Here is a 57,671-nt window from a genome sequence, read left to right on the forward strand (position 1 = left end):
AAACGCAAACACAAACGCTGATACAACCGCGGCAGGAGCCTCCGAGGCTGAGGCAAATAATGGCGATGCGGCTTTATCTACTACACAAACAGTGAGCAGTGTTATTCAACACTCTCTGGAATCTGCACGCATTATTTTATTCAGCTCCAACGATTTCCTCAGCGATGCCGTCATCAATATGACCGGTATGGCCACCGGTGGGCAGTATCTTAATTCGGTGCAATTACTTGCCAATACGGTGGATTGGGCGCTGGAGGATGAAGGGCTGGTAAGTATTCGCGCACGCGGCAATTTCAACCGCACTCTGCCCGCGATGGAACAAACCAGCCAAGCCTTTTGGGAGTATTTAAATTACGCATTAGCGCTGGGTGCGCTGTTGTTGGTGGGGCTGGTGCAGCGACAGTTTAAGCGTCGTCGCGAACAACAGTACCGGCAGTGGCTGGCGAACTAATCACACTCACTATTGACCAGAAAGAGGTGAATAATGAACCAAGCAGTAACCATTAATGTTGCCCAGAGTAATAGGGTAGAAACCATGTGGGATATGGCGCGCTGGCAACAACGCCTGTGGCTCTTGTTGGTGATTCAAGTGTTATTGGTGGTGGGTGTTTATGCCTATCAACAGAACTCCCGTGCAACACCAACGGCGGTACCTTTGTTGCCAGTGTCCACCAACGTGATTGATCGCATTGAAATCGCTGATGCGACAACCAGTGTGCACTTGAATAAACAAGCGAATCGCTGGCAACTCACGCAGTCGTCCTTACCGGTAGACAATGAAAAAATCACCGCATTGTTGGAAAAGTTAAACGGATTGCGGTTGACCTGGCCGGTTGCCAATACCGCATCCAGCCACGAGCGGTTTGAAGTAGGCGAACAAAAATTCCAGCGCAAATTACGCCTTTATGAAGGTGATAAATTGCAGGCGGAATTTTATTTAGGCAGTTCACCTGGTTTCAAAAAAGTGCATTTGCGCCGTGCGGGTGATAGTCAGGTTTACAGCGTTGCACTCAGCACTATGGATGCAGCCACCAGTGGTGATGATTGGTTGAATAAACAACTGCTCACTACTAACAATCCAGTCAACATCAAAGGGCGCGATTACGAGCTGCAAAGGCAAGGTGAAAACTGGCAATTAGTTGATGAAACCGGTGCGTCATTAAACACCGAAAATGTGACAGCCTTGGTGAAGGCGTTGGCTAGTTTGCAGGTGCAGTCTGTGGTGCAAGAAGCACCGAAGGGCGAGCCCATTACTCTTGCGGTAAAAAGTGCAGAAGGCAATTGGCAGTATGAATTTATCAAGACTGACGCTGGATATGTTGTCAAACGCAGTGATCGCGAACAGTACTTTTCACTGAGTGAGTATGAGTATGAACGTATCGCTCAGGTCGTGCGTGAAAATCTATTGGCGCCGGCGACAACCACGCAGACAAGTCCGACAACATCAAACTCTGCAGCGACCAACCCGGTAGAGGCTGTTGTGCAAGACGCTACCAAAGGTTTGTTGGGTAATTGACCTAACTAAAAACAAACAGCCCGGCATATGCCGGGCTGTTGTTATTTGTATCTATGTTTCTAGCTGTCGCTATTTGCTTTTTGTTCAGCGGTGCTTAACCTGCTAAACCAACATAAACTTCATGCACATCATCATCGTTATCAATCGCAGCCAGGAATGCTTCCACTTCTTCCAATGCTTCGCCAGATAAGCTCACGGGGTTTTTGGGTTTGTAGCCGAGTTTGGCAGACACAACAGTAAAACCTTGATCGGGCAGTGCTTTTTGTACCAGATCCAAATCGGTTGGGTCTGTGTAAAAGGTTGCAGTGCCATCGTCGTCTGCTTCGAAATCCTGTGCGCCGGCTTCGATTGCTGCCATTTCTATATCGGCATCTTTCGTGGCTGGGCTGGCTTCGATAATGCCCAAGTGATCAAAATCCCAAGAGACAGAACCGGATGTACCTAACTGGCCTTTCCGGAATAAACCGCGAATATTGGAGATGGTGCGGTTGACGTTGTCGGTAAGGCATTCAACGATCACGGGCACCTGATGCGGTGCGTAACCTTCATAGGTGACTTTTTCGTAACTGGCGGCGCCGTCGAGTTGGCCCGAGCCTTTTTTAATCGCGCGCTCCAATGTCTCGCGCGTCATTGATGCTTTTTTGGCTTGGACGATAGCGAGGCGTAGGCGCGGGTTCATATCCGGGTCTGCACCCGAGCGTGCTGCGATCATAATTTCTTTGGTGAGTTTGGTAAAAATTTTACCTTTTGCGCTCGCAGCTTCTTCTTTATGTTTTGCTTTCCATTGTGCGCCCATGATTATCGCCTCGTTGTTTGCACAAACCCATTGTGCCTGGTTTATCGTTAGGGGCAGCTACTTGCTGCGCCCGTTGTATGTAAATTATTCTGTATTCATCAGGGCACAATAAATTGCGCCCGAACCAATCAAATTAATTCGCGTGCAATGCAGTATTTAATTGCAACGCACTTTTATTGGTAACCACTTCCACGCGGCCCGTGATGGAATTGCGGCGGAATACCAAATCATTCACACCGGCAAGTTCACGCGCTTTGATAGTTTTCACTTCGTTGCCCGCATCGTCTAAGACCACCACTTTAGTTCCAGCAGTGATGTAGAGGCCGGATTCTACTTTGCAACGGTCGCCCAGTGGAATACCAATACCGGCGTTAGCGCCAATCAATGACTCTTTACCAACAGAAATGACAATGTTTCCGCCGCCCGACAAGGTGCCCATGGTGGAGCTACCGCCGCCCAAATCCGAACCGGCACCGACAAAGACACCGGCAGAAATACGGCCTTCAATCATCGCCGGGCCTTCGGTGCCCGCGTTAAAGTTAACAAAACCTTCGTGCATGATGGTGGTGCCTTCGCCCAGGTATGCACCCAAACGCACGCGTGCAGTGTGCGCAACGCGCACGCCTTTAGGCACAACGTAGTTGGTCATTTTAGGGAATTTATCCACGCAGGATACTTCCAGTTCTTCACCATTCAAGCGCGCTTGCAATTGACGTGCGGGCAGTTCGTTAACATCAATAGCGCCTTGGTTGGTCCAGGCAACATTGGGCAGTACACCGAAAATACCGGCAAGCACTGTGTTGTGTGGTTTAACCAAGCGGTGCGACAACAAATGTAATTTTAAATAACCTTCCGGTACAGACGTCGGGTTAGTGTCTGTCGCGAGCAACGTAGCAACCAGAGGACGTTTGCTGGTAGCCAGTGACTTTGCCAATTCTGCTTGCGCGCTATCACCGGCAATAGTGAGAGCTTGGGCGATTTCACTGGCTTGGTTGGTGGTCAAGGCAATTGCTTGGTTACCTTCGTTATAGCCGACAATAGTGGCAATGGCACGTGCGACAGCTTCTGATGGAGCGAGAACGGGTTGGGCATAGAATACTTCCAGCCATTCACCTTTTGCGTTCTGGGTGCCGATGCCTAAGCCTAATGCGTAAAGTTGAGTCATATTTTTTCCTGACAATAGTTCAAATAATTAATTAAAAATCTTGCTGTATTCGGCGTCTTTAAAGCCGACGTATGCTTGTGTGCCGGTATCCAGTAATGGGCGTTTTATCAGCGTTGGATTTTCCACAATCACTGCTACGGCCGTGTCAGCATTAAAATTGTCTTTGATGCTGTCATTTAATTCTTTCCAGGTGGTGCTGCGTTTGTTCACCAGTGTTTCCAAACCGATTTCAGCAATCCACTTTTTGACTTGAGGCTCACCCAAACCATCGGCACGGAAATCGTGAAAGTGATAATCCACTTTATGGTGTTCAAGCCATGCGCGGGCTTTTTTGACTGTGTCGCAGTTTTTAATGCCGTATAAGGTAATCATGGTTTCAGTACAATTTTAGGTTTTTTACGATTGGGGTAACAGGTTCGACAAATATCACACACAGTGCCATCGCAACCGCGTGCGGAGCAAAATTCACGCCCGTAATAAATAATTTGCAAATGCAGTGCATTCCAACTCTCTTGCGGGAACAGGCGTTTTAAATCTTTTTCGGTTTGCACCACATTCTTGCCGTTGGTTAAGCCCCAGCGCTGGGCAAGGCGATGGATGTGGGTATCTACCGCAAACGCAGGCACCCCAAATGCTTGGCTCATGACTACGCTGGCCGTTTTGTGACCCACACCGGGCAGCCGTTCCAGTGCGTCCCAATCCTGGGGTACTTGACCATTGTGTTCATTGACCAGCATGTTGGATAACACTGAAATCGCTTTGGATTTCTGCGGTGATAATCCACAAGGGCGAATAATGGCTTGAATATTTTCGACCGGCACTTTCGCCATGTCGAATGGATTATCTGCCAATTCAAACAGTGCCGGTGTCACCGTGTTCACGCGCTCATCGGTACATTGGGCGGATAGCAGTACCGCTACCAACAAGGTGTAAGCGTCTTTGTGATGCAAGGGGATCGGCGGATTAGGGTAGAGGCTTTGCAATCGTTGCAAAATAAATTTAACCCGCTCCGCCTTGCTCAAATTTTTTACAGCGTCACTCATAGTGTTTTTACAAAAGCTTTGATGCGCTCGGCAGCTTCAATACATTCTGCCAGCGGAGCAACCAATGCCAGGCGGACATAATCTTCACCGGGATTAATGCCATTGGCTTCACGTGCTAAATAACTGCCAGGCAAAGTGGTCACTTTTTGCTGGGCAAATAATTGCTGTGCAAAGGCTTCGCCTTTAATCGGTGTTTTAGGCCAGAGGTAAAAACTGGCGTCTGGTTTCTGTACGTCCAGGCAACCATCCAACACTTTCAGTACTGCATCGAATTTTTCGCGGTAAGCGGTGCGGTTGGCAATAACATGCTGCTCATCCTGCCAAGCGGCAACACTGGCTAGTTGGGTTGGTACAGGCATGGCGCACCCGTGGTAGGTGCGATACAGCAAAAACTTTTCCAGAATGTCGGCATCACCGCCTACAAAGCCGGAGCGTAAACCGGGTAAGTTGGAGCGCTTGGACAAGCTGTGAAATACCACACAGCGCGCGAAGTCATCGCGCCCCAATTCTGCACAAGCTTGTAATAAACCTACTGGTGGGTGTTGTTCATCAAAATACAATTCTGAGTAGCATTCATCAGAAGCGATAACAAAATCGTATTGATCCGCAAGTGCAATCAGCTCTTTCAATTGTGCTGAATTCATAACGGCGCCGGTAGGATTGCCGGGTGAACAAATAAATAATAATTGGCAGCGCTCCCATACGGCGGCCGGGACGGCGGCAAAATCCGGAATAAAATTATTGTCGGGTGTGCAGTTCAGAAAATAGGGTTCTGCTCCCGAGAGAATCGCCGCCCCTTCATAAATTTGATAAAACGGATTGGGCGATACTACAAGCGGATTGGGTTTGCTGCGATCAATAATTGCCTGCGCAAAGGCAAACAGTGCCTCACGTGTCCCGTTCACTGGCAGTACATGCTTGTCTGCGGTAAAACTGCCCGGGGTCAACTGAAAGCGTTTTGTCGCCCACGCGGCAATAGCAGTACGCAATTCCGGTAACCCTTTGGTCGTGGGGTAGTTGGATAATTTATTCAAGTTATTGACGAGTGTATCCAATACAAACCCGGGCGGTTCGTGTTTGGGTTCGCCAATGGATAACATAATGTCGGTTAACGCGCTTGGGGGAGTAACGGCTGCCTTGAGTGCAGCCAGTTTTTCAAACGGATAGGGATGCAGATGGTTTAAATCCGGATTCATAATCTCATCAACAATAATTAATGTTTATCGACGCGTTTATCGAGTTGTTCGCGAATTTCTTGCTGCAACTGTTCACACAAAGTGACATCGCCCAAGGGCTTTCCATCGTTATCGGCGATAAAGAAAATATCTTCTACGCGCTCGCCCAAGGTGGCGATTTTGGCGTTGAGTAGCTGGATATCATAGTCCATGAAGATTCGCCCAATGCAGGCCAGCAAGCCGGGGCGATCGGGACTGATAACTTCCAGCACACTGCAATTGCGAATGGTATCGGTGCTGAGTGATGTGCGAGTAGGTGAGGCAAAGTATTTGAGTCGGCGCGGTGTGCGGCGGCCAATGATATCGCGATAGTTATCCACCAAACTCAATTCTTCCAGTAGCGCTTGCTGGATTTTTTTCAGCAGTGTTTGATTGTTGCCCAAGGGCTCACCATTTTCATTGAGCACAAAAAAAGTGTCTATGGTATAGCCGGATTTGGAGCTGTAAATCTTGGCATCCTGAATGCTGAGGTTGAGCAAGCTCAAGGCAGTGGCGGCCGCAACGAACACATTCTTCTGATTTTTACTGTACACAAAAATTTGTGTAGCACCGGCTAATTCTTTGCTGGTGGTTTTTTTAATCAGGATTAAAGGTTTGTCATCGGTACGCGCGGCAATTGCTTCGGTGTGCCAGGCAATATCGGTAAAGTTTTCACGCAGGAAATAGTCTTCATCCATATCGCCCCACAGCGCAACCACTTGCTCTTTGCTCAGCCCTTTGCGTGCCAGTTTGCGAATGGCAGCTTGCTGCGTTTCTTCAATCAGGTCGTGTTTGTCGACAGTGTTTTCCAGACCGCGCCGCAATGCGCGGCGAGTATCCAAATACAGGTTGCGCATTAGACTGGCGCGCCAGGTATTCCACAGTTCTTTGTTGGTGCCATTAATATCAGCTACTGTGAGGCAGTAGAGGTAATCAAGGTGCAACTGATCACCAACAGTAAGCGCAAATTTATGGATTACATCCGGATCTGAAATATCCTGTTTTTGCGATACTTGCGACATCAACAAATGTTTTTCCACCAGCCAGCAAATCAGACGGGTTTCGCGCGGTGATATACCGTGGCGAGTACAAAATTCTTCGGCGTCAACCGCGCCCAACGTGGAGTGATCGCCGCCGCGTCCTTTACCAATATCGTGATACAAACCGGCAATGTACAGCAGCTCCAGTTTGGGCAAGCGTGTCATGATAGTTGCCGCGACAGGAAAATCTTCTTTGGCGGAGGGCAGTAAAAAGTTACACATGTTCTGCACGACTTTTAATGTGTGTGCATCCACGGTGTAGATATGGAACAAGTCGTGCTGCATTTGCCCGGTGACCTGACCAAACTCTGGCAGGTACAGGCCGAGAATACCGTAGCGCGACATACGCTTTAACTGCTCAACCAATCCAGCAGGGTGCTGCAAGAGTTTGATAAATAATTGCGTATTTTTAGGGTTGCTACGGAAGTTATCGTCAATAAGATAACGGCTTTCGCGAATCCAGCGGATGGTGGAAGCACGCACTCCCTGGATCTGCGGGTTTTGTGCCATAAGCACAAACATTTCTAACAGCGCGGACGGGTTTTCCTCAAAGACATAAGTGTGTGTTGCTTCGATAAAATTATCGCGCAACTGAAAGCGCTCATTAATAGACACCACACTTTTGGTTTTGCCTTTTTGTAAAATCGCTTCGGACAAAAATTGCAGCACCACATCGTTAAGCTCGCGCAGGGCAAGCACAGTGCGATAATACTTGTGCATGAACTGCTCAACAGCAAGGCCTTCATGGTTGTCGCTGTAACCGAATAATTTGGCGATCTCACGCTGGTAATCAAACAGCAGCCGCTCTTCCGGGCGCTTGGCAACCATATGCAATGCATAGCGCACACGCCACAAGTATTCTTCGCCGGAGTTAATCAGTGAAAACTCTTCGTCGGTGAAAAAACCTTTGCCTTCCAATTGTTTAATGGTGCGCACACCAAAGTAGCGTTTGGTAACCCAATTGATGGTCTGAATATCGCGCAAGCCGCCGGGCGCATTTTTGATGTTGGGTTCCAGGTTGTATTCGGTATCGTTATATTTTTTATGGCGATCCAATTGTTCCTGGTATTTAGCGCTGAAAAATTCTTCAATCGACCAGATTTTATCTGGCGCGGCTTCTTTCATTAATTCGTGACGCAGGGAGCTATCGCCCACCAAGGTACGCGATTCCATGATATTGGTCGCTACGGTAATGTCGGTGCGCGCTATATCAATAGTTTGTTTAACGGTGCGCACACTGCTACCAATTTCCAGTCCTATATCCCACAGCAGGGTGAGAAATTTTTCGATATTTCCTTTGCAGCTTTCAAAGACTTCGGGGTGGTGCAGTATTAACAAATCAATGTCAGAGCAGGGGTGCAACTCACCGCGTCCATAACCACCAACGGCTTCCAGGCTGATGTGTGCAGGCCAGCGGAATTGGTGCCAGGCATAGTGGAGTATGCAATCGATGAACAGCGCGCGCTCGTACACCAAGCTGCGAATATCTTCGCCTTCAATAAAGCGACGATTGGCTTGGGTGCTCGCGGCGTTTATCGCATCTTTAAAGACCCCGATAATGGGCTTTTCCGCCAAGGCACGGCGAAAGCGGCTCTGGTCAAAAAAGAATAAGGGGCGCTCAAAATAAGGCACCTCCTCCATAGATACCGGAGTATCTATTGGGGGAGTGGCGACGCTATCGCTGGTATCCAGTTCAGGTTGTGAGGATTTGTTGAAAACACGCGCGATAAAATCGGAAATGCTCATAAATTAAAATACTTCGCCAGTACGTGCGGTAAAAACTTCAACACCGTCACGGGTGACGACCATGGTGTGTTCCCATTGTGCCGAGAGTCGGCCGTCTTTGGTTTCTACGGTCCAGCCATCGCTTTTCAGTTTGGTGTGGGGTTTGCCTGCATTGATCATCGGTTCAATGGTGAAGCACATGCCTTCTTTTAATTCCATTCCCGTATCCGGGCGGCCATAGTGAAGGATCTGCGGATCTTCATGAAACACCTTGCCAATACCGTGGCCACAGTATTCGCGCACTACGGAATAGTAATTGGATTCAGCATGTTGCTGGATAACGTGGCCTATATCGCCCAGGCGGCAACCGGGTTTTACCAGTTTGATGGCTTTGTACATGCACTCCTGAGTCACCTGCACCAAACGCTCGGCATGAGGGGCGGGTGTGCCAACAAAGTACATAGCACTGGTATCGCCGTGATAACCCTCATAGATCACAGTGACATCAATATTGACGATATCGCCCGCTTTCAGCACTTTTTTCTCGGAGGGAATACCGTGGCAAATCACCTGATTCACCGAGGTGCAAATTGATTTGGGAAAACCGCGGTAACCCAGGCAGGCGGGGATGGCCTTTTGCACATTCACTATGTGATCGTGGCAGATCTTATCCAGTTCGGCGGTGGTTACGCCTGGCTGCACATATTGACCAATCATTTCCAATACTTCGGCTGCCATGCGGCCTGCGACACGCATTTTGGCGATTTCTTCGGGAGTTTTGATAGTTACTGACATGAATTCAGGGTATCTCGGCGGGTGAATAGAAAGTTACAACATTCTAAACGATTCCGACCTGTTTTGACCAAAATCAATCCTCTATCAGGGTTATAGCAGTCTCTGGATTTGCAGCAGTGATATATAAGAAGGGAGAGGTCAGGCGGTAAAGACCGCCTGACTCATGGGGAAGGGGGGCTGAGTCTATCGGTGAAGCCCGTGAGTGCGCACTTGGGTGAGGGCGTGAATAACGCCGCGCAATTCAGCCAGCCCTTTCATTCGCCCGGCATAGGAGTAGCCGGGGTTGATGCCGGGCTTGCCAATTTCATCACCCATCAGGTGGCCGTGGTCCGGGCGCATCGCAATGGCTGGCAGGTTAATGCCTTGCTGTTTGCGGCGACTTTCTTCTTCTAATAATGCATCGATCAGGCCGACCATATCGTTGTCGCCATCCAGGTGATCCGATTCAAAGAAGGAGCCATCGGCTTCGCGTTTAATGTTGCGCAGGTGCACAAAGTAAATGCGCTCGCCGAATTCACGCGCCATGGCAACCAGGTCATTGTCACAGCGTGCGCCGTAAGAGCCGGCGCAGAGTGTTAAGCCGTTTGCCGGGCTGGGTACGGCGTTGAGCAGTGCGCGAGCATCATCGGCGGTAGATACAACACGCGGCAGTCCAAACAGCGAGAAGGGTGGGTCATCCGGGTGGATGCACATGCGTACTCCGGCCTCTTCGGCTACAGGAATAATTTCGCGCAGGAAGGCAAACAGGTTGGCACGCATGCCGTCATCGCCCATTTTGATGAAGAGATCGATAGCGGCGCGAATTCCATCGCGATCATAAGAGCCTTCACCGCCGGGTAGTCCGGCAATGATATTTTTCTCCAGCAGCACTTTTTCTTCGCTGCTCATGGCATCAAGACGAGCCTTGGCTTTGGTGAGCACCTCAGGCTGATAGTCCTGTTCGGCGCCGGGGCGTTGCAGGATATAAACATCATAGGCCGCAAAATCGCTCATCTCAAAACGCAGCGCGCGGGCGTTGTTGGGCAGGGTGTAATTAAGGTTGGTGCGAGTCCAATCGACGACCGGCATAAAGTTGTAGCAGACATCGTAAACACCGGCTGCACCCACATTGCGAATGGACTGTTTGTAGTTGTCGATGTATTGCTGGTAGTTGCCAGTGCGGGTCTTGATATCGTTGTGAAGCGGGATGCTTTCGATAACAGCCCACTCAAGTCCTTGATCTTCAATGATTTTTTTGCGTTCCAGCACTTCCTCAAGGGGCCAGACGGCACCTGTGGGTATGTGGTGTAAGGAGGTGACGATGCCGGTTGCGCCTGCTTGCGCAATGCTTTGCAGGCTGACGGTATCGTTTGGGCCAAACCAGCGCCAGGTCTCTTTCATGGTGGTCTCGCTACAATTTACAGAGTGTGATGCGAACTAGTATACAAGTAGTGTGGTGTTTGTCCTAGAGGGGAATCTTGCTTTTCGATGGCTGGATGCAAGGCTTGGGGCTTACTTTTTGGTTTATTCTGCCTGTTGTTTGTGATATAAAGCGCGCCTCTTTTTGCGGAGGCTGTCGCCAGCGCAGGAAGAAAAATCCGTTTTTAAATGTAATTTACCAACGTCACATATATACCGACACGCAAAACCTGGGTGCCCAATGGCTGCTGTATAGCGTCCATGATGGTTGGTTAGCGGGGTATATAGAGGCCTAACCCAGTAGGAATACTAAAATGCCACAAGTAAGCATGCGCGATATGTTGTCTGCCGGTGTCCACTTCGGTCACCAAACCCGTTACTGGAACCCTAAGATGGGCAAGTACATCTTTGGTGCGCGTAACAAGATCCATATTATTAACCTTGAGCACACTGTGCCTGCGTTCAACGAAGCTCTTGCTTTGATTCAACAAATGGCCTCTCAAAAGAAAAAGATTCTGTTTGTTGGTACCAAGCGCGCTGCGCAAAAGACCATCAAAGAAGAAGCTATCCGCGCTGGCCAGCCTTTTGTTAGTCACCGCTGGTTGGGTGGCATGCTCACCAACTACAAAACCATTCGCGCCTCTATCCGTCGCTTGCAAGAGCTGACCACCCAGAGCGAAGACGGTACTTTTGCCAAGTTGACCAAAAAAGAAGCGCTGATGCGTACTCGTGATATGGAGAAGCTTGAGCGTTCAATTGGCGGTATCAAAAATATCGCTGGTTTGCCTGATGCAATGTTTGTTATCGACGTTGATCACGAGCGTATTGCGATTCAGGAAGCCAACAAGTTGGGTATCCCTGTTATTGGTATCGTTGATACTAACAGCAACCCTGAAGGTGTTGACTACGTAATTCCAGGTAACGATGACGCCATTCGTGCGATCAAGTTGTATGTGTCTGCCATTGCTGATGCATGTCTGGAAGGTTCCAAGTCAGCGTCTTCTGTGCCAAACAAAGATGAATACGTAGCTGCCGAAGGCGCTGCTGAGTAATCTCGCGACGTAATCAAGCGACCAAAGCGCTGCCAGCTTGTGCATAAGCGCAGCGTTGTCGGAAGAGGGGGCTTGGCCCCCTTTTTTCAACTTTGAATTTGAACATTTATTGAGGACACATCCATGACAGCTGTTACTCCTGCTTTGGTAAAAGAACTGCGTGACCGTACTGGTCTGGGCATGATGGAATGTAAAAAAGCCTTGGGCGAAGCCAATGGTGACATCGAACTGGCCATTGAAAACCTGCGCAAGGTTTCTGGTTTGAAGGCCGCTAAAAAAGAAGGCCGTACGGCGGCTGACGGTGTAGTGGCTGTTAAAGTTGCTCCAGATAACAGCTACGGTGTTGTTATTGAAGTTAACTCTGAAACTGACTTTGTGGCGCGCGATGCTGGCTTCCTGGCTTTCGTGAACAGCGTGTTGGATAAGGCATTTGCTACCAAACAAACTGATGTTGCTGTTGTTATGGCAGGCGAGTTGGAATCAGCGCGTGAAGCGTTGGTACAAAAAATCGGCGAAAAAATCAGTGTTCGTCGTATTAGCCTGGTTGAAGGTGGTGTTGTTGGTGGTTACCTGCACTTGAACAACCGCATTGCGGTACTGGTTCAATTGGAAGGTGGTAATGAAGAGACTGCTAAAGACGTTGCTATGCACGTAGCGGCAGTTAATCCACAAGTGGTTAGCTCCGACCAAATGCCAGCTGATCTGGTAGAAAAAGAGAAAGAAATTATCCGTGCTCAACCTGATATGGCTGGTAAGCCTGCTGAAATCGTTGAGAAGATGATTGGTGGTCGTATCAGCAAGTTCCTGAAAGAGGCTAGCTTGGTTGATCAGGCTTTCGTTAAGAATCCAGAGCAAACTGTTGCTCAATTCGCTAAAGCTGCTGGCGCAACCGTTAAGAACTTTGTGCGCTTGGAAGTGGGCGAAGGTATCGAAGTTGCGGTTGTGGACTTTGCTGCTGAAGTTGCTGCTCAGGTAGCTGCTAGTAAAGCTTAATCCGTTTTTACGGATATTAAAAAACCCGCGCAATTTACATTGCGCGGGTTTTTTATTGGTCTGAATTTTTAGGTTATTTATTTCCATCTCTCATAAAATTGGAAATAAAAGCGCGCTCTTCTAAAGTTTATCCTCAGCTAGAATGCAGCGGTTTCGCCCCAGCTCTTTTGCTTTGTACAGAGCGTTGTCGGCGCGCTTGAAGCAGGTGGCAAAATCCTCGTTAGGTTGATGTTCGCTCACGCCAAAGCTCGCGCTCAGTTGAATCTCTCCATTGAGTTTAACTTTGCTATTGGCCAGGGTGTTGCGAATGGTTTCCGCAATAGACATCGCTATTTTTGTGCTGGTGCTGGGCATAATCATCACAAATTCTTCTCCGCCCCATCGGCCAACAAAGTCGTTTGCGCGCATATTGTCTTGAATGATGTTGGCGATGTGCTGTAGCACCAGGTCACCCTTGTCGTGCCCGTGTTGATCATTAATTTGTTTGAAGTGATCAATATCGGTAATGATGAGTGCGTACTTGGCTGAGGTTTCCGGGTGATTCTGATCCGCTAAGCTGGCGACAATCTGGTCAATGCCAAAGCGATTGTAGAGTTGGGTTAGTGGGTCGACGGTCGACAAGCGGCGAAACTTATTCGTCTCTTCGCGGAGTTGTTCGTTGGTGTTGCTCAGTTGATTGATGATATGGGTGTCGTGCTGGGTCTGTGCATTCAGCTTGATCAATTTCTTAATCGCAAAAATAAAAATGCCTAGCATCCACAGGCAGAGTATGCCGAGATACCAGTGCTCAGTGCTGATCCATTCGCCGTGTAATTCGAATTTCTCAATAGAAAATTGATGCGTGCCCGGTTGCTCGGGGCCGCCAAAGTCGATGGTGATGGAAATGGCGTTGGTAAATTCCGGTGCGGCCCGGGCGAATGGAATGTTGAACTGGTTTAGCCACCAGTCGGCAACTGTAAATGCTGTTAGTGCCAGCTTGTGTTCCCGGTTCAGATCCTTGGTGTGAAGATGTACTGCATTGAATTTGGTGCTGTTTCGATCTTCTACATTGGAATAGGTGGGGTTGTAGTTGCGAATGGCAATTCGGACTTTATTGGCTGGGCCAGTGTAATTCATGTGAATGGTCAGATTTTCATAACCCGATAAATCCCTGCCTTGATCGATAGTGCTGGACAAATCCATGGTTATTCCACAGGGAAAGTAGTCCCCGTCAAAATTGTCCGGATAATTGCATTGCCAGCTGGTGTACTCCTCGTTAGTCCATTCAGATGATGGGGTGCCATCAGTCAGTGGCTCGCTGTTAAGGAAGAGGGGGATGCTTGGGTTTGAGATTAATGCCAAGCGTTTATCGGGGATAAAGTGCACGCCCACAACGAGCAAAATGGTCACCACTATGACGGCTAGCAGGATGGAGTTAAAGCTTTTGTCATTCATTGGCGGTTTGCTCCCTTGAAAAACCATCCACCAAGTATTGCCCAATAAATGCAGGTTTCAACGTCAGGTCGACATTAGGCAGGTAAATCTTTCATTTGCCTGCTTGCCTTGCGAAATGCGATCAACTTGGGTCACCTGTTTTGTTGATTTCTGTTACACTGCACCGATTTTTCGGCCCCTCAGTAGGTGTGGGCATTTGCGGCTAACTCATTGTTTTGGAGAGCATTTATGTCCAGCCCCAGAGATAAAAAGTACAAGCGCATTTTATTGAAGCTCAGCGGTGAAGAGCTGATGGGTACGGAAGGATTTGGTATTGACCCTAAAGTGCTCGACAAAATGGCCCTGGAAATCGGTCAATTGGTTGGCATTGGCGTACAAGTTGGTTTGGTCATTGGTGGCGGCAACCTGTTTCGCGGTGCTGCATTAAGTGCGGCTGGCCTTGATCGAGTGACTGGCGATCATATGGGAATGCTGGCCACAGTCATGAATGCGCTGGCGATGCGCGATGCGCTTGAACGCTCCAATATTTCCTCTCGGGTGATGTCAGCTATCCCCATGAGTGGTGTTGTTGAGCACTATGATCGCCGTCGTGCTGTACGTTTCCTGAACTCCGGTGAGGTGGTTATTTTTTCGGCAGGTACTGGTAATCCGTTTTTTACCACCGATTCTGCGGCTTGTTTACGCGGTATTGAAGTCGATGCCGATATAGTGCTCAAGGCAACCAAGGTTGATGGTGTCTATTCTGCAGACCCGAAAAAAGACCCGACGGCCACCAAGTATGATCGTTTGTCCTACGACGAAGTACTGGATAAAAAATTAGGTGTAATGGATCTGACAGCGATTTGTTTATGTCGCGAGCACGATATGCCGGTGCGCGTATTCCGTATGAATAAAACCGGTGCGCTGTTGAATATCGTGGTTGGCAGTAATGAAGGTACTTTGATTGAAGAGGATAAATCATGATCAATGATATTAAAAAAGACGCTGAAGGGCGCATGAAAAAAGCTGTTGAAGCACTGGCGAACAATTTCAATAAAATCCGTACTGGCCGTGCTCACCCCAGTCTGTTGGATGGTATTAGCGTGAATTACTACGGTACACCGACCCCTCTGTCACAAGTGGCTAACATCAATATCGAAGATGCACGCACCCTGTCGATTAGCCCTTGGGAGCGCAATCTGGTGCCCGAGATTGAAAAGGCGATCATGAAATCCGATTTGGGTTTGAATCCCTCTACCACTAATGGTCTGATTCGTATTCCATTGCCGATGCTGACTGAGGAAACGCGTAAGCATTTCATCAAGCAGGCGCGTGCTGAAGCAGAGAATGGCCGCGTTGCTGTGCGTAATGTGCGTCGCGATGTGCTGGGCGATATCAAGGCGCTGCTGAAAGACAAAGCCATTGGTGAAGATGAGGATCGCCGTGCACAGGACGATATTCAAAAAATTACCGATAAATACATCGCTGAAGTGGATAAAGCGCTGGCAGCCAAAGAAGTTGATTTGATGGCTGTGTAATCTGCATCATCTGGCGAGTCGCATCCTTCCGGGAGGCGGCTCTGCTTCCCGCACTACGACTAGATAATTTCATTACAAAAACAAAAAACGGGTTGTCGGTGAGAATCCGATGCTGGCCTGTCGCTGGGAGAGTACGCGTGACTGATAATAGTCTTCGCCACGTGGCGATCATTATGGATGGCAATAACCGCTGGGCAAAACAGCGCGGTATGGCGGGGGTTTCCGGTCATAAGGTTGGTGTTGAGCGCATTCGTGATGTGATGGCCGCCTGTCAGGATCAGGGCGTGGAAGTGCTCACCGTATTTGCCTTCAGTAGTGAAAACTGGCGTCGCCCTCCCATGGAGGTGGATGCCTTGATGTCGCTGTTTCACCTCTATTTAAAAAATGAAGCCAAAGCGCTCAAAAAGAAGGGTGTGGCGTTACGGGTGATTGGTAACCGTGAGCGTTTTAGTCCGGCAATTCAAAAAGCGATTGCTGCCGCTGAGGCATTAACGGCAGGCGGTAAAACGACGTTGGTAATTGCTGCTGATTATGGCGGTCGCTGGGATATTGCCGAAGCAGCTCGCACCTTAGCGCAGCGCGTCAGTGAAGGGCATTTGGACGTAGCGGCGATTGATGAATCTGTATTGCATGCGCATACCTGCTTGGCGGACTTGCCGCCTCTGGACTTGTTGATCCGCACCGGGGGTGAAGTTCGCATCAGTAACTTCCTGTTGTGGCAATGCGCCTACGCGGAACTCTATTTCAGCGACAAACTCTGGCCTGATTTTGACGGCGATGAATTAAAAAAGGCGATTGCCAACTTCTACGAGCGTCAGCGCCGTTTTGGTATGACCAGTGATCAAATTGAAGCGGGTGCATTGAATGCTTAAGCAGCGCGTAATCACCGCCTTGGTATTGGCGATCATCTTTATTGCAGCCCTGTTTGGCCTGCCTGCGGGTTATTTCTCTTTTTTTATCGGCGCAATCGTGCTGATTGGCGCGTGGGAGTGGGCTAATCTCGCGGGGTTTTCTGCGCTTTGGCAGCGTTGCCTCTACACGCTGTTTATTCTGCTTGCGCTGTTTGTGGTATCGGTTTATCTCGGGTTTGATGGTAGTGGTAGCCCTGCGTTGGATTCCCATGCTGTCCAGCAATTGCTGGTTGCTGGTTGTGTGTGGTGGGCACTTGCATTGTTATTGGTGCAGGGTTATCCCAGCAGCGCTCTGTTGTGGGGGCATAAAGCCTCACGGTTGGTGATAGGGTTATTGGTATTGTTGCCTACTTGGGTGGCATTGGTTTATGTGCGTCAGCACACTTCCGGGGCATGGTTAGTTTTACTGCTAATGCTGATTGTGGCAGTGGCAGATAGCGGTGGTTATTTTGCCGGCAAGCGTTTTGGTCGCGCCAAGTTGGCGTCTGCTGTTAGTCCCGGCAAAACCTGGGAAGGTTTTGCCGGTGGCTTTGTTGCCAACTGTGTACTGGCGCTGTTGTTGAGCGTCTGTCTGGATGTGAGTCTCCTGTTGATGCTTGCCTTGGTTGTGCCTACCAGCCTTGTGTCAGTGCTGGGGGATCTGTTGGAAAGTATGCTTAAGCGTCATGCGGGCATCAAAGACAGTGGCGCTATTTTGCCCGGGCATGGCGGCATCCTTGATCGTGTCGATGGTGTTACAGCAGCGGCGCCGGTATTTGCGCTGGCATTATTGGCCAGTGGTGCATTCTCGACAACAGCAGGATTCTAGGTCATGCAGCCAGCGGTTCAGTATATTACGATTTTGGGTGCGACCGGCTCCATTGGTGTCAGCACACTCGATGTGATTGCCCGTCACCCAGACCGCTATAAGGTATTTGCCCTGACGGCGGATCGTCGTTGGCAGTTATTGGCTACCCAATGTTTGCAGCACCAGCCGCGCTATGCCGTGCTAAATGACGCCAGTGCCGCGAGTGAATTAACACGTGAACTGCGTAAACAAGGTTGTAATACCGAGGTGCTACAAGGGTTGGCCGCGCTGGAATTGGTGGCTGCTCATGGGCAGGTCGATGCAGTGATGGCCGCTATAGTCGGTGCTGCAGGTCTGCTACCCACGCTGGCGGCAGTGCAGGCTGGTAAAAAAGTATTGCTCGCTAATAAAGAAGCCTTGGTGATGGCAGGTGGCCTGTTTACCCAGGCAGTGAATAAAAGTGGTGCGCTGCTGCTGCCGATTGACAGTGAGCATAATGCGATTTTCCAGTGCCTGCCAAATCATCGCAGCGACTATTTGGCCGGTGGCTTGGTTTCAAGTGGGGTGCGTAAAATTCTCCTGACGGCATCTGGCGGTCCATTTCGTAACACGCCGCTTGCCGATTTGCCGCATGTCACGCCGGAGCAGGCCTGTGCCCATCCAAATTGGAGCATGGGGCAGAAAATTTCCGTCGATTCAGCCAGTATGATGAACAAGGGGCTTGAGCTGATTGAGGCCTGCTGGCTGTTCAATACCCGTCCGCATCAGGTGCAAGTCGTCATTCATCCGCAAAGTGTGATTCATTCGATGGTGGAGTATATCGATGGTTCGGTGCTTGCCCAGTTGGGTAACCCGGATATGCGTACCCCCATCGCCCATGCCCTGGCTTGGCCTGAGCGGATTGAATCCGGTGTGGCAAGCCTCGATATTATTGCAACAGCGCGCCTTGATTTTAGTGCGCCTGACTTACAGCGCTTTCCTTGCCTGCGATTGGCGCAGAAAGCGGCAGATGTCTCTGGCACTGCCCCCGCACTATTGAATGCGGCGAATGAAATCGCTGTAGCCGCCTTTCTTGCACGGCAGATTCGTTTCGATCAAATCGCTCAAGTTATCGACCATGTGTTGACGCGTCTTGACGCCGTTGAACCAACCAGTTTGGCACAGGTTCAAAGTGCAGACGCCGAGGCTCGTGCCTTGGCCAGTCAATTGATCAAGAGCTGGTGATGATTATCCCGGGGCAGTCCTTATGTCGTTGATTCAGACAATTATTTCATTTGTTGTCGCACTGTTGATTTTGGTGTCTATCCATGAGTTTGGGCATTTTTATGTCGCCCGTCGCTGCGGTGTGAAAGTGCTGCGCTTTTCTATTGGCTTTGGCAAGGTGCTTTGGTCGTGGCGTGATAAGCAGGGTACAGAGTATGCACTCGCTGCATTACCCTTGGGCGGTTATGTCAAAATGCTGGACGAGCGTGAAGCGCCGGTGGCAGAGGAAGAGCGATCCAAGGCGTTTAACAATAAAACAGTCTGGCAGCGTATCGCCATAGTTGCCGCCGGGCCTTTGGCTAATTTTTTACTGGCGATACTCCTGTTCTGGATACTCCTGTTGCAAGGCCAGCGCGACCTTATTCCGCAAATTGGTAGTGTTGAGCCGGGTTCCATTGCTGAACAAGCCGGCTTGGAAGCAGGGCAGGAAATTATTGCCATAGATAACATACCCACGCCTACCTGGCAGGCGCTTAATAAAGCACTACTTAATCGCTTGGGTGAGAGTGGTGCAATACGCTTTAAGGTCGCTTATCCGGATTCTCACTTTACCTATGAGTCAGAAGGGCGATTGAATAATTGGCTTAGGGATTCCGGTGATCCAGATCCGGTTGCCGGATTGGGCATCACCCTGTACTTACCCAAAATACCACCCATTGTCGATGAAGTTGTGGCGGGTGGCGCTGCAGAGACTGCCGGTTTTGTGAGTGGTGATACCCTGATCTCGGCCGATGGTGTTGCGATTGATGACTGGCAGAGCTGGGTGGATTATGTGCGTCAACATCCGGGCAAGAGTATTGCTGTGGTGGTTGAGCGTGATGCCAGAGAATTAACCCTGAACCTTGTTCCTGAGTCGATTAAAGAGTCGGGCGTGCTGGTCGGTCGGGTTGGACTGGGTGCGAAGGCTGGCTCTATTCCTGACTCTATGATCCGTACTTATGAGTATTCTGTGCCTGGCGCCTTTGTTGCCGGGGTCAATAAAACCTGGGAAACCTCAGGCTTTGTACTTTTATCAGTCAAAAAATTGATTCTTGGCGAAATTTCCACGAAAAACTTGAGTGGACCGATAACCATTGCTAAGGTGGCGGGCTCTTCAGCCGAGAGCGGTTTGAGGAGTTTTATTGGTTTTGTCGCTCTGCTGAGTGTGTTCCTCGCAGTATTTAACCTTTTACCTATCCCGGTATTGGATGGCGGTCACTTATTTTATTACTTCATTGAAGTAATTAAGGGAAAACCGGTGTCCGACAGAGTGCAGATGCTGGGGTATCAGGTTGGACTCTTCTTGGTCATCAGTCTAAGCGTGCTAGCGCTGTATAACGACATCATGCGGCTTTAATCTGGCAGTGTTGCCGGGCCGTAACCAACATTCATTTACGATTAGAACAGATTCTATGATGCGAGTTTCGATGCGAGTTTTTGGCTGTTTTCTGGCACTCTTCCTGTCCTGTACAGTTTATGCACAGACTTTCCGTGTAAGCGATATTCGCGTAGAGGGGTTGCAGCGCGTTTCAGCGGGGTCTGTATTCAGTGCGCTGCCAATCCGTGTCGGCGATCTACTCACTCAGGCTGATATTCAAAGCGCTACTCGTGAGCTATTCAAGGTAGGCTACTTTTCCGATGTCGAAATCAAGCGCGATGGCGATGTGCTGGTATTGGTGATCAAAGAGCGCCCGGCAATCAATAAAATTGAATTGAAAGGCAACAAGGCCATCAAAACAGAAAACCTGATGGACAGCCTCAAAGACAACAACCTATCGGAAGGGCAAATTTTCCAACGCGCTACCCTTGAAGGTATTACCCAGGCATTGCAGCGCGAATATGTTAACCAGGGTCGCTACGGGGCCAGCGTCAAAATTGAAATCGAAGACATGCCGCGTAACCAGGTTAAGGTGCTGGTGAATATTGATGAGGGTAGTCCGTCACGCATCAAGCAAATTAACATAGTTGGCAATAGCAGCTATCGCGAAGAAGAGCTGATCGACCTGTTTGAATTAAAAACAACTGGCATGTGGTCGTGGATTTCCGGTAACGACAAATACAACAGGGAAAAATTGAAAGGTGACCTGGAGCGATTGGAATCCTGGTATTTGGATCGCGGCTACCTCAACTTCAAAATTGATTCATCACAAATTTCGTTGAGCACAGATAAATCCAAAATATTCATTACAGTGAATATTACTGAAGGCGAGATTTACCGAATCAGCGATATTGACCTAGCGGGTGATCCGGCGATTGATGAAAATATTATTCGCAGCATGATCCTGATGAGAAAAGATCAGATTTTCTCCCAGATTTTGATGACCACATCAGAAGAATATGTCACCAAGCGTTTGGGTAATGAAGGGTATACTTTTGCCAAAGTGCAAGGTATGCCAGAGCGCAATGACGCCGACAAAACGGTAAAAATTACCTTCTTCATCGAACCTGGCAAGCGTGCCTATGTAAATCGTATTAATTTCCGCGGCAATACAAAAACGGTTGACGAAGTGTTACGCCGTGAAATGCGTCAAATGGAGGGGGGGTCTGCCAACTCCGCACAAATTGAACATTCCAAAGTCCGTTTGGAACGCTTGGGCTTCTTCAAAGAAGTGAAAGTTGAGAATAAAGAAGTTCCAGGAACTTCTGATCAGATTGATGTTGAATATACCGTTGAAGAACAACCCTCCGGCAGCATGGGGTTGCAGGTTGGTTATGCGCAATACTCAGGCCTCTTATTCTCAGCCAGTATTCAACAAAACAACTGGTTCGGAACGGGTAAGCAGGTTGGCTTCAGCTTTAGCCATAACCGTTATCAAACCGCTTACAACTTTAACTACAACGATCCTTATTTTACGCCGGATGGTGTTAGCCGTGGTTTAAGCTTGTACTACACCAAAAGCGATTACGGTTCATACAATGTCACGCCGTACAGTACGAATGTCTATGGTGGCAAAATCAATTTCGGCTATCCCATTTCTGATATTGAGCGTATCGGCTTTGATATAGGTTTGCGTAGTCTGGAGGTAGAACCTACCAGCTATTCATCTCAGGAAATTATTCGTACGCCTATCTGGAATCCGACTTATGGCTATATTACCCAAGATGAAAATTACGAGCTTACCATACGCCAATTGTTGGGCTTGGATTATCCCAGCGGTAGCTTTGAGATTAAAACAGTAGATGAAAGTATGTTGGGAACACCTGGCTTTCTGGATATTTATGGCGATACATTCAATGATGCACAGGTGAGTATGTATTGGCTTAGATCTACTCTTAATAGGGGGATTCTTGCTAACCGTGGTGCCTCACAACAATTGGGTGTAGAAATTTCATTGCCTGGTGGTGATTTGCAATATTACAAAATTAACTACACTGGGCAGATATTCCAGCCTCTAACTCGATCCTTAACGCTGCGTCTCCACACTCGCTTGGGTTATGCATCTGCTTATGGTGATCTGGATGAGTTGCCATTCTTCGAGCATTATTATGCGGGTGGCTTTGGGTCTGTACGCGGATTTGAACGTAACACCCTGGGGCCTCGCAGTACCTATATTCGTCAAGCGGTTTCTGTTGCAACCACATGGGATGATGTGAATGGTGATGGTATTCAACAGTCTAACGAATTGAGCAACCCTGCTTATATTCTTTGTACCGACCCTGATACGCCGAACTACAGAGATAAGTCGAACGTGACATGTGATGAAGGGAATCTGATTTCAAATGTAAATACCAATAATTTGGTAGGCAGAACACGTGGTGCGTTTGGCGGTAATATTTTGATTCAAGGCGGTGCCGAAATATTGTTCCCGCTGCCATTTATCAAAGATCAGCGCTCGTTACAAACCACGTTCTTTATCGATGCCGGTAATGTATTTGATACCCACTGTGGCGCGACCCAGTTGAATTGCTATGATGTGGATCTTGATCGCATTAACGCATCGGTTGGTTTTGGTTTAACCTGGATTTCTGGCTTCGGACCAATGACGTTTAGTATTGCCGAGCCATTTAAGGAAAATGAGTATGATCGTACAGAAGTGTTCCAATTCTCATTGGGACAAACGTTTTAATAATAATTTGTTGGGCTAATTATTCAGAGGAATAAATTGTGACTGTTACACAAAAGATGTTTGCTGCTATTGCGTTATCTCTGGTATCTGCTGTGTCATTTGCACAGGGAAAAGTGGTTGTGCTGGATCCAACAGGTGCAGTGATGGGTACCGCCGCCGCCAAGGCCAAGTTTGATAAATTGCAGAAAAGTGCTGATTTTGCCGCTGCCAAAGCGAAGTTGGATGGTTTGGCTGCCGACATCAAAGCACTTCAAACGGAATATCAAAAAGACGGTATGACCTGGAGTGCTGAAAAGCGCGCAGAAAGTGAAAAGAAATTGCAAAGCTTGGGGCAAGATTATCAGTTCCAGGGCAAGAAACTGCAGGGCGAGCAACAAGCGCTGATGCAGCAAATCATGCAAGAGCTGGGTCCAAAAATGGAAGCAGTAGTGAAGCAATTGGTTGAATCTGAAAACATCAGCATGATCGTTGATGCCAAATCAGTCATGATGGCAAAGCCTGAAAATGATTTGACTCCAAAAGTGACTGAGCTTTTGAACAAAGCCAAATAATCAAAGCGAGTATATAGTGAAGCGCTCTTATCAATTGCTTGAACTGGCACAACATCTGGATGCTGTGTTGGTTGGTGATTCAAAGCATGAAATAAGCGCGCTGGCAACATTGCAAAATGCCAATGCCCATAGCCTTGGTTTTATTGCTAATCCTGCCTATAAAAAGTATTTGACCTCTACCCAAGCGGGTGCACTGCTGATTCATCCTGATTTACAGGATGAATTCAGCGGTAATAAATTAGTGACAACTAATCCCTATATCGCCTACGCGCGGGCTTCAGCGTTGTTTTCGTCTGCACCTGTGCCGGCGATTGGTATTCATCCAACTGCTGTCGTTGGTGAGAATTGTGTTATCGCAAGTGATGTGTCTATCGGTGCAAATGCCGTTATTGGCGATGCTGTGACCTTAGCTGAAGGTGTTGTTATAGGCCCTGGCTGCTATATCGGTGACGATAGCCTGATAGGAAAAAACACACGCCTCGCCGCAAATGTTAGTATCTATCACGGTATTACCATTGGTGAAAATTGTATTCTGCACAGCGGCTGTGTAATCGGCGCTGACGGTTTTGGCTTCGCGCCCCAAGCGGGGGGCTGGCTTAAGATCCACCAATTAGGTGGTGTAGTTATTGGTAATAATGTTGAGATTGGCGCTTGTACCTGTATTGACCGCGGCGCTCTGGATGACACCTGGATTGCTGACGGTGTCATCATCGATAATCAAGTCCAAATTGCCCACAATGTACGAATTGGCAAAAATACCGCAATCGCAGGCCATTCCGCGATAGCAGGAAGCACTACAATAGGTGCGAATTGTACTATTTCCGGTGCGGTGGCGATTGTGGGACATATTTCTTTGACAGATAAGGTTCATATTACGGCCCGAAGTTTGGTATCTGCCTCAATTAGCGAAGCTGGCTCTTATTCTTCCGGTACTCCGCTTGCGCAGACAAAAGACTGGCGTAAAAATGCGGCGCGCTTTCGTCAGTTGGATTCATTAGCGACACGCTTAATAAAACTTGAACGCAAATAGCGTACATATAATTTCTATTTATTCCTTGGGGCTTAACCATGATGGATGTTAACGAAATCCGTGAATATCTCCCGCATCGCTATCCGTTTTTGTTAGTGGATCGCGTAGTAGAGCTGATTGAAGGTGAATCAATTATTGCCTACAAAAATATCACTGTGAATGAAGAAGTGTTCAATGGTCACTTTCCTCAAAACCCGGTTTTCCCAGGTGTAATGATTCTTGAAGCTATGGCGCAGGCATCCGGTATTTTGGGTTTTAAAACCATGAATAAAAAACCGGAAGATGGCTCTATTTATCTCTTCGCTGGTGTTGATGATGTTCGCTTCAAAAGACAGGTTGTACCAGGTGATCGCCTGCAACTTGAATCGCGTGTGATTTCAGAAAAGCGCGGCATATGGAAGTTTGAATGCAAAGCAAGTGTAGATGGTGTGTTAGCGGCATCCGCAACTATTTTGTGTGCCGATCGTAAAGTTTAAGACGACGATTACTGAATTCAGTGAGAAAGTATTTTGATAGATCCATCTGCAATCATTCATCCTGATGCCAAGCTTGCGCCTGATGTGCAGGTTGGCCCTTGGACAATCATTGGCCCCGGTGTAGAGATAGACGAAGGCACTGTCATTGCATCCCATGTTGTGCTGAAAGGCCCCACTAAAATTGGTAAACATAATCGCATTTTTCAATTCTCCTCAATTGGTGAAGATACGCCTGATTTGAAATACAAGGGAGAGCCAACACGTCTGGTTATTGGTGATCACAATGTGATTCGCGAAGGCGTAACCATTCATCGCGGTACCGTTCAGGATCGCAGTGAAACCACTCTTGGCAACCATAATTTACTCATGGCATATGTGCACGTTGGTCATGACAGCGTTATTGGTAATCACTGCATTCTGGTTAACAATGCGGCACTTGCCGGCCATGTGCATATTGGTGATTGGGCGATCCTCAGTGGTTTTACGCTGGTCCATCAATTTTGCAAGATCGGTGCTCATAGTTTTTCTGGTATGGGCAGCGCTATAGGTAAGGATGTTCCTGCCTATGTCATGGTGACGGGTAGCCCGGCAGAAGCCAAAAATATTAATGTCGAGGGGCTGCGTCGCCGCGGTTTCACCAAAGACGATATTGCCTTGTTGACCAAGGCATACAAAATTATTTATCGCCGTGGTTTAACACTTGATGAAGCGCTGGCGGAATTGAATCCCTTGGCTGCTACTTCACCAGCATTACAAGTATTAATCGATTCATTAAACGCTTCAACGCGCGGTATCGTTCGCTAACGCTATTTTTGCGAGAGTCATTGTGCCGAGTTATAAAATCCGGAGGGCTGAGTGTCTGATCACATACACATAGGTATTGTTGTCGGAGAAGCCTCCGGAGATATTCTCGGGGCGGCGTTAATGCAAGAATTGCGCAAACATTTCCCCAATGCGCAGTTCTCCGGTATCGGCGGTCCGCGCATGTTAGCCTTGGGTTTTCATTCCTATTTTCCTCAAGATCGCCTTGCAGTGATGGGGTTGATCGAACCGCTAAAAAGACTGCCAGAATTGTTGCGCATTCGTCGATTTTTGCGCGAACATTTCATCAAGACTCCTCCCGCTGTATTTATTGGTATCGACTCACCCGATTTTACTATTCCACTCGAAGCTTCCTTAAAAGAGAAGGGGATTAAGACGGTACATTACGTCAGCCCCTCAGTCTGGGCGTGGCGACAAAAGCGTATTTTTAAAATTGCCCGCGCAGTGGATTTAATGCTGACCTTGCTGCCGTTTGAGGCAAAGTTTTATCAAGAACACAATGTGCCCGTGGAATTTGTAGGGCACCACTTGGCAGATGAAATTCCATTCGAGGTTGATAAGGTTGCCGCACGACAATCACTGGGGCTACCCGAACAGGGGCGTATTGTCGCCTTGTTACCCGGTAGTCGAGCCAGTGAAGTGGAGCGCATGGGTGAAGTATTCATGCAGGCGGCCGTGCATTGTTTGGCGCAGGATCCCGGGTTGTTATTTGTCATTCCTGCGGCCAGCCCAGATCGTTATCGCCAACTGCATATAGCGATGAATGATTTTGTCGATTACCCGATTCAATTAATTAATGGTCATTCCCATGAAGTAATGGCCGCGGCGGATGTGTTATTGCTAGCCTCGGGTACGGTAGCCTTGGAAGCCTTGTTGTTAAAAAAACCTATGGTAGTTGCCTATAAGGTGGCACCACTTACCTTTAAAATTTTGTCCTGGTTGGTTAAAACCCCTTGGATTTCACTGCCTAATTTACTTGCACAAAAATTGTTGGTGCCAGAGTTGTTGCAGGATAAGGCAACACCGGAAGCATTATCTGCTGCTGTGATGAATTATTTTGATAACCCTGAGCAAACCCTGGCGCTCAGCCAGACATTTGCACAAATGCACCTTGAATTGAAGCGCGACGCCAGTGCGCGAGCTGCTGACGCGATTGCAGCACTTATTCATTCCCCCGTAGCGAAACAGGTCTAATTGTGATTGAGCCATTTATCAGTATTTATCAAGGTGAACTTTGTGCTGGTTGCGATGAAGTAGGGCGCGGGCCATTAGCGGGCGATGTGGTTGCTGCCGCAGTTATTCTTGATCCACGAAATCCTATTATGGGGTTAGATGACTCAAAAAAACTGACAGAAAAAAAGCGTGAATTATTATTTGATGAAATTCAGGCAAAGGCCAAAAGCTGGTGTATTGCTCGCGCTTCGGTAGCTGAAATTGATAGTTTGAACATATTGCAAGCGAGCTTGCTGGCAATGACGCGTGCTGTGCAAGGCTTGGCTATAGAGCCTGAGCATGTATTGGTTGATGGCAATAAATTACCCAAATGGAAATACACTGCCGAAGCAGTGGTAAAAGGGGATAGTCGTGTGGCAGCGATCAGTGCGGCTTCAATTCTTGCCAAGGTGACACGTGATCGCGAAATGGTTTCCTTGGATAAGGTGTACCCTGGTTACGGTTTTGCAGACCATAAAGGCTATCCCACAAAGGTGCACATGGATGCTTTGGAACGTTTGGGGGTTACGCCTATCCATCGTCGATCTTACGCGCCTGTCAGAGCCAGAATTGAACAGATCGCTTTATTCTGATCCTCCTTTTTTCTTCTCGCCTTAAGTAAATACTATGCCTGCAGCAAATTTTGTTCATTTGCGTTTACACACAGAGTTTTCGCTAAGCGATAGTTTGGTGCGCATCAAATCATTGGTTAAACGGGTGGCAGAATTAAACATGCCCGCCTGTGCTATTACCGATCAGACAAATTTTTATGGCCTGATAAAATTTTACAAAGCGGCGCAGGGCGCAGGTATCAAACCGATTGCTGGCAGTGATTTTTGGATTGCCAGTACCGATAGTGAAGGCAAGCCAACACTAATTACCTTGCTGGCCATGAATGATAAGGGCTATAAAAATATTATTGAGTTGATTTCGCGCGCATGGCGTCAGGGCCAGCAGCAGGGCGTGGCCTATTTGCAGCGCGAGTGGATCAGTGAGTTCAGTGACGGTGTGATTGCCTTATCGGGCGGAAAAGTTGGCGATATTGGAATGGCGTTGTTGGGCGGGCGTGCAGCACAAGCGGAGGAATTGCTGCAGGGGTGGATGCAGGATTTCCCCGGCCGCTTTTATTTGGAGCTACAACGCACAGGTCGCGAGAACGATGAAAATCATTTGCATGCGGCGGTGGCACTCGCCACAGAAATGAATTGTCCTGTAGTTGCAACGAATGATGTTCGCTTTTTAAAAGCCAGTGAATTTGAAGTGCATGAAGCACGTGTGTGCATCAGTGAGGGTCGAACACTGGATGACCCGCGCCGCGAGCGCCGCTACAGTGATCAGCAATACTTGCGCTCGGCTGAGGAAATGACAGAGTTATTCAGTGATATTCCTGAGGCCATCACCAATACCGTCGAAATTGCTAAACGTTGCACTATTACTATTCAAATGGGCAAGTATTTCTTGCCGGAATACCCTGTACCGGAAGGCATGACCGAGGCGGAATTTTTTCGCAAAATTTCCCACGAAGGATTGGATCAGCGGTTGGAGCGTATCCTGGATAAAAGCGAAGCCGATTATTCGGAGCAGCGTAAGATCTATGAAGATCGTTTGAATTTTGAGTTAGATATTATTAACCAGATGGGCTTCCCTGGTTACTTCTTGATTGTAATGGACTTTATCCAGTGGGCGAAGGATCACGATATTCCCGTTGGTCCGGGTCGTGGTTCGGGTGCGGGTTCGCTGGTTGCTTACTCATTAAAAATTACTGATCTTGATCCGCTGGAATACGATTTGCTGTTCGAACGTTTTCTAAACCCTGAGCGGGTTTCCATGCCGGACTTCGATATCGATTTTTGCATGGATAATCGCGATAAAGTAATTTCTTATGTTGCCGATAATTACGGCCGCGATGCGGTAAGCCAGATTATTACCTTCGGTACCATGGCCGCAAAAGCGGTAGTGCGCGATGTGGCGCGGGTGCAGGGAAAATCCTACGGCCTTGCCGATAAGCTTTCCAAAATGATTCCACCCACACCGGGGATGACGCTGGCACAGGCATTACAAGAAGAGCCACAACTCAAAGAATTTATTGAGATAGATGGCGATGCTGGCGAAATTTGGGAAATGGCAGTTCAGCTTGAAGGTTTGACGCGTAACGTCGGTAAACACGCCGGAGGTGTTGTTATTGCGCCTACCAAACTCACGGATTTCTCGCCGCTGTATTGTGATGAAACCGGCGGCGGTTTGGTTACCCAATTCGATAAAGGCGACGTAGAAGAAGCGGGCTTAGTGAAGTTTGACTTCCTCGGTTTGCGTACGCTCACGATTATCGACTGGGCGCGCATTATGATCGATAAGCAGCGCCTTAAAAAAGGCGAAGCGCCGCTGGATATCAGCGCCATTCCGCTTGATGATCCCAAAACATTTGGCTTGTTAAAGCGCGCAGAAACTACCGCGGTATTCCAGCTTGAATCGCGCGGCATGAAAGATTTGATCAAACGCTTACAGCCGGACAACATCGAAGACCTCATCGCATTGGTAGCACTATTCCGCCCCGGCCCCTTGGAATCGGGCATGGTGGATGACTTTATCAACCGTAAGCACGGCCGCGCACAAGTTGCTTATCCCGATGCAAAATTCCAGCACCAAAGTTTGAAACCGGTACTTGAGCCAACCTATGGCGTTATCGTTTATCAGGAACAGGTAATGCAAATTGCACAGGTGCTTGCTGGCTACACCCTCGGCGGTGCGGATATGTTGCGTCGTGCAATGGGTAAGAAAAAGCCGGAGGAAATGGCCAAACAGCGCGCGGTGTTTGAGGAGGGTGCGAAGAATCAGGGCGTTGATCCTGATCTGGCTATTAAAATTTTCGACCTGGTGGAAAAGTTTGCCGGTTACGGTTTTAACAAATCCCACTCCGCCGCCTACGCGATTGTTTCCTATCAAACTGCTTGGCTAAAAGCACATTACCCGGCGCATTTTATGGCGGCTACCATGTCTTCGGATATGGATAAAACCGATAAGGTGGTTACCTTTATCGAAGAATGTCGCACCATGAAATTGAAGCTCTTGCCACCGGATGTGAACTCCGGCGAGTTTCATTTTACGGTCGATGATGCAGGCCGCATTATTTATGGTTTGGGTGCGATTAAAGGTTTGGGAGAAGGCCCGGTTGAATCGATTATTGCGGCGCGCAATGAAGGCGGCCCCTTTAAGGATTTATTTGATTTCTGTGCCCGTGTTGATCCGCGCAAAGTAAACAAGCGCGCACTGGAAGCGATCATCCGCTCGGGTGCGGCAGATAATTTGGGGCCAACGGCCAATACTCCGCAACACAATATTGATCATGATCGCGCCGTCATGTTTGCAGCGATGGGCGAGGCAGTGAAAACGGCTGAACAGGCCATGGCCAATACCAACGCCGGTATGATGGATTTGTTCGGTGCGGTGATGGCAAGTGATGACAGTAACGCTGATGTCTATGCCGATTTCCGACGTGTGCGCACCTGGACCATGAAGGAGCGTTTAAATGCGGAGAAAGAAACCCTCGGCTTATACCTGACCGGTCACCCGATTGATGAATATGAAAGTGAATTAACGCACTTGGTGAGTTCGCGTATCTCCAATCTTAAACCCGAAAAAGGCAGCCAGACCATTTCCGGTTTGGTAATTTCCCAGCGCGTAGTGAAAACCAAACGCGGCGACAATATGGCGATTGTCACGCTGGATGATCGTACCGGGCGCATGGACGTCACCTTATTTGCAGAAGCCTTTAATGCGGCACGTGATGTGTTATTGAAAGATGGGTTGTTGGTAGTGAGTGGGCAGGTCCGTTACGACGATTTCAGTGGCATGCTGAAAATGAGCGCCGATAACATTCGCCTGTTGTCTGATGTGCGCCAGGAAAAAGTGCGCGAACTCTGGTTGGAGCTGGAGTCTGGCATTTTGCCCACCAGTTTCAGCCGCGACCTAACCGATATGCTTGACCCTTATCGCCAGTCGCCCCAGCAAGATGCACGCTGCGCTATTGTGGTTGATTACGTACGCAGCGATGCCCGTGCTCAATTGCGTTTTGGCAGCGAGTGGAATATCCGCCCGGAAGATGAATTGCTGCAGCGCCTGCGCGATGCCTATGGCAGTGGCAAAGTCCGTTTGGTTTATTAATCGGTTGTTAAGCTTCAGGATTCTAAAGGCGTGCTTTGCTAGGTTATTTTTGTCTGTCGCAGGAATCTCACCCGACTAAACTCAGAAAAGAGACCGTAAAACGGCGGTTTTTTTATCCTGTCTGGAGGTGAGTATTATGTTATCGATCCTTGTGAAAGATTATATGCAATCCAATGTGCAGGCGATTCCAGCGAGTGCCAGCGTGCGGGAGGTGGTTGAGCATTTGCTGAAATGGAATGTAACCGGTGCTCCTGTCGTCGATCAGCAGCATAGGGTTATCGGTTTTGTCTCAGAGCAGGATTGCATCAAAGACATGCTAAACAGTGCCTTTTATGCAGAGGAGTCCGACAGTGTGGCGCGTATCATGCGCCGCGATGTACTCAGCGTAACGCCGGATACCAGCATTTTGGAAATCGCAGAAACCATGTTGGGCAATAAGCCTAAAAACTATCCAGTCATAGAGCATGGCAAGCTGGTTGGTTTGATTAATCGCCGCCACATTCTGAGTGCGCTGCGCGAGAATAACGGTAGTTATTTTTCCCTCAAGCGTAGCTCGCCCGAGTTCGCGGTCCACTCTGGAGATATTCAATAATTCGCTTCCAGGCGGAATTTATCCGTCTGGATTTACGCATTTTCCCCGATATTTATGGTGTATTCCGCGATGATATAGGTGACAGCCTATCAGGCAGTCTTGCGTTGTAATACCTGCTGTACCTGTGAATATCGCTGCAATTTAGTCTGAAAAGATCGACTAAAGCGCCCATTTCGCGTAAGGTAGCGACCCAATTGTGCCTCCCGGGAAACTGGTTAAAAAGCCCGCAGTCTCAGGTTGTTGCACTCCCTCTATACGTCAAAATGGTAGTTTCCTACCCGGAACAAGAGCTTGCTATGAATCTGAATTATCTGGATTTTGAACAGCCCATCGCCGAACTCGAAGGCAAAATTGAAGAGTTACAACTGGTTGGCAATAGTTCTGATGTGAACATCGCCGATGAAGTTGCAAAGCTGCGTGAAAAGAGTACCAAGCTTACCGAGAGTATCTATTCCAAGCTGACTGCCTGGGACATTGTAAAGGTTGCTCGTCACCCCTTGCGCCCTTATACCTCGGACTATATTTCCCGCGTTTTTACCGAGTTTGATGAGCTGCATGGCGACCGTCATTTCGGTGATGATGCAGCCATTATTGGTGGTGTTGCGCGTCTGGATGGTAAACCGGTGATGGTTATCGGTGAAGAGAAAGGCCGCACTGTGCATGAAAAAGTCATGCGCAATTTTGGTATGCCGCGTCCGGAGGGTTATCGCAAAGCCTTGCGTTTGATGGAAATGGCCGAGCGCTTCAAGCTGCCAGTGTTGACCCTGATTGACACCCCCGGCGCTTACCCGGGAATCGATTCAGAAGAGCGCGGCATTTCTGAATCCATCGCGCAAAACCTGGCAGTTATGTCACGCTTGCGTACCCCGATTATTTGTACTGTGATCGGCGAAGGTTCATCGGGTGGTGCATTGGCGATTGGTGTGGGTGACCAGCTCAATATGCTGCAATACTCCACCTACTTTGTTATTTCTCCGGAAGGTTGCGCCAACATTATTTGGAAAACCGTTGCCAAAGCGCCAGAGGCAGCTCAAGCAATGGGTGTTACTTCTAAAGTGCTGCAGGACTTGGGCATTGTGGATGAAACTATTCCTGAGCCACTGGGTGGCGCTCATCGCAATATGGATGAAATGGCGAAAAAACTGCAAGAGCGTTTGGTTGCCCAAGTGGATCGCTTGAGTAAAGAGCCTATTGATGCTCTGTTGGAGCGCCGCTACCAACGCCTGATGAGTTACGGCAACTAAGCCGTAACACAACCCGACCCATGAAAAAACCGCTGACATCAATCAGCGGTTTTTTTATGGGCCATTGAACCTTAGCGAGGTTTGTTGGGTTTGCCGGGGCGGCTATTTTTACTCACTGTGTTGCTTGCGGGTTTTACTTTGGCTGCTGTTTTTGGCGTGTTGCGCCCATTAACCGGTTTGGCATTTGGCTTGGCTGGTGTTGTCTGTTGCTGATTAAATTTCTTTGCACTTTCAAACTTATCGCCAAAAGCTTTTGCGGCCGGTTTTGCATGAGGTTTTGCATGAGGTTTTGCAGCGCTACCGGCGCGCGGTTTTTGCTGCTGCGCACGCGCATTGGGGTTGTGCCCGCTGCGTGGTTTGTTGCGCGCTTCAGTTTGCTCATCCGGTATTAAGGCGGAGGCGCTGTTGCCAATCAAGTGCGGTTTGCGCATAGCGCGCAAGGCTTCGCGAATGATTGGCCAGTTGGCAGGATCGTGATAACGCAGCAACGCTTTTTGCAAGCGGCGTTGTTCCAAACCGCGAGGGATAGCAATTTTACTGCTCTTGTAAGTTAACTTTTTCAGCGGATTGCGTTCGCTCACATACATAGCCGTTGCCAATGACATAGGCGACGGATAAAAGGTTTGTACCTGGTCCACTTCAAAGTTGTTTTTCTTTAACCAGAGTGCGAGGTTGAGCATGTCTTCATCGCGCGTGCCGGGGTGAGCGGCAATGAAGTAGGGAATTAAAAATTGTTCTTTCCCGGCTTCTTTCGAAAATTTATCAAACATGCGTTTGAATTCGTAGTAGCTGCTCATTTTCGGTTTCATCATTTGCGAAAGCACACCTTCTTCTGTGTGTTCCGGTGCGATTTTTAAATAACCGCCCACATGATGGGTCACCAATTCTTTTACGTATTCGGGATCGAGTACTGCCAAGTCGTAACGCAAACCCGATGCGACAGACACTTTATTAACACCGCGAATTTTGCGTGCTTCGCGATACAAATTGGTGGTGTGTTTATGGCTGGTAGTTAAATTTTTACAAATCGTTGGATACACACACGACAAGCGACGGCACTTGGAGAGCGTCGGCATATCTTTACAGGTAAGGCGATACATATTTGCCGTAGGGCCACCCAGGTCCGAAATATGGCCGGTAAAACCTGGCACTTTATCGCGGATATCTTCAATTTCTTTGAGGATGGATTCCTGCGAACGGCTTTGGATAATGCGGCCTTCGTGCTCGGTGATTGAACAAAAGGTGCAGCCGCCAAAACACCCACGCATGATATTCACTGAGGTTTTAATCATGTCGTAGGCGGGGATTTTTTGTTTGCCGTAGATTGGATGTGGCACGCGTGCGTAAGGCAAATCAAAAACACCATCCAGCTCATCGGTTTCGAGTGGAATCGGTGGCGGGTTAATCCAGACCTCTCGGTTTTCATGCTTTTGAATCATCGGGCGCGCGTTGTAAGGGTTGGCCTCCTGATGCAAAACTCGTGAGGCATGTGCATAGAGAATCGGGTCTTTGCGCACTTTGTCGAAGGAGGGCAGGCGAACGTAAACCTTTTCGGCATCCATCATTTCACTGCGGTTTTGCAGTGGCATGGGAATGATGCGAATTGGTTGCGGCTCATTGGGATCAAAAGCTTTTTCGCTTTCAATTCCTTGTGCCGGGCAGCCTTGTGTCTTTAATTGTTCGGCAGCTTCCGGATTCAATGCCGCGATTTGTTCCGCCATTGTTTCCGGGTCGAGTTGGCGTAAACCAATTTGCGAATTATTGATATCAGTTTGCGCCGCATCCACAACAGATTTGGCGTTATGTTGGTATTCATAAGGGTTGGGCAATTTATCGATATTGCCTGGCCAGTCGATGCGTGTGGAGTCAATTTCAGTCCAACCGGCGGGCGGTTCTTTTTTGATAACAACTGTGCCGCGAATGCTATCCAGCTCTTTGATGCTTTTGCCGGCGGCGAGCGAATGCGCCACTTCGGCAATCGCGCGCTCGGCATTGCCGTATAACAAAATATCCGCCGTCGCATCGATCAGGACCGAGCGGCGCACTTCGTTGCTCCAATAATCGTATTGGGCGATACGGCGCAAGCTGGCCTCGATTCCGCCCAGCACAATGGGTACATCTCTATAAGCTTCTTTGCAGCGCTGGCTGTACACAGTGACGGCACGGTCGGGGCGTTTGCCGCCCTGGCCGCCGGGTGTGTAGGCATCATCCGAACGCAAGCGCAAATCAGAGGTATAGCGGTTAATCATGGAATCCATGTTGCCCGCACTGACACCAAAGAACAGGTTGGGTTTGCCCAGTGCTTTAAAGGGCTCGGCACTGCGCCAGTCTGGCTGGGCGATGATACCCACGCGAAATCCCTGGGATTCGAGAAACCGGCCAATCACTGCCATACCAAAGCTTGGATGATCCACGTAGGCGTCGCCGCAGACGACAATAATGTCGCAGCTATCCCAACCCAGTTTGTCCATTTCGGCACGACTCATGGGTAGAAAGGGCGCGGGCTTGTAGGTTTTAGCCTGGCTGTGGATATTGGGCTTTTGGTAGGAAAAAAGATGTTTGGCGGTATTCATAGGGACTGCAATCGGGGGGAATTGAACCAGCCGCTATTGTCCCAGAATCGCGGCTGGTGAGACAGCTTTAATTTGGCTGCTTACTGATTAGCCTGTTGTTGTAACAGCGCTTCATAGCCGCCTTCATTGATTGCATTTTTAAACCCCATTGCCTGCAGGGTTTGTTGTGCAATACCAGAGCGGTTGCCGGAACGGCAGTAAAGGTGGATGGTGGCATTTTTATCGGTGGTGATTTCACTGATGCGGGCGGCGATTTCCTCGTAGGGTATATGGGCTGCCCCTTCGATATGACCGGCGTTGAATTCTTCAGTGGTGCGCACATCAATCCAGATGTCGCTGGCAAGTATTTGAGTAGACATAAGCAGTAATAGACCTGTAATAACGAAACGATAAACGTGCTGCAGCATAACAATCTCCCCTTATCATCCGCCAGTAATGAGCGTGGAATAGCATAAACCCCGCAGTACAAAACACAAAACAACAACGTGGAGCCCTATAAATAACTACGCCCGCAGGGCGGGCGTAGTTATTTATTCAGGGTTGAGTTCAATATTTTGGCGCATAAGGCCTATAGATTATGCATTCGCCAATAATCTGTCATATTTGCGGCTGAGCATGTCATAAAACTGCTCGCGCACCTGAACGATGGTGTTTTTGAGCGCGGTTATTTGTTCCAGCGAAATATCCTTACGGCCAACATAAACCTGTTTGCGGTACACAGCGATCTTGGCGCCGTATAAGCGCAGGCTGCGCTCCAGGTTTTTTTCGCCTAGCATCAATAACTTGGCTTCTGCTTCTGCCAGTTTTTTAAATTCGTCCACCAATTCGGTATTGACTGCTTCCAGCTCCGCGCGGCGTGTTTGCGGCCAGCGTTCGCCAAATTGGATAGATTCCACGACCAGTGACGAATATTTGGCGAATATGTGGGTTACTGTGCCGACCTGGGTGGAGACTTCTTCCAAAATCTGCAGGCGGCGGTTGTCCCGCTGGCTGGTCATTGGTTGGTGATTAGCTTTGCGCAGCACAACCCAAGCCGTAACGGCGGCGATCAGCGCGCCCAAGCCAATTTTGAGCGAGGTATCGGTGATTTGTAAAAACAGTTCGTTGTCCATTGTGCAGTGCCCCTCTGTCAGAAAATCGACGGTTTTGGTTCGTTAGCAGAGGGATTGCAAAATGCAGGCCAGACAACCCGGGCCCTTGGTGCCCGGTGGAGATTAACGCAGGGGTTTTAATAGAGGCTCCAGCCCATTGAGGCGGATTTCATACATCAGCCCCAACAACTGGCCGAGTTTTCCTTTGGGCATGCCTTCACGTGCCATCCACATCAAATAGTGCTCGGGAATATCGGCGATCACATGGCCTGCATATTTGCCGTAGGGCATGGGGGTAGTGACCAGTTCTTTGAGCAGTAGGGGGTCAAAGGGAAATTCATCCATCTCAACCACCGGCCAGTTTGACGGTGAAGCCGCGCTTTTCCAGTTCGGCCTTGAGTTTGTCGCGCTGGTCGCCCTGAATTTCTATGATGCCATCTTTGAGAGAGCCGCCAACGCCACAGGTGACTTTCAAGGCTTTGGCGAGGTCTTTGAGTTTAGCTTCATCGAGCGGCACGCCGGTGATAGTTGTAACGCCCTTGCCATTGCGACCGGCGGTCTCACGGCGGATTCGTACTATGCCATCGCCTTGAGGAATGCTAGCAACGGGTTTTTCTTCTTTGATTCGGCCTGTCTCGGTGGAGTAGACGAGGCGAGAGTTTTTATCTTTGCTCATGATAACTGCTCACGGGGAAACAAGCTGCCAATTCTAACCTCGGGCACTGGTAGAATGCGCGCAACTTTTTTACCGACTATTCGTTTTAAAGAGATCTATCTATGACGATTAATGGCCAATGGTTGCCGCAGTGGCAGCCGCTTGTCGATACTTTTGAGGCTAATTTCGCAATGGGCGAGGAGGGCGCCGGTTTGGCGCTGGTGTATCGCGGCGAGCTGGTGGTGAATATCTGGGCCGGTCAGCGCAGTAATAAAGCGGCGGGATTGGTTGATCAACCCTGGCAGGACGATACGCTGGTAAATATTTTCTCCGCTGGTAAGGGATTGGTTGCGCTGTGCATATTGCAATTGGTGGCTGAGGGGAAACTCCAACTGGATGCGTCCGTCGCCGATTATTGGCCCGAGTTTGCGCAGGCAGGTAAAGCGGAGATTAGCGTCCGGCAGGTTATGAGTCATCGCGCGGGCTTGTCTGCTTTCCACCAACACATAGGCAATGAGCAGATTTTTGACTGGGCACAAATGACCAATGCCCTTGCACTGGAGCATAGCTGGTGGGAGCCGGGTAGTGCACAGGGGTATTCACCGTTTATTTATGGTTGGATTTTGGGCGAACTGGTGCGCCGTGTCAGTGGTTATGCCAGCTTCAATACGTATTTTCAGGCGCGAGTAGCAGAACCTTTGGGCATTTGCTGCCACTTTGGTGTTCCCGACGAACAGTTAGATAAGATCGCCGATACCGGGCCACTCAAGCGCCCATTGGGAGCTGCGCCTGCTTCAACGGGTGCCGATAGCGTGATGCTCGGCAAAATCATGAAGGCCGATCCGCGTGGCGTCACCAATCGCGCCTTTTCCAATCCCATTAGTTTGATGACAGCGACCAATTCGCAGGAATGGCGTCGTGCACAAATTCCGGCGGCCGGTGCCCATGCGAATGCGTCAGCATTGGCGCGTATCTATGGCGCATTGGCGAATGGCGATAGCCTCCTTGCAGATGCAACCTTGCCCCTGTGCTGGGCGGAGCAGACGTTTACACAGGATCAGGTGCTGGGTTTGCCACTGCGTTTTAGTCATGGATTTATGCTGTCCCAGCATGATCGCCCTGATTGCCGTTATGGGCGTGGTGCGCGAGCATTTGGCCACCCCGGTGCCGGCGGTTGTATTGGGTTTGCCGATCCGGATTATCAATTGGGTTTTGGCTATGTCACCCAGCGTATGGGGCAGAGTTTATTGATCGACGAGCGCGCGGTGCGTTTGATCGATAGCGCTTATCACTTGTTGGAGCAATAGCATGTCTGATTTTCAGGAACAATTAATTGAACTCCAAACCCGCGTGGCTTATCAGGAGGATACCTTGGCGCAGTTAAACGATGTGATTGCCCGTCAGGATGCCGAGCTGATCCAACTCAAGCAGCAGCTGCGTCTAATTGCGCAGCGCTTGGACGAGTTGAGCCGCAATCCGGCGCAGGGCGATGGTGAAGTGATGGATGAACGCCCGCCGCATTACTGATTTCAGGCGCCAGTTAATAGCGATAAAAATTCTAAAAGAGAATTTTTATATTCGAGTGGCGCAATATTCATCTTGTTGGCGCATTAAACATCTTTATCGCTAATAAATGCGATTTACGCGACTGTTTCCTGTACGCGTCGAAAAATACTTGTCTACACTTTGCCATCGACACGCATTTTTTTAGATAACAGGAGCGATTTTATTCACCATGCAGCATTCCAATCCATCGGGTAATCCGGCCATCTTATTGTCGGCCAATCCCGCTCTTGAAAATGCATTGGATGCTGCCACTACCGCCCCTTGGTGCATGGATGTGTTGAGTGGTGAACTACAAGTTACCGCGCAACACCTCAATTCCCTCGCCGCGTTTTTTGTTCCCCTGAATCATATTTCTGCACTGTTACAACATCTCCGTAAAGCCGATAGATACCTTTTTTTGCAAGCGTTTAATACCGACCCACAGGATCAGGACTATCAGCGTTTGCGTTCGTGCGATGTGCGCCTTCCCATTAGCGATGGCGAGCAGGTGGTGGAAACGGTGGTGCGTTTTGTCGGGCGTTTACAAGCGCCGGTTCCGGGCGTTAATGCCCGTGTATTTGAAGGGTTGATAGTCGCGGCCTCCCATTGGTTGGCCCAGCCGAGCGATGAATATGCATTGCAGTTTTTATCGGGGTTATTTGCAGAAAGTCCTATTCCCAGTTTCATCACCGATAAACAGGGCGTGTTGATCAACATCAATGATGCTTGTGCGCGTCTGTTTCATTTGTCCCACCGTCAGGCAGAGCAGGCCACTGGTTTTTACTCCATCTTGCGCGACAAACACCTGCAGGCTGATGCGGAGCAGGCTGCGGCAGTGCAATCTGTTTATTTGCACGGATGTACACACACCTTGGAGATGAGTTATTCCCTTGGCAATATCCATCGCAGTCGTTTTATTTGCGATAAGCAGATCCATTTTCGCGTGAGTTTTTTACCCATACCGGATCGGCAGGGAAATATTGCGCAGGTGCTAGTGCAGCTGCAGGATTTATCCCGTGAAAAAAGTGCACGGGATGCACTGCAGGAAAGTGAAGCAAGTTACAAAGCATTTATCACCAATAGTTCGGAAGCCATTTGGTGCTATGACATGCAGCCACCCGTTGCGGTCTGCGCCGGTTTAGAGGAGCAAGTACAGCAAATAGCGCGTTGCGCGCGTTTGGTGGAGGCCAACAAAGTCCTCATCAATATGCTCGGTGTAGAGTCGCTTGATGAGATTATTGGCTCGGGGCTGATTGACAGCGGCTCAAAAAATTACGTCTTTGATATTCACTATTTTGTGAAAAATCACTACCTCATGGTGGATCACGATATAGTGCGTCAGGACTCGCGTGGTAAAAATTTTTACTTTCAGATTTGTTGCACCGGCATAGTGGAAGATGGCTACCTAAAACGGGTGTGGGGTACAACAAAAGATATTACCGCGCGTCGTCGCTACGAAGAAAAACTGCGTTACCAATCCTTTCATGATTCACTCACGGCTTTGCCCAATCGCGAAAAACTCTATGCCGATATGCAAACCTGTTTTGAGCAACGCAGTGCGGAACAAATCAGCGCTTTGTTGTTAATTGACCTGGATCGCTTCAAGGAAATTAACGATACTCTGGGTCACAATGTTGGCGATCATTTGTTGCAATTAATTGGCCCGCGCCTGGCCAATGAAATGTCGGAAATTCCCGGTACGGTGGCACGCTTGGGAGGGGATGAGTTTGCCGTGTTTTTGCCGCGTATTCGCAGCACCCATCAAGCGGTGGTATTTGGGCATCGGCTTCTGGATGCTTTATCCCAGGAGTTTGATCTGGATGGTTTTACCACACAAATTTCCGCCAGTATTGGTATTTCCATCTCGCCTCATCAGGCACAAGACCAGCACGCACTAATGCGTTATGCGGATATCGCCATGTATTACGCCAAAGGCCAAATGTTGGGGCTGGCGATTTACAGTGCAGAATACGATCCGCACTCCACCAAGCGATTATCGATTATCAGCGAGTTGGGTCGTGCTATTCGCGAGAACCAGTTGTGTTTGTATTACCAGCCCAAAGTCTTGCTGGATGAACAACGCTGTTATGGTTTTGAAGCCCTGATTCGCTGGATTCATCCGGAATTGGGGTTTGTATCGCCCGTCGATTTTATTCCCATGGCCGAGTTGACCACATTGATTCACCAGCTCACCGCCTGGGTTCTGGAAAAAGCGATTGAGCAGTGCCGCAGTTGGCAGGATCAGGGCATGTCGTTAAGCATTGCGGTGAATCTCTCGGCGCGCAATTTGATGGATGACAATATTCCCAAATTGGTTGAACGCTTATTGCTCAAATATAAATTGCCCGCCGCGCGCTTGGAGCTGGAAATTACCGAAAGCTCAATCATGACTGACCCCGCCAGGGCATTACGTAATCTGGATGCGCTGCATGCGTTGGGGGTGCATCTGGCAATTGATGATTTTGGCACAGGTTATTCATCACTGGCTTATTTAAAACGCTTGCCGGTGCAAACACTGAAAATAGACAGCTCTTTTGTGCGCACCATGCTTGACGATTTGCAGGACGAATTAATCGTCAACTCGACGATTCACCTGGCCCATAACCTTGGTTTGATGGTTGTCGCTGAGGGAGTGGAAAATGAGGCCTTGTTGAATCGCCTGCGCGAGATGGGTTGCGATGAAGCGCAAGGATTTTTTATTGGCAAGCCAATGGCTGTGGTTAATGCCAATGAGTGGTTGGTTGAATCAGGTTGGGTCAAACAGCCGCCGCAATAGTGGCTGTTTGACCGGCAAACACTATTTACATGACTAACAAATTAGAAACCCTGTTGTTGCATTTGTGCTTCTACGTATTTCAAGCGCTCTTCAATCAACGCTGTACGATAGCCATTCCCTTGTGTCAGTTTCAATGCATTGCGCAACTGGATTTGGGCGCGATCATAAACGCCGTTCAAAATAAAATATTCTGCGCGCGCTTCATGCACACCCAAAATGTTACCGGCCAAGCCATTCACTTCTGCCAGTAAATACCACACATAGTCATCGTTGCTGCGCTTGCGCGAGTAGCGATCAAGGATGTCGGCGCACTGCTGGTAAATTCCCGCCTTCATCAAGGCTTCGGCATGGCGAATAATCAGTGGATAGCTGTCGGGGTGCTTTTGTAATTGGGTTTCGATAATGTCCAGCCCGGCTTTGTAACGCTCCGCTGCAATTTCAATATCAGCCCGCATGATTTGATAAGTAACGCGATTCGGTTCTTTTTCCAGCAGCGGTGCCAGCGCCTCACGCGCCGCCTCAAACTGGCTCGATCTTGTCAGCGCCAATACCCAGCCATAGCGGCTGGCATCCGGGTGTGCTGATTCGCGGTCCAGCTCACTTTTAAACATGCGCGCCGCTATTTGTGGCGTTTCTTCAGCATCCATCCGCACACGACTGCGCATCAATTGGAACTCCAGGTCATCGCTTGCAGGTTTGCGTGCGTATTGCATGGCGCGATTGCGCGCGTCGGCAACCCGGGTCTCGCTCACCGGGTGAGTTAGCAAATATTCCGGTGGTCGGCGGTTAAGGCGGTTGGCGCGTACCATTTCTTCAAACATATCCGCCGCAGCGTGAGGGTCCAACCCCGCTTGCACCATGGTTTGCATGCCGATGCGGTCAGCCTCTTGCTCGTTTTGACGGCTAAATGCCAGAGATGCCTGCTGCGCGGCGGCCTGGGTACCCATAATCGCGGCAACACCGGCATCGCTGTTGCTGTTGGCAGCTAACACCAGGCCGGCGAGCATGCCCGCAAGCATGGGAACCATCATATTCTTTTGCTGTTCAAGGCGACGCGCATAGTGCCGTTGGCTCAGGTGGCCCATTTCGTGGGCGAGTACGGCAGCCAGTTGGTTTTCGGTTTTGGCGTAATTGAGCAGGCCAGTGTGCACACCAATAATATTGCCAGGAACCGCAAAGGCATTGAGCGTATTATTCTGTGCGACCACCAGATCGATGCGTTTGTCATCTAGTTGGCTGTAGGGCAGCAGGCGGGCAAATAGCTGTTCCAGGTAATCGATAATCAAGGGGTCTGATGAGGTTGGCACCTGGCTGCGGTAGGCCCTGAGCCAGCGCTGCCCCAGAATTTTCTCCTGCACCGGTGAGATCATGATGGAGCTGGTGTCGCCCAAGTTAGGTAATTCGATCTCGGCATGGCTGGCATAGGGGTTCACCAACAGGCTGGAAACCAGTAGCGATGCCAGCCCAAGCGGCGCAAGTACGCGCTGGGTCGCCAGGGTAAGAATGCGTTTAAAAAGCGTGGACACGGTGATTATCGGCTCCTGAAGTCGATGATTTGAGTGCATCAAGTGGGCAAAAAAATAGGGCGCAACTCTAGCCTTTTTGGCGCTTAAAGAATAGGTTAGCAACCTTTTGAGACATTCTTTGGCGGTGCAGGTTCGTCTGTTTGGCGAAAATCTTGCCCGAATACCGCCCTCAAGGCGCGCAACACAGTATGTGGGTCGCGTTGGCAGAGGTAAAAGAAAGGTCCTATAGCAATGAGAGTATCGCGTTTTGAATCATGTCGCCGATTGTTTTACGCTGAGTGTGGATGTTGAACTGGATGCCAAAGGGCTGCGTTGCCCCATGCCCTTGTTAAAAGCCAAGCAGGCCTTGCGTGACTTGCCGCCTGCAGCGGTGTTGAGGGTGCTGGCTACCGATGCGGGATCGGTGCGCGATTTTCAGGCTTATGCATCAATTAGCGGTATTGAATTGGTGGCGCATGAGGCGCGCGACGGGGTGTATTGCTACCTGCTGAGAAAGCCGCTTGTATCATCGCCATGAATGGTGCCGCCTGACGAGTACACTGGATACTGATCCGCTCGCGCTTACCGCGCAGCGATCACTGCATGTCAGACCTTGTCGCTGACTGCAAATGCTGAAGTGAGTGTGTTATGCCGATATTGTGTTATCAAATCAATCCGGGAGCTTGCCTCTCGCTGTTGTTGGCGTTTTTCCTGGGGCTGACCAGCCAGCCGCTATGGGCGCAATTTGACGATTTACCAAAAGCCGGATACAGCCCGCTGGCTATTGTCAAAAGCGAAAATGACAAACGCAATTACCGCTATTTGATTTTGGATAACCAATTGCGCGTGTTGTTGATCTCTGATCCTGCCACCGAAAAAGCCGCTGCTGCGCTCGATGTACAGGTAGGCGCCAATCAAAATCCCCCTGACCGATTGGGGCTTGCACATTTCCTGGAGCACATGTTGTTCCTGGGAACGGAAAAATACCCTCATGCTGGCGAGTATCAGGAATTTATTTCCCAGCATGGTGGGCGATTTAATGCTTTTACCGCTGCCGAAAACACCAACTATTTTTTTGAAATTGATAAGGACGAACTGGCGCCAGCATTAGACCGGTTTGCGCAATTTTTTGTCGCACCGCTATTTTCAGCGGAGTATGTGGAGCGTGAGCGCAATGCCGTGCACTCCGAATACCTTGCCAAATTAAATGATGACTCACGCCGCGAGTGGGATGTCTACCGCGAATTGATGAACCCCGCGCACCCCAGTGCCAAGTTTACGGTGGGCAACCTGGCAACCCTGGTTGATAGGGAAGGGCGCTCGGTACGCGAGGATATGATTGCATTCTATGACCAGCACTACTCCTCGCACCTGATGAGTTTGGTGGTTTTGGGGCGCGAGCCGCTGAATGCCTTGGAAGCAATGGTGCGTGAAGGTTTCAGTGCTGTGCCCAAGCGCGATATCACGCTGTCTGCCAAATACCCCCCTCTGTTTAATCCGCTTGATTTGCCCGCGAGCCTTGAGATTAAACCGGAAAAAGAATTGCGTCAGTTGACGTTTAATTTTCCCATTCCCAATCCGGATCAGTTCTACCGTAAAAAGCCCTACACCTATATCGCCTATCTACTTGGCCATGAAGGCCGCGGTAGCCTGCTATCACTCTTGAAGCGGTTGGGCTGGGCGGACAGTGTCTATGCAGGTACTACCTTGCATAGCCGCAGCGATGCCGTGTTTCAGTTAGGGATACAGCTAACGCCGCAGGGTGTTCGTGCGCGGGATCAAATTGTCTCGTTGGTTTTCCACTGCATCGAACAACTCCGTGCACGGGGTTCATCCGCCTGGCGCTACAGTGAGTTGCAGCAATTGGCGGATCTGGATTTTCATTTTCAGGAAAAGCGCGTCCCCATGGAGACCGTCAGTTCTCTCGCGCAAAAAATGAGTAAATACGAGCCGTTGGATATTTTGCGTGGCGATTTTCTCTATGCCGATTTTGATTCAAGCCTGATTGAAAAAAGCCTATCATTTTTGAATAGCAACAATGTTCTGTTGGTGATGGTAGCGCCCACTGTTGAGCCTTATCGTGTTACCAAACTGTACGCTGCCCCTTTCACCTTACGGGCCGGTATTCCTGAAATTCTCGAATTAAAGCCGACTGTACGTCAGGAATTGTTCCTGCCGGAAAAAAACATGTTTATCCCCAAGCGCTTGTCGGTAAAAGCTGGATCAATGCTTGAACAGCGTGGCGCCGAGGCGGATGTCAAACCCAAAGTGATTTATCGCAACAACAATATGCGTGTCTGGTTTGCGCAGGATCAGGAATTCAAGCAACCGCGCGCGCAAATTAGTTTGCGGATTAAATCTCCCCTGGTTGCCGCAAATGTCGAGGGGGCTGCACAAGCGCAATTATTTGCCGCGCTGATTACCGATCAGCTCAATGAATTTGCCTATCCCGCTCGCCTTGCTGGTATTGATTTTACCTTGACCGCCAATGGGCGCGGCTATGATCTGGGTATCTTTGGTTATTCGGGGCGTCAGGGAATGTTGATGAACCGTATTATGACCGCCATGAGCGCAGTGCAATTTAAAGAAGATCGCTTCACCTTGTTAAAAGAAAATTTACTGCGCACTTGGCGCAATCAAAATAAAGATATGCCTTACCAGGTATTGGCAAAACAAATCGGTCCACTGCAAATGATCCCCGCGTGGTCCAACGCCGAATTAATTGCGGCATTAGAAGGGAAAAACTTTGAACAATTTAATCAGTTTGCCAATCGCCAATTAATTGATGCGAAAGCCGATGCACTGTTTTATGGAAATTATTTCCGCGCAGAAGCGTTGAAATTGGCAGTGCTAGTTGAACATGAATTATTAACCCGCCGCGCCGGGCGGGAGATGCCACCGGGAGTGTTGTTGATGTTGCCTTCAGGCACAGCCAAACCGTGGCTCTACACGCATTCGTTGGATCACAACGACAATATTGTTGAGCTCTTCATTCAAAGTCCATCGCCCTCTGTGGACGACACAGCGCATATGATGTTGGTGAGACAATTATTGCAGCCAGCGTTTTACCATCAATTGCGCACAGAAAAACAATTGGGCTATATAGTTGCCGCCTTGTCTGTACCGCTGCTAAACCTTGAAAACAGTTTGCTGGTAGTGCAATCGCCTGCAACGGATGAGGCGCGGGTGATCAAAGAAATAGATTCGTTGTTGGACGCACAGGCTTCAGTGATTGCGGACAACCTTGAATTGAACCAGCAGTCATTGATTAAAAAGCTGCAAGAACCGGCGCGCTCATTAAAAGAGCAATCGGAGCGCTACTGGAATTCCATTACCACACACGATGAAGATTTTTTGCGTCGTGAGGCATTGATAGCAGCGGTTGCCAACATCACCCCGGAATCGCTGAATCATTTTTATAAAACAATCTTTTTAGATAAAAACAGACGGCTGTGGCTAACCTCTGACGCGCTGGATGCGCGCGATGGCTTTACTGAAATTCAGGATTTATCCGCTTACAAAAACCAAATGGGCAGGCTTGCGCAGCCTTAGTGAATGGTGCCAGCGCTGCATTTTTAATAACCATTTATGCTGCTTTTTTGTGCGTTTTTGCAGTGATTTATAGCCCTAAAAATTATCATTTTTTTTACTGTTTATCGCTTGGTGAATTGCGCACCTTGGGTAATAATGCGATCCCTGTTTCGATCGCGTGTTTTTTAGTGGCATAGCCTTGCCTAAAGCGCTCGGTACAGCGATCTGTGCACTAAAGTTGTGCCCCTCCAGAGTGTTACCGTATTGGCTAGGGCTGGTAAAAAATTCACACTTATGCAAGAATTCGTGGATTTTTTACACAAGTAAAAGGAATATTCCTCCTGTAACTCCATGAAAAATCAGCATTTTTTTGCTTAATGCCGGTTTTTGCGTGAAGCCCAGATCCAAATTCCTGTATTAGATACTACTGCTACGTGATGTGCGCACTTGCGCATAGCTGAGGAGATTTGAATGCAACAAGATATCAATGCCATTGAAACAAAAGAGTGGCTAGACGCCCTTCGGTCAGTTGTTCGTCATGCGGGTAAAGATCGCGCCGCAGAAATATTAAAATCCCTGTCCGATTCTGCTGTCAGTCATGGCATTGAGCAGCCTTCTTCAATCCAGACCCCTTATATCAATAGCATCCCTGTTGAGAAAGAAATCAAGTCTCCAGGTGACTATGCATTGGAGCGTAAAATCCGCTCTATTATTCGTTGGAATGCCATGGCGATGGTGATGAAAGCCAACGACAATGATGATGGTCTGGGTGGACACATTGCCTCTTTTGCATCTTCTGCAACCCTGTATGACGTAGGTTTTAACCACTTTTTCCGCGGTAACGACGGTGATACTCCTGGCGACCTGATTTATTTCCAGGGCCACGTATCGCCCGGTATGTATGCGCGCTCCTATGTGGAGGGTCGTTTAACCGACGCTCACTTGGATAATTTCCGTCGCGAAGTCAATGGCGGAGGTTTGTCTTCCTATCCTCACCCATGGTTGATGCCGGATTACTGGCAGTTCCCGACGGTATCTATGGGCTTGGGCCCAATCAAAGCAATCTATCAAGCGCGTTTTAACCGTTATATGGAAGCGCGCAGTTTAATTCCGGTAACTGACCGTAAGGTATGGGCATTCCTGGGCGATGGCGAATGTGATGAGCCGGAAAGCCTGGGTGCCATTTCACTGGCTTCCCGTGAAAAATTGGACAACCTGATTTTTGTGATCAACTGTAACTTGCAGCGTTTGGATGGTCCTGTACGTGGCAACGGCAAAATAGTACAAGAACTGGAAGGCGTATTCCGCGGTGCTGGTTGGAACGTTATTAAAGTATTGTGGGGTCGTGGTTGGGATAAATTGCTCGCCAAAGATAAAACCGGTCTGCTGCAAAAGCGCATGAACGAAGTTGTCGACGGCGAGATGCAAAATTACAAAGCCAATGGTGGCGCTTACACCCGCGAGCATTTCTTTGGTAAATACCCTGAATTGCTTGAGCTGGTAAGTGACATGAGCGACGACGATATCATGGCGCTGGCGCGCGGTGGTCACGATTCGCACAAGGTGTACAACGCCTACCATCAAGCAGTGAACAGTAAAGGCAAGCCGACCGTGATTCTCGCCCAAACTGTAAAAGGTTATGGCATGGGTTCTTCCGGTGAAGCCATCAATAAAACGCACTCAGCCAAATCTCTCGCGATGGAAGATCTGAAGAAATTCCGCGATCGTTTTGAGCTACCTATCAGCGACGAAGATCTGCCAAGCCTGCCTTACTATCGCCCGGCTGAAGACAGCCCCGAAATGCAATACATGAAGTCGCGCCGCAAAGAATTGAAAGGCTATGTGCCATCGCGCGATGCACACTTTGATCCACTGTTGGTGCCGGCATTGGATGCGTTTGCTGCGCAGTTGAAATCAACCGGTGAGCGTGAAATTTCTACCACCATGAGTTTCGTGCGTATTTTGTCTTCTCTGGTTAAAGACAAAAATATCGGTAAGCAAATTGTGCCCATCGTTCCGGACGAAGCGCGTACCTTTGGTATGGAAGGCATGTTTAAAACTGTGGGTATTTATTCATCCGAAGGCCAAAAATACGTTCCGCACGATGCTGGCCAAATGATGTCTTACCACGAGTCTGCGACTGGCCAGATTTTGGAAGAAGGTATTAACGAAGCGGGATCTATGGCTTCCTGGATTGCGGCGGCAACAGCCTATAGCAACTACAAAAAACCGATGATTCCGTTCTACATTTACTACTCCATGTTTGGTTTCCAGCGTATTGGTGACCTGGCATGGGCAGCGGGTGACTCTCAGGCGCGCGGTTTCCTGATGGGAGCAACGGCTGGTCGTACCACCCTTAACGGTGAAGGTTTGCAGCATCAGGATGGTCACAGCCATGTGTTTGCGAACACAATTCCCAACTGCCGCTCTTATGATCCTACCTATGCCTATGAACTGGCAGTGATCATTCAGGACGGTATCAAGCGTATGTACCATGACAATGAAAATGTGTTCTATTACGTTTCATTGATGAATGAAAATTACCAACACCCGGATATGCCGGAAGGTGCGGAAGAGGGCATCATCAAAGGTATTTACCAACTGGAAAAGGGAACTGGCAAAGCCAAGAACCGCGTACAGTTGATGGGTGCAGGTACCATTTTGCGTGAAGTGCGTTTCGCCGCAGAAATCCTGCGTAGCGAGTTTGACGTAGAGGCAGACGTGTGGAGTGTGACCAGTGTGAACGAACTGACCCGCGATGGTCAGCGCGCAACTCGCTGGAATATGCTGAATCCGACTGCTGCCCAGCGTAAGCCTTACATTACCCAAGCGTTGGAAGGTGCTGAAGGCCCATTCATTATCTCTACCGACAATCTCAAGACCTATTCCGAACAACTGCGCGCCTACATTCCCGGTCATTACACCGTGCTGGGAACAGAAGGTTTTGGTCGCAGCGATACCCGTACCCAATTGCGTCACTTCTTCGAAGTTAACCGCTATTTTGTGGTAGTTGCTGCGCTCAAATCCTTGGCAGACCAAGGCAAGATTAAAGCGGATGTGGTTGCCAAGGCCATCAAGAAATTTGGCATTGATCCAGAAAAAGCGGATCCGATGAGCGTATAAAACCATCGCCCTCTCACAAAGAGGGCGATGTTGTTTGTATTCGTCAAAAACATTTTATCGAATGTAGAAATAACCGATTAGTGAGGAACTACAGTGGCAATTCAAACTATTAAAGTGCCTGATATTGGCGGCGCAGAAGGCGTTGAAGTGATTGAGATCTCCGTAAAAGTAGGTGATGTAATCGCCGAGGGTGATTCAATTGTCGTGCTTGAAACCGACAAGGCTTCAATGGAAATCCCGGCCGATAAAGCAGGCAAGGTTGTCGCTATCAAAGTGAACCTGGGCGATAAAGTATCTCAGGACAGCGTATTACTTGATGTAGAAGCAGAGGGTGCCAGCGAAGCGGCGCCAGCACCACAAGCTGCGGCGCCAGTTGCCGCTGCGGCACCAGCATCGGCACCGGTTGCAACTGCCAGCGCTGAAGTGCAGATGGTAGTACCTGATATTGGTGGTGCCGAAGGTGTTGAGGTAATTGAAATTTCTGTGAAGGTTGGCGATGAAGTTGCTGCTGGCGATTCACTGATCGTACTTGAAACAGACAAAGCTTCCATGGAAATTCCAGCGGAAGCGGCGGGTACTATTGTGAGCATCGCCGTTAATGTGGGCGATAAGGTATCTCAAGGTGCAGTGATTGGTGTATTGGCAACTACCGGCGGTGCAACGGCTGCTCCTGCTGCCGCACCGGCAAAAGCTGAGCCAGCGCCCGTAGCTGCAGCAGCGCCTGCGCCTAAAGCGGAAGTCGTTAAGCCAGCCGCCGCGCCTGTTGCAGATGTTGAACAAACTGGCGATGTTTATGCTGGTCCTGCTGTGCGCAAACTTGCTCGCCAACTCGGTGTTGATATGGGCAAGGTATCTGGTACTGGCCCTCGTGGTCGCCTGTTAAAAGATGACGTGCGTGCTTACGTTAAGCCTATTGTGCAAGCTGCTCAATCCGGTGCGTCGCTGGGCGGCGGTTCTGGTATTCCAGCATTGCCAGTTATCGATTACGCCAAGTTTGGTGAAATCGAAATTATCAAAATGAGCAAGATCAAGAAGCTGACTGCTGAGGCTATGACTCGCAGCTGGTTGAATGTTCCGCGTATTACCCAGTTTGACGATGCGGATATCACTGATCTGGAAGCTTTCCGTAACAGCATGAAAGCGGAAGCGGAAAAACGCGGCAGTAAATTGACTCCTTTGCCTTTCATCGTGAAAGCAGTTGCAGCTGCTTTGGTGGCTGAGCCTTCATTTAATGTGTCCATGCATCAGGATGGCGAAAGCATTGTGCACAAGAAATTTGTACACATTGGTATCGCAGTAGATACGCCAAATGGTTTGTTGGTGCCTGTTGTCCGTAATGCTGATAAAAAAGGTTTGTTTGAACTGGCAGATGAAATTAATGTGCTGGCCAAGAAAGCACGCGATGGCAAATTGACCCCAGCAGAAATGCAGGGCGGTTGCTTCACCATTTCCAGCTTGGGTGCTATGGGTGGTAACGGCTTTACTCCAATGGTATCTGCTCCGACAGAAGTGGGTATTCTGGGTGTATCGCGCGCGCAAATGAAACCTGTGTGGAATGGCAAAGAATTTATTCCTCGCAATATGTTGCCGCTCTCGCTGTCTTACGATCACCGCGCAGTTAACGGTGCTGATGCCGGTCGTTTTATGACTTACCTGGTATCGGTCATTGGTGATCTGCGTCGCTTGTTGTTGTAATCCGGTGCAGTGATTTAGTAATAGAAAGGGCCAGCACATGCTGGCCCTTTTTTATTTTGATTCGTATTGTTTGTTGCGTTTTTAGTTGTTTTGCGATGATTAGGCTAGACCTTGGTTTTCCAATACAGAAAGGTTTTAAACCCCGGCAAATAGCGTTTGCTCAACAAGATCAAGGCCAGCCCCAATGCAACACCTGTCGCATTAGCTAGTATGTCAGCGAGGCTAAAGGTGCGCGGCGGATTATAGTGTTGCGCAATTTCTATTGCCACTGAATAGCCGACTAATATCAACGCCTGCTGCCACATGGGCCAAAAGGGGCGTGCAAAATTAATGGAAATGGCTGCAACTGTGTAGCCAGCAAAATGCATGATCAAATCATTGAAAACGGGAATGGTATTTTCAGGGTGAGGGGTTAGCCCCAGATAGGTGTAGATCACCAGGAGGATATAAAACTGCACTACGCATAAAAAACGCCACGCCATCGGTTGCTCCTGTCATTGCAAGTGGCGGCCAGCATAGCAGGTTGCTTTTTATAGGGCGATGCCTGCGTTCTTGCCTATTTAACCAGCGGCACCATAGGTTCGGCAGCATAGAGATCTTGCGGCGTGTTGATGTTAAAAAATGGATCGTACTCGCTGGCATTGAATAGTACTTCGACAGGATTTTGCGCGCTCATCCAGTCTTGCAGGCGCGGCATATCATCGCTCTGCAACTGTTGCTCCATGGGTTTGATAAGCGAGGCGTGCCAGAGTGCAAAGGTTGGATGTCGACGCGCGAGCGAGCAGGCAATGGCCAGGCGTGAGTTGGATTCCGTCGCGGCAGTTAATAAATTGCTGACCAGATCAGACGGGAAAAATGGTGTGTCAGAGGCGAAGCTTACCAGCCACTCCGCATCGGGATTATCTTTGTGCATCCAGTAAAGGCCAGCGTGAATACCAGCCAGAGGGCCACGGTTATTGGGGTAGATATCTGCCACTACAGGCAGGCGGGTGCGCGCAAAGCGCAGGCTGTTACCATTGGCATTCAGCAGTAGTTTCGTCACCTGCGGTTGAGCCCGGTCAATGGTGCGTTGCAGCAGGGTTTTCCCGACCAGCGGTAGCAGGCATTTGTCGCCACCGCCCATACGGCGGGCCAGACCGCCTGCAAGAATAACGCCTACAACTGGCTCAATATTGCTCATAAATATGCTACTGCGTGAAATTTGATTCTGGATTCATAGGGCTTGCGTGGCGCATGAATCCTTTTTACAGGTATTTCATAGTGTAGCTGTTGGCCTGACTCATCACCACGGTTTTATGTAATCAGATACTTTGGTCACAGGCGAGGGCAGGCGTCCTTGCCCAATGTTGTTTAGAGTGCTCCTGCCAGTATTTGCTTGTGTGCATAGTCAACTGCACGGGCTGTTAAGGCCATATAGGTGATGCTTGGGTTTTGTGTGCCAGAGCTGGTCATACAAGCGCCATCGGTGACAAATACATTGGGCACATCGTGCATTTGATTCCACTTGTTCAGCACGCTGGTCTTGGGGTCGTGTCCCATACGTGCCGTCCCCATTTCATGGATACACGCACCTGGTGCCGTGGCGTTGTTGTAGGAGGTGATGTTGGTACAACCAGCTGCTTCCAGCATCTCGACCGCGCACTTAACACCATCGGCGCGCAGTTTGTGCTCGTTCTCGCGCAATTTGGCATCAAATGTGATGAGTGGCATTCCGTGCTGATCCTTCTTGCTGAAGTCGAGATACATACGGTTTTCATGATAAGGCAGCATTTCGCCAAAGCAGGTCATGCGCACGCTGTAAGCGCCTGGCTTAAAAATCACATCCTTCAGTGCACTACCGACAACACCTTCAGGAGCATTGGTAATACGGCGAGCTTCACCCTGGTAACCAAAGCCGCGCAAGTAATCTGCCCGTTTGGTCTCTTCATCAATATTGGTGAAGCGGGGGATGTAAAAACCTGTGGGCTTGCGACCGGAATAATAGGTGTCTTCAAGGCCTGGCAGGATACCGGAGGCTCCCATGCCGTAGTGATGATCCATAAGGTTATGGCCCAGTTCGCCGCTGCTATTACCTAGGCCATTGGGAAAGGCTTCCGAGCGGCTATTCAGTAAAATGGCCGTGGTGCCCACGGTACTGGCATTGCAGAAAATAATGCGTGCCGAAATTTCCTGTTGCTCTCCTGTTACGGCGTCCTTGATGCGCACTCCGGTGGCGCGACCGCTAGCCGCGTCATAGATAATTTCTTGCACAATACTGTTTGGGCGAAGGGTCAGGTTGCCGGTTTCTTCTGCCACTGGCAGGGTTGCTGATTGGCTGCTGAAATAGGCACCAAATGGGCAGCCGCGCCAACAGCGATCACGGGACATGCATTGGCCACGCTTGCCCTTATGCACTTCGGGTTTGTATTCGCTTAAATTGGCAACTCGCCCGGGTGTCACAATCCGGTCCGGAAATTTTTTAGCGACAGTTTCGCGCAAGTGCTGTTCGGCACAATTGAGTGGAAATGGTTTTAAAAACACACCGTCCGGCACCTGCTTAAGGTTTTCTTTTTGCCCACTGACGCCCACAAAGGTTTCGACATAGTCGTACCAATCGGCAAGGTCGGCGTAACGAATGGGCCAATCAATGGCGATGCCATCTTTTTTGTTGGCTTCAAAATCGATATCGCTCCAGCGATAACACTGGCGCCCCCACATGAGCGACCGTCCACCAGTGTGGTGGCCGCGAATCCAATCGAAGCGTTCGTCTTCTTGATAGGGGTATTCGTCGTCTTTGTTGATCCAATGCTTGTTGGCTTGTCGCACCCACCAAGGCAAGCGATCCTGTTTGTGATAATGGGTGGCAATTTCAGCCTGCGGAACCCTGTCCTCGTGAGGCAATTCCCAAGGATCCATTGTCGCTGTGGGGTATTCGCCATGGGCTACTGCACGACCGCGTTCGAGTACCAAGGTTTTATAGCCTTTAGTACACAGTTCCATAGCGGCATAGCCGCCGCTGATGCCGGAGCCAATAACAATTGCATCAAAATCAGTTTGCGTTGTTTTAATCATTTTCACAGGGCCCATGCTTTGTTGTTAACGTCATCCAGTGAAATACAGGGTTTGTAAGCACCGGGAACAGGCAAGTAATTCAAGAAGTTTTTAGCCACAACTTCGGTAGACAAGTAATAGGCGATAGTTTGTTGTTTAAACTCCACCAGTGCTTTTTTGGCATCAGCTGCCCCTTCGCTGGCGTTCAATTCAAGGGATTGCAATATGCCAACCTGTTCGGCGGGCGAGCGCTGTAAAAATGTTTGCTGATTGAGGTGGCTCTCCAACGCCAGCCACCAGGTTTTAAAGCGGGCTTGGTATGAGGAGTCAAAGACTTGGCCCAGCATCGAGTCGAGGGTGATGTGTACCTTTACCTCCGTTGCAGATGGGCTGTCGGTACGCGGCAGAATGGTGTCTACCAACAAGGTAACCAGCGCGAATTGTTCCGGCGTAAAAAAGTGCAAAAGGTTGGATGGGGTGTCGGTATCCGCAGGAAGAGCGCTGTTTTGTGTGGGTGTTTGTTCGGAGCATCCAGACAATATTGCACTGGCCAGGGAGGCGGATACTGCACTGCCGGTAATCCAGGCGGTATACCTGAGGATTTCGCGTCTGTTCATAGTGACTTGCCTATGTTGGTGTTGATTTTATTGTTAGTCTGGCGGGCAATTGGTGTGCCCTATAAACCCGCGCAACATATAGTCGACATTGCCATAAGGTGGGTGTGATGTAAATTGGCGCGCTGCTGCATAGTCGTCGACCCATATCCTGTTAGGGCGATTTTTCGTATAAAAATCCTGCTGGCCTGACATTTCTTAACAGAGGTCAGCTTGTGTCTGTTTTTGAGGAACCTGTATGGATTTACATTTAGAAGACTTTCGTCGCGAATACACGCAAGGCGGTTTGGATCGGGCCGATTTGGCCGACAGCCCGTTGGATCAATTCGGGCGCTGGATGGAGCAAACCATCCAATCCGGTATTCCTGATCCCAATGCAATGACCGTGGCGACTGTTGATGCCAATGGTCAACCATCGCAGCGGATTGTGTTGTTGAAACATCTGGATGAAAAAGGGTTTGTGTTTTACACCAACCTGAACAGCCGCAAGGCGCAGGAGTTGAAACAAAACCCCAAGGTTAGCCTGCATTTTCCCTGGTACTTTCTGGAGCGGCAGGTGAAGGTGTGCGGCACGGCCGAGCCTTTATCCACGACTGAGGTACTCAAGTATTTTGTCTCGCGCCCTCGCGAGAGCCAATTGGGCGCTTGGGCATCACACCAGAGTCGCCCGATTTCATCCCGTGCCTTATTGATGCAGCAGTTTGAGTCGATGAAACAAAAGTTCGCCAAGGGAGCTATTCCTCTGCCGGACTTTTGGGGTGGCTTTCGGGTAAAGCCCCATCAAATTGAGTTTTGGCAAGGGGGCTCGCACCGCTTGCATGATCGTTTTCAATACAACTTGCAAGCCGATGGCAGTTGGTCGATTGCACGTCTGGAGCCTTAATGGTGATGAGATATATTGCAGTGACAGCGACTGGCGATGCCAGTGGCATGCAGTTGGGGCAGCTGGCAATCCCTGAGCCGGGCCCCGATGACCTATTGGTAAGGGTATTGGCGGCGGGGGTTAATCGCCCGGATATTTTACAGCGCCAAGGTTTGTACCCCGCACCTGACGATGCATCACCCGTGCTGGGTTTAGAGGTAGCGGGCGAGGTAGTTGCCTGCGGCAAGCATGTGAGTCGTTGGCATGTAGGCGACAAGGTATGTGCTCTGGTGAACGGTGGCGGTTACGCCGATTATGCGCTGGCCCCGGCGGCTCAATGTTTACCGATTCCGGCGGGATATTCCTGGGTGCAAGCCGCCGCCTTACCGGAAACATTTTTCACGGTATGGCATAACCTGTTTCAGCGGGTGCAATTGCAGTCGGGCGAACGCTTATTAATTCATGGCGGTGCCAGCGGTATTGGTGTCGCTGCGATCCAAATAGCGCGCGCCTTGGGTGTTGAGGTAATGGCGACGGCAGGTTCTGTTGCGAAATGCGCGGCGATTACACAATTAGGTGCCCACGCCATTCACTATCGCGATCAGGATTTTGTCGCCGAGGTAAAGCGACTCACCCAAGGGCAGGGCGCCAATGTGATTCTGGATATGGTGGGCGCTGATTATATTCAACGTAATTTTTCAGCAGCGGCCAAAGAAGGACGCATTGTTAACATCGCTTTTTTAAATGGCAGTAAAGCGAATGTTGATTTTATGCCGCTCATGCTAAAGCGCTTGACCTTGACTGGCTCCACCTTGCGCGCGCAATCGGCAGTCGTGAAAGCGGGCATCGCCCGTGAGTTGGAAGCCAACATTTGGCCATTACTGGACAATAAAACAATTACGCCATTGATTGATTCGGTGTTTGCATTTGGCGATGTAGTTGCAGCCCATCGTCACATGGAATCCAATCAGCACATTGGCAAAATCATATTGGATCTGGCAACGAATGAATCGAGCAATACATAACACGACGACGAAAAAGCGCCCGTTGGACGGAGTGCGCATTATTGAAATCGGCCAGTTAATCGCCGGCCCTTTTGCGGGCTGCATGCTGGGCTATTTCGGCGCGGAGGTAATTAAAATTGAGCCGCCGGAAGGCGATGCTATTCGCAATTGGCGTGTGGTGGAAAACGGCACTTCATTGTGGTGGCGCAGTATCGGGCGCAATAAAAAAAGTATTACGCTCGATTTAAAACAGGCCGAGGGTCAACAGATTGCGCGTCAGCTGATGGATAGCGCGGATGTGGTTATCGAAAATTTTCGCCCCGGTGTGATGGAATCCTGGGGCCTTGGGCCCGATGTGCTGAAACAAACTAACCCGCGATTAATTTACGCGCGCATTTCCGGTTACGGCCAAACCGGCCCCTATGCCACTAAGCCGGGTTTTGCTTCCGTCTGCGAAGGTATAAGTGGCTTCCGCTATGTGAATGGTTTTCCCGATCAAGCGCCGGTGCGCCCTAATTTAAGTATTGGCGATACTATTTCCGGTATTCATGCTGCACTCGGTATTGCGCTTGCGCTGCTGGAGCGAAATAACAGCGGTGAAGGACAAGTAGTGGATGTCGCTCTCTATGAGTCCATGTTTAATTTGATGGAGGCCGTGGTGCCGGAGTTTTCGGGTGCCGGTGTGATTCGTGAACCTTCAGGAACTACCGTAACCGGCATAGTGCCCACCAATACCTATCGCTGCAAAAATGGAAAATATGTTGTGATTGGCGGCAATGGTGATTCTATTTTCCAGCGCTTGATGAATGTGGCAGGTCATCCGGAAATGGCCACAGATCCGCGCATGGCCAATAATGCCGGGCGCGTAGAGCATGAATTGGAAA

The 57,671-nt window shown here is 49.4% G+C and carries 49 protein-coding genes (2 of these 49 cut by a window edge); 30 read left to right on the forward strand and 19 right to left on the reverse strand.

Annotation, left to right across the window (positions count from 1 at the left end; all coding sequences use genetic code 11):
- Both B0D95_RS01590 and B0D95_RS01595 read left to right on the forward strand, forming a co-directional pair.
- Nucleotides 1–451 carry the final stretch of a Gldg family protein gene (locus B0D95_RS01590; protein WP_078042269.1) on the forward strand. The gene continues 2,468 nt to the left of window position 1, outside the view, so only the last 451 of its 2,919 coding nucleotides appear in the window; its start codon lies beyond the left edge, outside the window; its stop codon occupies nucleotides 449–451.
- Between the two features lie 33 nt (nucleotides 452–484).
- Nucleotides 485–1,516: a DUF4340 domain-containing protein gene (locus B0D95_RS01595; protein WP_078042270.1), complete on the forward strand. Its 1,032-nt coding sequence runs from the start codon at nucleotides 485–487 to the stop codon at nucleotides 1,514–1,516.
- 94 nt (nucleotides 1,517–1,610) lie between these two features.
- On the opposite strand, the gene B0D95_RS01600 is transcribed toward B0D95_RS01595, so the two are convergent.
- From B0D95_RS01600 to uxuA, 8 genes are all read right to left on the reverse strand, one after another.
- The gene (locus B0D95_RS01600) at nucleotides 1,611–2,312 is read right to left on the reverse strand and encodes a YebC/PmpR family DNA-binding transcriptional regulator (protein WP_078042271.1); all 702 of its coding nucleotides are present in this window, start codon (nucleotides 2,310–2,312) and stop codon (nucleotides 1,611–1,613) included.
- A 133-nt stretch (nucleotides 2,313–2,445) separates the two neighbouring features.
- Nucleotides 2,446–3,477 carry a 2,3,4,5-tetrahydropyridine-2,6-dicarboxylate N-succinyltransferase gene (dapD, locus tag B0D95_RS01605; protein ID WP_078042272.1) on the reverse strand — a complete coding sequence of 344 codons (1,032 nt, stop codon included), beginning with the start codon at nucleotides 3,475–3,477 and terminating at the stop codon, nucleotides 2,446–2,448.
- Nucleotides 3,478–3,504: 27 nt separating this feature from the next.
- Entirely contained in the window at nucleotides 3,505–3,849 is a 345-nt protein-coding gene (locus B0D95_RS01610; protein ID WP_078042273.1) for an ArsC family reductase, read from the reverse strand.
- The gene (gene nth, locus B0D95_RS01615; RefSeq protein WP_078042274.1) at nucleotides 3,846–4,520 is read right to left on the reverse strand and encodes an endonuclease III; all 675 of its coding nucleotides are present in this window, start codon (nucleotides 4,518–4,520) and stop codon (nucleotides 3,846–3,848) included. Before nth ends, B0D95_RS01610 begins: the two co-directional genes overlap by 4 nt.
- On the reverse strand, nucleotides 4,517–5,716 hold the full coding sequence (dapC, locus tag B0D95_RS01620) for a succinyldiaminopimelate transaminase (RefSeq protein ID WP_078042275.1): 1,200 nt from the start codon (nucleotides 5,714–5,716) through the stop codon (nucleotides 4,517–4,519). Before dapC ends, nth begins: the two co-directional genes overlap by 4 nt.
- Before the next feature lie 17 nt (nucleotides 5,717–5,733).
- Nucleotides 5,734–8,520 carry a [protein-PII] uridylyltransferase gene (locus B0D95_RS01625; RefSeq protein WP_371452902.1) on the reverse strand — a complete coding sequence of 929 codons (2,787 nt, stop codon included), beginning with the start codon at nucleotides 8,518–8,520 and terminating at the stop codon, nucleotides 5,734–5,736.
- A gap of 3 nt (nucleotides 8,521–8,523) precedes the next feature.
- The gene (map, locus tag B0D95_RS01630; RefSeq protein ID WP_078042276.1) at nucleotides 8,524–9,294 is read right to left on the reverse strand and encodes a type I methionyl aminopeptidase; all 771 of its coding nucleotides are present in this window, start codon (nucleotides 9,292–9,294) and stop codon (nucleotides 8,524–8,526) included.
- 183 nt (nucleotides 9,295–9,477) lie between these two features.
- Entirely contained in the window at nucleotides 9,478–10,674 is a 1,197-nt protein-coding gene (gene uxuA / locus B0D95_RS01635; RefSeq protein WP_078042277.1) for a mannonate dehydratase, read from the reverse strand.
- Nucleotides 10,675–11,006: 332 nt separating this feature from the next.
- Here uxuA and rpsB point away from each other — a divergent pair, with 332 nt between their 5' ends.
- Nucleotides 11,007–11,744, forward strand: coding sequence for a 30S ribosomal protein S2 (rpsB, locus tag B0D95_RS01640; RefSeq protein ID WP_078042278.1), 738 nt, complete (start codon nucleotides 11,007–11,009; stop codon nucleotides 11,742–11,744).
- A 123-nt stretch (nucleotides 11,745–11,867) separates the two neighbouring features.
- Nucleotides 11,868–12,737 (forward strand): translation elongation factor Ts, encoded by an 870-nt coding sequence (gene tsf / locus B0D95_RS01645; RefSeq protein ID WP_078042279.1) that lies wholly within the window; start codon nucleotides 11,868–11,870, stop codon nucleotides 12,735–12,737.
- 120 nt (nucleotides 12,738–12,857) lie between these two features.
- On the opposite strand, the gene B0D95_RS01650 is transcribed toward tsf, so the two are convergent.
- The gene (locus tag B0D95_RS01650; protein ID WP_168172381.1) at nucleotides 12,858–14,171 is read right to left on the reverse strand and encodes a GGDEF domain-containing protein; all 1,314 of its coding nucleotides are present in this window, start codon (nucleotides 14,169–14,171) and stop codon (nucleotides 12,858–12,860) included.
- A 228-nt stretch (nucleotides 14,172–14,399) separates the two neighbouring features.
- Between B0D95_RS01650 and pyrH the strand changes: the two genes are divergently transcribed.
- From pyrH to B0D95_RS01730, 16 genes are all read left to right on the forward strand, one after another.
- On the forward strand, nucleotides 14,400–15,134 hold the full coding sequence (pyrH, locus tag B0D95_RS01655; RefSeq protein ID WP_039911917.1) for a UMP kinase: 735 nt from the start codon (nucleotides 14,400–14,402) through the stop codon (nucleotides 15,132–15,134).
- The gene (frr, locus tag B0D95_RS01660) at nucleotides 15,131–15,688 is read left to right on the forward strand and encodes a ribosome recycling factor (RefSeq protein ID WP_078042281.1); all 558 of its coding nucleotides are present in this window, start codon (nucleotides 15,131–15,133) and stop codon (nucleotides 15,686–15,688) included. Before pyrH ends, frr begins: the two co-directional genes overlap by 4 nt.
- Nucleotides 15,689–15,861: 173 nt before the next feature.
- Nucleotides 15,862–16,560 carry a polyprenyl diphosphate synthase gene (gene uppS / locus B0D95_RS01665; protein WP_244904813.1) on the forward strand — a complete coding sequence of 233 codons (699 nt, stop codon included), beginning with the start codon at nucleotides 15,862–15,864 and terminating at the stop codon, nucleotides 16,558–16,560.
- Nucleotides 16,553–17,407: a phosphatidate cytidylyltransferase gene (locus tag B0D95_RS01670; protein ID WP_078042283.1), complete on the forward strand. Its 855-nt coding sequence runs from the start codon at nucleotides 16,553–16,555 to the stop codon at nucleotides 17,405–17,407. Before uppS ends, B0D95_RS01670 begins: the two co-directional genes overlap by 8 nt.
- A 3-nt stretch (nucleotides 17,408–17,410) precedes the next feature.
- The gene (gene ispC, locus B0D95_RS01675) at nucleotides 17,411–18,610 is read left to right on the forward strand and encodes a 1-deoxy-D-xylulose-5-phosphate reductoisomerase (protein ID WP_078042284.1); all 1,200 of its coding nucleotides are present in this window, start codon (nucleotides 17,411–17,413) and stop codon (nucleotides 18,608–18,610) included.
- Nucleotides 18,611–18,632: 22 nt separating this feature from the next.
- Entirely contained in the window at nucleotides 18,633–19,985 is a 1,353-nt protein-coding gene (gene rseP, locus B0D95_RS01680) for an RIP metalloprotease RseP (protein ID WP_078042285.1), read from the forward strand.
- A gap of 70 nt (nucleotides 19,986–20,055) precedes the next feature.
- Nucleotides 20,056–22,695 carry an outer membrane protein assembly factor BamA gene (gene bamA / locus B0D95_RS01685; protein WP_078042286.1) on the forward strand — a complete coding sequence of 880 codons (2,640 nt, stop codon included), beginning with the start codon at nucleotides 20,056–20,058 and terminating at the stop codon, nucleotides 22,693–22,695.
- Nucleotides 22,696–22,733: 38 nt separating this feature from the next.
- The gene (locus B0D95_RS01690; protein WP_244904661.1) at nucleotides 22,734–23,246 is read left to right on the forward strand and encodes an OmpH family outer membrane protein; all 513 of its coding nucleotides are present in this window, start codon (nucleotides 22,734–22,736) and stop codon (nucleotides 23,244–23,246) included.
- 13 nt (nucleotides 23,247–23,259) lie between these two features.
- Entirely contained in the window at nucleotides 23,260–24,276 is a 1,017-nt protein-coding gene (lpxD, locus tag B0D95_RS01695) for a UDP-3-O-(3-hydroxymyristoyl)glucosamine N-acyltransferase (protein ID WP_078042288.1), read from the forward strand.
- A gap of 38 nt (nucleotides 24,277–24,314) precedes the next feature.
- Nucleotides 24,315–24,752, forward strand: a complete 438-nt coding sequence (gene fabZ, locus B0D95_RS01700; protein ID WP_007642969.1) for a 3-hydroxyacyl-ACP dehydratase FabZ — start codon at nucleotides 24,315–24,317, stop codon at nucleotides 24,750–24,752.
- 33 nt (nucleotides 24,753–24,785) lie between these two features.
- Nucleotides 24,786–25,556 carry an acyl-ACP--UDP-N-acetylglucosamine O-acyltransferase gene (gene lpxA / locus B0D95_RS01705; RefSeq protein WP_078042289.1) on the forward strand — a complete coding sequence of 257 codons (771 nt, stop codon included), beginning with the start codon at nucleotides 24,786–24,788 and terminating at the stop codon, nucleotides 25,554–25,556.
- 51 nt (nucleotides 25,557–25,607) lie between these two features.
- Nucleotides 25,608–26,768, forward strand: a complete 1,161-nt coding sequence (lpxB, locus tag B0D95_RS01710) for a lipid-A-disaccharide synthase (RefSeq protein WP_078042290.1) — start codon at nucleotides 25,608–25,610, stop codon at nucleotides 26,766–26,768.
- Nucleotides 26,769–26,773: 5 nt separating this feature from the next.
- Nucleotides 26,774–27,379, forward strand: coding sequence for a ribonuclease HII (rnhB, locus tag B0D95_RS01715; protein WP_078045582.1), 606 nt, complete (start codon nucleotides 26,774–26,776; stop codon nucleotides 27,377–27,379).
- Between the two features lie 34 nt (nucleotides 27,380–27,413).
- Nucleotides 27,414–30,947 carry a DNA polymerase III subunit alpha gene (dnaE, locus tag B0D95_RS01720; protein ID WP_078042291.1) on the forward strand — a complete coding sequence of 1,178 codons (3,534 nt, stop codon included), beginning with the start codon at nucleotides 27,414–27,416 and terminating at the stop codon, nucleotides 30,945–30,947.
- Nucleotides 30,948–31,083: 136 nt separating this feature from the next.
- On the forward strand, nucleotides 31,084–31,539 hold the full coding sequence (locus tag B0D95_RS01725; protein WP_078042292.1) for a CBS domain-containing protein: 456 nt from the start codon (nucleotides 31,084–31,086) through the stop codon (nucleotides 31,537–31,539).
- A 296-nt stretch (nucleotides 31,540–31,835) separates the two neighbouring features.
- The gene (locus B0D95_RS01730) at nucleotides 31,836–32,783 is read left to right on the forward strand and encodes an acetyl-CoA carboxylase carboxyltransferase subunit alpha (RefSeq protein WP_078042293.1); all 948 of its coding nucleotides are present in this window, start codon (nucleotides 31,836–31,838) and stop codon (nucleotides 32,781–32,783) included.
- 71 nt (nucleotides 32,784–32,854) lie between these two features.
- Here B0D95_RS01730 and B0D95_RS01735 read toward each other — a convergent pair whose 3' ends face one another.
- From B0D95_RS01735 to yciH, 5 genes are all read right to left on the reverse strand, one after another.
- Nucleotides 32,855–35,269: a YgiQ family radical SAM protein gene (locus B0D95_RS01735; protein ID WP_246841779.1), complete on the reverse strand. Its 2,415-nt coding sequence runs from the start codon at nucleotides 35,267–35,269 to the stop codon at nucleotides 32,855–32,857.
- A gap of 167 nt (nucleotides 35,270–35,436) precedes the next feature.
- Nucleotides 35,437–35,763, reverse strand: a complete 327-nt coding sequence (locus tag B0D95_RS01740; RefSeq protein WP_170941701.1) for a rhodanese-like domain-containing protein — start codon at nucleotides 35,761–35,763, stop codon at nucleotides 35,437–35,439.
- A 168-nt stretch (nucleotides 35,764–35,931) separates the two neighbouring features.
- A complete protein-coding gene (locus tag B0D95_RS01745; RefSeq protein WP_078042295.1) occupies nucleotides 35,932–36,468 on the reverse strand; it encodes an energy transducer TonB in 537 nt (178 codons plus the stop codon).
- A 102-nt stretch (nucleotides 36,469–36,570) separates the two neighbouring features.
- Entirely contained in the window at nucleotides 36,571–36,792 is a 222-nt protein-coding gene (locus tag B0D95_RS01750) for a DUF3820 family protein (protein ID WP_078042296.1), read from the reverse strand.
- A 1-nt stretch (nucleotide 36,793) separates the two neighbouring features.
- Nucleotides 36,794–37,123 (reverse strand): stress response translation initiation inhibitor YciH, encoded by a 330-nt coding sequence (gene yciH / locus B0D95_RS01755; RefSeq protein WP_078042297.1) that lies wholly within the window; start codon nucleotides 37,121–37,123, stop codon nucleotides 36,794–36,796.
- 101 nt (nucleotides 37,124–37,224) lie between these two features.
- Here yciH and B0D95_RS01760 point away from each other — a divergent pair, with 101 nt between their 5' ends.
- From B0D95_RS01760 to B0D95_RS01770, 3 genes are all read left to right on the forward strand, one after another.
- Nucleotides 37,225–38,409 carry a serine hydrolase domain-containing protein gene (locus B0D95_RS01760; RefSeq protein ID WP_078042298.1) on the forward strand — a complete coding sequence of 395 codons (1,185 nt, stop codon included), beginning with the start codon at nucleotides 37,225–37,227 and terminating at the stop codon, nucleotides 38,407–38,409.
- A 1-nt stretch (nucleotide 38,410) separates the two neighbouring features.
- The gene (locus tag B0D95_RS01765; RefSeq protein ID WP_078042299.1) at nucleotides 38,411–38,629 is read left to right on the forward strand and encodes a SlyX family protein; all 219 of its coding nucleotides are present in this window, start codon (nucleotides 38,411–38,413) and stop codon (nucleotides 38,627–38,629) included.
- A gap of 208 nt (nucleotides 38,630–38,837) precedes the next feature.
- Nucleotides 38,838–41,423 carry an EAL domain-containing protein gene (locus B0D95_RS01770; RefSeq protein ID WP_078042300.1) on the forward strand — a complete coding sequence of 862 codons (2,586 nt, stop codon included), beginning with the start codon at nucleotides 38,838–38,840 and terminating at the stop codon, nucleotides 41,421–41,423.
- Nucleotides 41,424–41,464: 41 nt separating this feature from the next.
- Here the strand turns inward: B0D95_RS01770 and B0D95_RS01775 are convergent, their stop codons facing one another.
- Complete coding sequence (locus B0D95_RS01775) at nucleotides 41,465–42,949, reverse strand: M48 family metalloprotease (RefSeq protein ID WP_078042301.1); 1,485 nt, start codon at nucleotides 42,947–42,949, stop codon at nucleotides 41,465–41,467.
- 319 nt (nucleotides 42,950–43,268) lie between these two features.
- Here B0D95_RS01775 and B0D95_RS01780 point away from each other — a divergent pair, with 319 nt between their 5' ends.
- The 4 genes from B0D95_RS01780 to aceF all read left to right on the forward strand — a co-directional run bounded on the left by B0D95_RS01780 (nucleotide 43,269) and on the right by aceF (nucleotide 51,277).
- Entirely contained in the window at nucleotides 43,269–43,466 is a 198-nt protein-coding gene (locus B0D95_RS01780) for a sulfurtransferase TusA family protein (protein ID WP_305763986.1), read from the forward strand.
- A 110-nt stretch (nucleotides 43,467–43,576) separates the two neighbouring features.
- Nucleotides 43,577–46,480 (forward strand): insulinase family protein, encoded by a 2,904-nt coding sequence (locus B0D95_RS01785; RefSeq protein WP_078042303.1) that lies wholly within the window; start codon nucleotides 43,577–43,579, stop codon nucleotides 46,478–46,480.
- A 450-nt stretch (nucleotides 46,481–46,930) separates the two neighbouring features.
- Complete coding sequence (aceE, locus tag B0D95_RS01790; protein WP_078042304.1) at nucleotides 46,931–49,582, forward strand: pyruvate dehydrogenase (acetyl-transferring), homodimeric type; 2,652 nt, start codon at nucleotides 46,931–46,933, stop codon at nucleotides 49,580–49,582.
- 93 nt (nucleotides 49,583–49,675) lie between these two features.
- Nucleotides 49,676–51,277: a dihydrolipoyllysine-residue acetyltransferase gene (aceF, locus tag B0D95_RS01795; RefSeq protein ID WP_078042305.1), complete on the forward strand. Its 1,602-nt coding sequence runs from the start codon at nucleotides 49,676–49,678 to the stop codon at nucleotides 51,275–51,277.
- Nucleotides 51,278–51,381: 104 nt separating this feature from the next.
- On the opposite strand, the gene B0D95_RS01800 is transcribed toward aceF, so the two are convergent.
- From B0D95_RS01800 to B0D95_RS01815, 4 genes are all read right to left on the reverse strand, one after another.
- Entirely contained in the window at nucleotides 51,382–51,759 is a 378-nt protein-coding gene (locus tag B0D95_RS01800; RefSeq protein WP_078042306.1) for a VanZ family protein, read from the reverse strand.
- Nucleotides 51,760–51,833: 74 nt separating this feature from the next.
- Entirely contained in the window at nucleotides 51,834–52,457 is a 624-nt protein-coding gene (gene mobA, locus B0D95_RS01805; protein ID WP_078042307.1) for a molybdenum cofactor guanylyltransferase MobA, read from the reverse strand.
- Between the two features lie 170 nt (nucleotides 52,458–52,627).
- Nucleotides 52,628–54,328 carry a GMC oxidoreductase gene (locus B0D95_RS01810; protein WP_210403708.1) on the reverse strand — a complete coding sequence of 567 codons (1,701 nt, stop codon included), beginning with the start codon at nucleotides 54,326–54,328 and terminating at the stop codon, nucleotides 52,628–52,630.
- Nucleotides 54,329–54,330: 2 nt separating this feature from the next.
- Entirely contained in the window at nucleotides 54,331–54,924 is a 594-nt protein-coding gene (locus B0D95_RS01815; RefSeq protein WP_078042309.1) for a gluconate 2-dehydrogenase subunit 3 family protein, read from the reverse strand.
- 235 nt (nucleotides 54,925–55,159) lie between these two features.
- On the opposite strand from B0D95_RS01815, the gene pdxH reads away from it, so the two are divergent.
- The 3 genes in view from pdxH to B0D95_RS01830 are tightly spaced (at most 5 nt apart) and all read left to right on the forward strand, a layout consistent with a single transcriptional unit that may run on beyond the window.
- The gene (gene pdxH / locus B0D95_RS01820; protein WP_078042310.1) at nucleotides 55,160–55,804 is read left to right on the forward strand and encodes a pyridoxamine 5'-phosphate oxidase; all 645 of its coding nucleotides are present in this window, start codon (nucleotides 55,160–55,162) and stop codon (nucleotides 55,802–55,804) included.
- 5 nt (nucleotides 55,805–55,809) lie between these two features.
- The gene (locus B0D95_RS01825; RefSeq protein ID WP_371452921.1) at nucleotides 55,810–56,808 is read left to right on the forward strand and encodes an NAD(P)H-quinone oxidoreductase; all 999 of its coding nucleotides are present in this window, start codon (nucleotides 55,810–55,812) and stop codon (nucleotides 56,806–56,808) included.
- Nucleotides 56,789–57,671: the 5' portion of a CaiB/BaiF CoA-transferase family protein gene (locus tag B0D95_RS01830; RefSeq protein WP_078042312.1), read on the forward strand. 332 nt of this gene lie beyond the right edge of the window; 883 of the gene's 1,215 nt are visible here — the first part of the coding sequence; it begins with the start codon at nucleotides 56,789–56,791; its stop codon lies beyond the right edge, outside the window. Before B0D95_RS01825 ends, B0D95_RS01830 begins: the two co-directional genes overlap by 20 nt.

The organism is Cellvibrio sp. PSBB023 (genome assembly GCF_002007605.1).
Classification (GTDB): domain Bacteria; phylum Pseudomonadota; class Gammaproteobacteria; order Pseudomonadales; family Cellvibrionaceae; genus Cellvibrio.

What these genes read in the sequence shown, in the direction of transcription:
- B0D95_RS01595 (WP_078042270.1), top strand. Translation starts at nt 485, where the DNA reads ATGAACCAAGCAGTAACCATTAATGTTGCCCAGAGTAATAGGGTAGAA.
- B0D95_RS01600 (WP_078042271.1), bottom strand. Translation starts at nt 2,312, where the DNA reads ATGGGCGCACAATGGAAAGCAAAACATAAAGAAGAAGCTGCGAGCGCA.
- dapD (WP_078042272.1), bottom strand. Translation starts at nt 3,477, where the DNA reads ATGACTCAACTTTACGCATTAGGCTTAGGCATCGGCACCCAGAACGCA.
- B0D95_RS01610 (WP_078042273.1), bottom strand. Translation starts at nt 3,849, where the DNA reads ATGATTACCTTATACGGCATTAAAAACTGCGACACAGTCAAAAAAGCC.
- nth (WP_078042274.1), bottom strand. Translation starts at nt 4,520, where the DNA reads ATGAGTGACGCTGTAAAAAATTTGAGCAAGGCGGAGCGGGTTAAATTT.
- dapC (WP_078042275.1), bottom strand. Translation starts at nt 5,716, where the DNA reads ATGAATCCGGATTTAAACCATCTGCATCCCTATCCGTTTGAAAAACTG.
- B0D95_RS01625 (WP_371452902.1), bottom strand. Translation starts at nt 8,520, where the DNA reads ATGAGCATTTCCGATTTTATCGCGCGTGTTTTCAACAAATCCTCACAA.
- map (WP_078042276.1), bottom strand. Translation starts at nt 9,294, where the DNA reads ATGTCAGTAACTATCAAAACTCCCGAAGAAATCGCCAAAATGCGTGTC.
- uxuA (WP_078042277.1), bottom strand. Translation starts at nt 10,674, where the DNA reads ATGAAAGAGACCTGGCGCTGGTTTGGCCCAAACGATACCGTCAGCCTG.
- rpsB (WP_078042278.1), top strand. Translation starts at nt 11,007, where the DNA reads ATGCCACAAGTAAGCATGCGCGATATGTTGTCTGCCGGTGTCCACTTC.
- tsf (WP_078042279.1), top strand. Translation starts at nt 11,868, where the DNA reads ATGACAGCTGTTACTCCTGCTTTGGTAAAAGAACTGCGTGACCGTACT.
- B0D95_RS01650 (WP_168172381.1), bottom strand. Translation starts at nt 14,171, where the DNA reads ATGAATGACAAAAGCTTTAACTCCATCCTGCTAGCCGTCATAGTGGTG.
- pyrH (WP_039911917.1), top strand. Translation starts at nt 14,400, where the DNA reads ATGTCCAGCCCCAGAGATAAAAAGTACAAGCGCATTTTATTGAAGCTC.
- frr (WP_078042281.1), top strand. Translation starts at nt 15,131, where the DNA reads ATGATCAATGATATTAAAAAAGACGCTGAAGGGCGCATGAAAAAAGCT.
- uppS (WP_244904813.1), top strand. Translation starts at nt 15,862, where the DNA reads ATGGATGGCAATAACCGCTGGGCAAAACAGCGCGGTATGGCGGGGGTT.
- B0D95_RS01670 (WP_078042283.1), top strand. Translation starts at nt 16,553, where the DNA reads ATGCTTAAGCAGCGCGTAATCACCGCCTTGGTATTGGCGATCATCTTT.
- ispC (WP_078042284.1), top strand. Translation starts at nt 17,411, where the DNA reads ATGCAGCCAGCGGTTCAGTATATTACGATTTTGGGTGCGACCGGCTCC.
- rseP (WP_078042285.1), top strand. Translation starts at nt 18,633, where the DNA reads ATGTCGTTGATTCAGACAATTATTTCATTTGTTGTCGCACTGTTGATT.
- bamA (WP_078042286.1), top strand. Translation starts at nt 20,056, where the DNA reads ATGCGAGTTTTTGGCTGTTTTCTGGCACTCTTCCTGTCCTGTACAGTT.
- fabZ (WP_007642969.1), top strand. Translation starts at nt 24,315, where the DNA reads ATGATGGATGTTAACGAAATCCGTGAATATCTCCCGCATCGCTATCCG.
- dnaE (WP_078042291.1), top strand. Translation starts at nt 27,414, where the DNA reads ATGCCTGCAGCAAATTTTGTTCATTTGCGTTTACACACAGAGTTTTCG.
- B0D95_RS01725 (WP_078042292.1), top strand. Translation starts at nt 31,084, where the DNA reads ATGTTATCGATCCTTGTGAAAGATTATATGCAATCCAATGTGCAGGCG.
- B0D95_RS01730 (WP_078042293.1), top strand. Translation starts at nt 31,836, where the DNA reads ATGAATCTGAATTATCTGGATTTTGAACAGCCCATCGCCGAACTCGAA.
- B0D95_RS01735 (WP_246841779.1), bottom strand. Translation starts at nt 35,269, where the DNA reads ATGAGTCGTGCCGAAATGGACAAACTGGGTTGGGATAGCTGCGACATT.
- B0D95_RS01740 (WP_170941701.1), bottom strand. Translation starts at nt 35,763, where the DNA reads ATGCTGCAGCACGTTTATCGTTTCGTTATTACAGGTCTATTACTGCTT.
- B0D95_RS01745 (WP_078042295.1), bottom strand. Translation starts at nt 36,468, where the DNA reads ATGGACAACGAACTGTTTTTACAAATCACCGATACCTCGCTCAAAATT.
- B0D95_RS01750 (WP_078042296.1), bottom strand. Translation starts at nt 36,792, where the DNA reads ATGGATGAATTTCCCTTTGACCCCCTACTGCTCAAAGAACTGGTCACT.
- yciH (WP_078042297.1), bottom strand. Translation starts at nt 37,123, where the DNA reads ATGAGCAAAGATAAAAACTCTCGCCTCGTCTACTCCACCGAGACAGGC.
- B0D95_RS01760 (WP_078042298.1), top strand. Translation starts at nt 37,225, where the DNA reads ATGACGATTAATGGCCAATGGTTGCCGCAGTGGCAGCCGCTTGTCGAT.
- B0D95_RS01765 (WP_078042299.1), top strand. Translation starts at nt 38,411, where the DNA reads ATGTCTGATTTTCAGGAACAATTAATTGAACTCCAAACCCGCGTGGCT.
- B0D95_RS01770 (WP_078042300.1), top strand. Translation starts at nt 38,838, where the DNA reads ATGCAGCATTCCAATCCATCGGGTAATCCGGCCATCTTATTGTCGGCC.
- B0D95_RS01780 (WP_305763986.1), top strand. Translation starts at nt 43,269, where the DNA reads ATGCCCTTGTTAAAAGCCAAGCAGGCCTTGCGTGACTTGCCGCCTGCA.
- B0D95_RS01785 (WP_078042303.1), top strand. Translation starts at nt 43,577, where the DNA reads ATGCCGATATTGTGTTATCAAATCAATCCGGGAGCTTGCCTCTCGCTG.
- aceE (WP_078042304.1), top strand. Translation starts at nt 46,931, where the DNA reads ATGCAACAAGATATCAATGCCATTGAAACAAAAGAGTGGCTAGACGCC.
- B0D95_RS01800 (WP_078042306.1), bottom strand. Translation starts at nt 51,759, where the DNA reads ATGGCGTGGCGTTTTTTATGCGTAGTGCAGTTTTATATCCTCCTGGTG.
- mobA (WP_078042307.1), bottom strand. Translation starts at nt 52,457, where the DNA reads ATGAGCAATATTGAGCCAGTTGTAGGCGTTATTCTTGCAGGCGGTCTG.
- B0D95_RS01810 (WP_210403708.1), bottom strand. Translation starts at nt 54,328, where the DNA reads ATGATTAAAACAACGCAAACTGATTTTGATGCAATTGTTATTGGCTCC.
- B0D95_RS01815 (WP_078042309.1), bottom strand. Translation starts at nt 54,924, where the DNA reads ATGAACAGACGCGAAATCCTCAGGTATACCGCCTGGATTACCGGCAGT.
- pdxH (WP_078042310.1), top strand. Translation starts at nt 55,160, where the DNA reads ATGGATTTACATTTAGAAGACTTTCGTCGCGAATACACGCAAGGCGGT.
- B0D95_RS01825 (WP_371452921.1), top strand. Translation starts at nt 55,810, where the DNA reads ATGAGATATATTGCAGTGACAGCGACTGGCGATGCCAGTGGCATGCAG.